Origin of the sequence: Mycobacterium paraffinicum, assembly GCF_001907675.1 — a bacterium.
Lineage (GTDB): Bacteria > Actinomycetota > Actinomycetes > Mycobacteriales > Mycobacteriaceae > Mycobacterium > Mycobacterium paraffinicum_A.
Genome location: NZ_MPNT01000001.1, coordinates 403,701 through 461,232, shown reverse-complemented (window position 1 = coordinate 461,232; position 57,532 = coordinate 403,701). Strand labels below are relative to the sequence as shown.

The following is a 57,532-nucleotide window of genomic DNA, read 5'->3' as shown; positions in this document are numbered from 1 at the left end:
CCTTCGGCGACCTGGTTCATCGAGGCGATGATCTCGTCGATCGGCTTGCCCGCACCGAGTTGTTCACCGACGTGACGATTGCGGCTGCGCTGGCTGGTGCAGGTGACGATGAGGTCACCCAGGCCGGCCAGGCCCGGGAAGGTCTCGGGGTTGCCGCCCAGGGCCACGCCGAGCTTCGTCATCTCGCGCAGCGCGCGGGCGATCACCAGCGCGCGGGTGTTCTCCCCGATGCCCAGCGAGTAGCCCATCCCGACGGAGATGGCGTAGACGTTCTTCAGCGCCCCGGCCATCTCGACCCCGATGACATCGTCGGTGGTGTACACCCGGAAGCGCCGGGTGCGGAACAATCCGGAAAGCCGGGTGGCCAGGTGCTGGTCGGGCATGGCCAGCACCGCCGCGGCGGCGTAACCCTCGCCAACCTCGCGGGCGATGTTGGGCCCCGCCAGGATGCCGGCCGGATGACCGGGCAGTACCTCTTCGATGATCTGCGACATCCGCATGTTGGTGCCCTGCTCGAGCCCCTTGACGAGCGACACCACCGGCACCCAGGGCCGCAGTTCCTTGGCCAGCTCGGTCAGCACGCCGCGAAAACCGTGGGACGGAACGCCCATGACGACGACGTCGGCGCAGTTGGCCGCCTCGGCGAAGTCGGTGGTGGCGCGCAACGTGTCGCTGAGCACCACGTCGTCGCCGAGGTAGCGGCTGTTGCGATGGTTTTCGTTGATGTCCTTCGCGGACTCCTCCGAGCGCACCCACTGCAGCGTCGGTCCGCGGCGCGCACAGATGGACGCGACCGTGGTTCCCCAGGAACCGCCACCGAGGACAACGACGTTGGGTTCGCGCATCTTTGCCGCCATGACGATCAGCGTATTGCCGACATCGAGGATTTAGAAGCAGTTCACCCGGCGAGTGCCCGGTCGGATGCCCGGCCGAACACCATCGCCTCCTCGATGCGGTCGAAGCGGTAGTCGATGGCGTCGGCTAGGTAGTTCTGCCGCACATTCCACGGCCGCTTGGTTCCCGACTTCGGCAGGGCATGCACCGAGCGCAGCACGTAGCCGGCGTTGATGTCCCACGACGGCTTCTCGGTCATCGGCTCGTTGCCGCGGTGCGGGTAGGCGTGCGTGTAGCCGTGAGCGGCCATGTACGCCAGCAGCTTTGCCGTCGCCCTTGCGGTGATGTCGGCGCGCAGCGTCCACGACGCGTTGGTGTAGCCGACGCACCAGAACAGGTTGGGCACGTCCTCGAGCATGTGCGCCTTGTAGACGAAGCGGTCGTTGGTCTTGATCTCGTTGCCGTCCAGGCTGATCGCGGTCCCGCCCAAGGCCTGCAGCTGCAGCCCGGTGGCGGTGACGACGATGTCGGCGTCGAGGTGCCCGCCGGATTGGAGCGCGATGCCGGTGGCGTCGAAATGGTCGATGTGGTCGGTGACCACCTCGGCGCGGCCCACGCTGATGGCGTTGTACAGGTCGGCGTCGGGGATCAGGCACATCCGCTGGTCCCACGGGTTGTACCGCGGTTTGAAGTGGGTGTCGACGTCGTAGCCGGGCGGCAGGCTGGCGATCGCCTTGCGCCGCAGCAGCCACCGCACCAACCCGGGCGCCTTGCGGGACAACGCGAAGAACACCGCCTCGGTCAGCGCGCTATACAGCCGGACAACCAGGTGGGCGGGCCTGCGCGGCAGCACTTTACGCGCGACGGCGGCGACCTTGCCGTATTTCGACGCCGAGATCAGATAGGTGGGCGAGCGCTGCAGCATGGTCACCTTGGCGGCGCGATCCGACAGCGAGGGAAGCAGCGTGACCGCGGTGGCCCCGCTGCCGATCACCACGATCTTCTTGCCGGTGTAGTCCAGGTCTTCCGGCCAGTGCTGCGGATGCACCACGGTGCCGCCGAACTTCTCGATGCCCGGGAACTCGGGGGTGTACCCCTCGTCGTAGTTGTAGTAGCCGCTGCCGAAGAACAGGAACCGGCCGCGGTAGTGCCTGGGTGCGCCGTCCTGCTCGACGGTGACCGTCCAGGTGTCGGTCGAGGAATCCCAGTCGGCCGAGCGGACATGGCTGTTGAACCGGATGTGGCGGTCGATGCCGTACTTGCGCGCCGTGGCGGCCAGGTACTCGCGGATGTGCACCCCGTCGGCCACGCCCTCCTTGCGGGTCCACGGCTCGAACGGAAAGGACAGCGTGAAGATGCTGCTGTCCGAGCGCACACCGGGATAGCGGAACAGGTCCCACGTGCCGCCGATCTGCGCGCGCCGCTCCAGGATGGTGTAGCTCAGCTGCGGGTTGCGCTCCATGATCCGATAGGCCGCATCGATGCCGGAGATGCCGGCGCCGACGATGATGACGTCGGAGTAATCGGCCTCGCCAGGGGTCATCGCCATTGAGAACCTCGCTTTTCTCGCGGCCTACCGGTAGTTCACGAATTGCAGCGCGACGTCCAGGTCGGCCTGCTTGAGCAGCGCCTGGACGGCCTGCAGGTCGTCCCGCTTCTTGCTGGTGACGCGGATCTCGTCGCCCTGGATCTGCGTCTTGACGCTCTTGGGTCCCTCGTCGCGGATCAGCTTGGTGATCTTCTTGGCGTTCTCGCTGCTGATGCCCTGTTTGAGGGTGCCGCTGACCTTGTAGGTCTTGCCGGAGGCCTGCGGTTCGCCGGCGTCGAAGGCCTTCATGGAGATGTCGCGGCGGATCAGCTTCTCCTTGAAGACGTCGACGGCCGCCTTCACGCGTTCCTCGGTGGACGACGTCAGCTCGATTGCCTCGTCGCCCTTCCACGCGATCGTGGTGTCGGTGCCGCGGAAGTCGAAGCGAGTGGCCAGCTCCTTGGCGGCCTGGTTGAGTGCGTTGTCGACCTCTTGGCGCTCGACTTTGCTGACAATGTCGAACGATGAGTCCGCCATTGGATCCGTCCCTTCATCCGGTGATGGCCGTTTGTGCTTTGTCTACCCCCTCGTTGTAACCTGTCTGGCGGCAGGTTGCCCGAGCGGCCAATGGGAGCGGACTGTAAATCCGTCGCGAAAGCTTCACAGGTTCGAATCCTGTACCTGCCACCAAGCTTCATCAGAGCGCGGGCTTCACGGCTTTCGGCTCGTCGGCGATTCTCACGTCGCGCCCGGCGCCCGCCGACACGGTGGCGGCCTCGCCGCGAGCCAGGCCCACCGTCGCGACGATCACCAGCGCGGCGGCTACGGCCAACACGACCCAGTCGAAGCCGTGGGCGTCCAATGTCTCGCCCAGCACGGTGATGCCGAGGATCGCGCCCACGATCGGTTTGGCGGCGATGATCGTCGGCAACGAGGCGGTCAAGGCGCCTGCGCGGTAAGCCGATTGGTGAATGATCATCCCGGCCGCCCCGCAGAACACCCAGCCGTACACCTCGGGCCTGGTCCACAACTGCTCGGGGTTGTGTTCGATGATGTCGACGACGCCCTTCATCAGCACCGCGAACACCGCGAGGAGTGAACCGGCGACCGCCGCGAGTAACAGTGCGGCCGCTGGGCGATCCGACCAGACGCGGGCGCCGACCATCGCCAACAGCAGCGGCGGTGCCATCGCCACCGCGACGATCAGCCAGACCTGGGCCGCCGCGCGTTGCTGGCCGCCGGTCGGGTCACCGACCGCGATGACGACCACCAACGCCGCGGTGAGCAACACCGCCCACATCCATTCCCCCCGGGTGACCGGGTGCCGGCTCATCCGCGCGTAGATCGGCAGGGCGAACAACAACGAGGTCACCTGCAGCGACATCACGAGCAGCACCGAGCCCTTGTCCAGAGCCGCGGCCAGCAAAACGTAGCTGGCGATGTCGCCGAGTCCGCCCATCAACCAACGGGTATCGCGCAACAACATGCCAAACAGCGCCAGGTGGCCGACCGGTTTATCGGTGACCTCCTGCGCGGACCGCTGGCGGACCACGTTGCCGATCGCCGACGCCAGCGCGGCAAGGAGGGCAAGGATCGCCGCCATATCAGTGGCCGACATGGGTCCCCTCCTCGCGTGGGCGTCGCTGCACGGATTCGCTCACCAATCTAGTCGGGCTGCGGCAAACCGCCCGCCGAGCGCATTCATAGCGGGAAAGCGGTGTCTGTGAGCTGCTCGGACAGCTTCCACAGCGCCGCGGCGGTGCCCGCCCGCTTGGCCGGCCAGTTACGCCAGGTCGGCTGGGTGCGGCCATACAGGCCAAAGCGCGGGCCGACGAAGGTGTCGCCCGGCAGATCCTGCGAGACCGCGTACAGCGTCTGCCTGGCCCCGAAGTCGGCATCGGTGGACACCAGGCGGTCGACGGCCAACACCGCCGCGTCGCCCAGCTTGCGGCCGGAGTTGCCCTGCAGGTTGGTGTGCGACCAGCCCGGGTGGGCGGCCAGCGCGCGCAGCGCAGAACCGGCCGAGTCCAGGCGCCGCTGCAGTTCGCTGGTGAACAGCAGGTTCGCCAGCTTCGACTGGCTGTAGGCCAACCACGCCGAATACGGGCGGGACCGCCAGTTCAGGTCTTTGAGGCTGACGTAGCCGAAGTGGTGCATCAGCGAGGACACCGTCACCACCCGGTCGGTGAGTTTGGGCAGCAGCAGGTTGGTCAACGCGAAGTGGCCGAGGTGATTGGTGCCGATCTGGCCCTCGAAGCCGTCGGCGGTCACCGCATGTTTGGTGGCCATGATGCCGGCGTTGTTCACCAGCACGTCGACCGCCGCCATCTCGTCGGCGAAGCGCCGCACCGAGCCCAGGTCCTGCAGGTCGAGGTGGCGCACGTCGACGTCCCCGGCCATCCGGTCGGCGGCGGCCTTGCCCTTCTCGGTGTTGCGTACGGCCAAGACGACGCGGGCGCCGACCCGCGCCAATTCGCGGGCGGTCACTTCCCCCAGTCCGGCGTTGGCGCCGGTGATCACGACGGTGCGTCCGGCGAAGGAGGGCAGGTCTGCTGCGGTCCAACCAGGCATGCAGCCCACCCTAACTACGTGATCCCACCCACCGTAACGCCGCAGGTATCGTGCGTGGGATGGCCGATGGAACTCCGACGCCGCGGATGTATCTAGGGATCATCGTCAATCCCCTCGCGCGCCGGAACCGCGGTGCGCGCGGTGACCGCGTCGCCGAGCTGCGCCGCATCGTCGGCCCGTGGGGCGAGGTCCACGAAACCGCCTCGATCGAGGAGCTGGGCAAGACCCTGGACCAGCTCCACCCGCGCGTCACGCACCTCGTCGGCGACGGCGGCGACGGTGCGCTGCACTGGCTGATCAACGAAATCGAGCGCTGCGAAGGCGACCCGGAACGCTGGCCGACGTTCGTGCCGTCCAACGGCGGCAGCGTCAACGCCGTCGCGCGCAAGGCGCGGGTGGGCGGGCGGCCCGATGCCATCGTCCGCGCGCTGGTGGCCGCCGCCGAGGCCGACCGGCCCCCGCCCGAAATACGTCTGGACACCCTGCAACTCGACGGCGAGACCGCGGACGGCGCGGCGTTTCATCGCCTGTGTTTCGGGCTGGCCGCCGGGGGAGTCGGTAACCGGTTCTACGACATGTATTACGGAAAGCCCGACCACGGCCGGACCGAGGTCGCCCGGGTGATCGGCCGCTCGTTCCGCGACTACCTCGCGTCCAAGGTCGGCCGTTCTCAGGCCTCCAGTTACTCGTCGGTGCTGTTCACCCCGACGCGTGCCAAGGTCGTCATCGACGGCGAGGAGGTTCCGTCGCGGACGCACCGGGTGCTGCACGCGGGCGCGATCGATCTGCGGATCGGGGGGCCGTTCCGGCTTTTCCCGAAGGCCGAGAATCCCGGCGCGCTGCATTTCCAGGCCGGCGAGATACGACCCTCCAGGATCGTGGTCCAGCTGCCCGCGGCGCTCACCAACGGCACGCTGCGGGCGCCCGGGGTGCGTGACGTGAACGGCCGCGAAATGACCATCGAGGCCGAGGGGGAGCCGCTGTCGCCGATCATCGACGGCGAACGGTTCGTCGGCATCACCCGGTTGGTGGTGCGCGCCGGACCCCGGATCCGGGTTGCCCAGCCGGGCTGACTCCGTAGGTCAGCAGCGGCGACCGGTTCACCCGTGGCGAAACGCACTGGTTACCGCTAAAGGGAAGCACGGCATTCGCATCGTTGGACCGGGGTTATGCTCTTTGCGGTGGGGATACGAAATGAACCCGGCAAATATGCCGGATTTGGCACAGGGCAATTCATGATAAATGTAAATGCGTAACTCAGTATTCGCGCGTTTACGCAGGGGCGCACTGCCTAAACACACTGGTAATACCATAAACTGAGATACTGAAGTCCGTAGTCACGTATTCGATGACCGGCGGTCGGCGACCGTGGTTAAGCCTCTCCTGTGAGATTAATGTGCGATGGCCCATAATGGCCTCCACGCTTTGCTTGACCGCGAGCAGCGGCGTTACATTGGGCGTTATCAATTGATCCGAAAGTTCTTATCGCTCACAGTTGACCCGGAAGGGGGTGGCTCCTGCGATGGAGACGCTCATAGATCATCTGCACCTGCGCGAAACCAGCACACCGGACAAGACCCTCTTCCGCTTCGTCGACGACGAAGGCCGCGAAGTCGAGCACTACACCTATCGGAGCTTCTCCGAGCGGACCCGCGAGCTGGCCGCCTACCTGGCGACGGAAGCCGGCCTGCGGCCGGGCGATCGCGCGCTGCTGGTCTACCCGCCCGGGCTCGAAATGATCGCGGCGTTCTACGCCTGCGCGCGCATCGGCGTGATCGCGGTGCCGGTCAGCCCGCCGCTGCCGATGTCGTTCGAGTCGGGCCTGGCCAAGCTGAGCTTCATCGCCCGGGACTGCCAGGCCACGGCGGTGCTGTCGACCAAGCAGTTCGAGTACGACTACCGCCTGCTGCTCAACCACCTCGACGGCGGCTCGCCATGGCCCGACGCCCAGCGGCCGCCGGAGCTGCCCTGGTTCGGAACCGACGGCACGCAGGAGTTCGGCGGTGCCCACGTCCCCGACACCCCGGGGCCGGTGCTCTTCCTGCAGTACACCTCCGGTTCCACCAGCGACCCGAAGGGTGTGGTCGTCAGCCACGCCAACGTCATCGCCAACGCCTCGGCCTTCGCCGGCGGCGAGGTGCTGGTCAGCTGGCTTCCGCAACATCACGACATGGGTCTGATCTCCGCCTACCTGTTCATCCTGCTGGTCGGTGGCACCACGCACGCCATGTCGCCGCTGGACTTCCTCAAGCGGCCGTCGGCGTGGCTGCGGCTCATCAGCGACGTGCGCGCCACCCACACGCCGGTGCCCAACTTCGCCCTCGAGCTGTGCCTGCGCGAGGACAAACTGCCCACGTCCGAGCTCGCCGGGATCGACCTGAGTAGCCTGGAGAGCATCGTCGTCGGCGCGGAACCGCTGCGCGCCAGCACGTTTGCGCGCTTCCGGGAGCGTTTCGCCCCCTACGGCCTGGAGCCCAACGCGCTCACCGGCGCGTACGGCATGGCCGAAAACACCCTGATCGTGTCGCTTCGCGGCCGCCAGACCCTGGCCCTGAACAAGCGCGCGCTGGAAAAGAACATCGCGCGGGTCGAGAAGGCCCAGCCGGAGAACAAGAACCAGGCCCCGGTGGTGAGCTGCGGCAAGCCGATCGACGGCAACGTGGTTCGCATCGTCGATCCCGAAACCGGTGAGGCTCTCGGGGAGGGCCGCGTCGGCGAGGTTTGGGTGGACGGGCCGTCCAAGGGCGGCGGCTACTGGAACCGACCCGAACTCGCCGCGGAGGCGTTCGCGGCCCGCATCGCCGGCGACCCTGAGCACAGCTATCTGCGGACCGGCGACCTCGGCTTCCTCTACGAGGGCGAGCTGTTCGTGTGCGGCCGCAGCAAGGACCTGATCATCGTGCGCGGCGTCAACTGCTATCCCTCGGACATCGAGGGCATCGTGGAGCGGTCGGCGCCGGAGGTTCGCGGCGGCTGCGTCGCCGCGTTCGCGGTGGAGCGCGACGACCAGGAGGTGCTGACCGTGGTGGCCGAGGTCCGTGACACGGACGCGCTGCCGGACGGCAAGGCGCTAGCGCGGGCCATCCGCCGGCACGGCCACATCGACCCGCACACCATCGCCTTCGTGCCGCCGCACAGCATCCCCAAAACCACGTCGGGCAAGATCCGGCGCTCCTCGACGCGGCAGCTCTGGCTGGAGGGCAAGCTGCCCGTCCTGTCGAGTTACACGCACCAGGCCCACGAACGGGCGGACACCGACCCGGGCCCGCTGGACCGGTTCCGCAACCTGATCGAGAGCTACGACCTCACCGGGCAGGAGGACTGCTCCTTCGCGGATCTCGGCATCGATTCCCTGGCGCTCGCCGAGCTGCGCGCCGACCTGCAGGCCCTGCTCGAAGAGCACGGCGCGGGCGCGTTGGCCGAGGAGGTCAACACCCGCCTGCTCCAGCGGCTCACGGTGGCCGAATTCTTCCGGCTGATGCGGCAATTCGGCGAGGAGTCGGGCCAGCCCCTCGATGCGCTGCGTCAGGCGCTGGACCAGATTTCGGCCGAGTACGAGGCCTACGAGGTGGCCCGGATGCGCGCCGACGCGCAGCTGCCCCTGCCGGCGCTGCCGCCGGCGCGGTCGGGGACGCCCAGCGACATCCTGCTGACGGGCGCGACCGGGTTCCTGGGGCCGTTCCTGGTCGCCAGCCTGCTCGGCAGGACGTCCTTCACCGTGCACGCACTGATCCGCGCCACCGACGAAGCCCACGGGCTGGACCGGATCGTCGCGTCGCTGCGCAAGGCGCGGCTGTGGACCCCGGCCCTGGAGGCCGAGGTAAGGGCCCGGGTGCGCGTGGTCTGCGGTGACCTCGCCGAGCCGCAGCTCGGCATCGGCGAGGAGGGGTTCCAGAGCCTGGCCGAGAGCGTCGACGCCATCCTGCACAACGGCGCCCTGGTCAACTACGTCCGGACCTACGACGCCCTGCGCCCGGCCAACGTGATCGGGACGCACGAGCTGCTGCGCCTCGCCATGACCGCGCACCGCAAGACCTTCCACCTGGTGTCCAGCACCTTCATCTACGGCTGGAGTGTCAAGCCGGTGGTCGGGGAGTCCGACGCGAACCTGGAGATGAACGCGCTGGACTTCGGCTACTCGCAGACCAAGTGGGTGGCCGAGCAGCTGGCCTTCGCCGCGCAGCGGCAGGGGCTGGACGTGCGCATCTTCCGGCCCTCGCTGATCTCGCCGACCGGCGCGGGTTTCGGCAGCGGCGACGACATCCTGGTGCGCACGGTGGCGTTCATGATCGAGCACGGCATCGCCGCCAACGCGCTCAATCAGCTCAGCCTGCTGCCGGCGGACCTGATCGCCGATCACATCGTCGCGCTGATGGACCTGCCGACTGATGCGGGCACGGTTTTCAACATGACCGCGGACGACTACTACAACCTGATGGACATCACCCGCGTGCTGTCGGAGCGCTACGGCTATCGCTTCGACTACCACGACATCCCGGAGTTCGCCGCCGAGATGAACCGTCGCTGCACGACCCGGGACCCGATCTATCCGCTGGTCGACTTCCTCACCCGGTCGGCGGACAAGATCGCGGCGATGCGGGACAAGCGCTACGGCAACACCCAATACAGGAGTGCGCGCGAGCTGGCCTCGGTCCGCCTGCGTGAGCCGGCGCTGGCCGAAACGGTCGAGAATCTCGTCCGGTTCTTGCGCAGTGAGCGCCTGATCACCGAGGCTGAGGCCGAGGCGCAACGCAGCGCGTGACCCGCGCGGCAGACCAAGCAAGGGGGTCCACCATGTTCACCGTCGACGACCAGGCGACGGGCCCGCATGACGCCTCGCTCGACCACGAGCGGATCGTCCTGCAGGCGCGCGACGTCGAGTTCGACTGGGCGACGCTGCCGTTCTACTACGTGCCCAACGAGCCCTTCACCACCCACTTCTGCAACGTGCTGCACCTGCTGCTGCCCGCCGGCGAGGAGTTCATCGTCGACGCGTTCAAGAACGCGTTGCCGCTGATCAAGGACGACCAGCTGCGGCTGGACGTGCAAGGCTTCATCAGCCAGGAAGCCATGCACTCCCAGGCGCATTCGGGGGTGTTGGACCACTTCGCGGCCAAGGGCGTCGACGTCACGCCGTTCACCGACCAGATGGCCTGGCTGTTCGGCAAGTTGATCGGGGATCGGCCCGGGTGGGGCTCGCGGCGTCGACAGAGCTGGCTGCTCGAGCGGGTGTCGATGGTGGCGGCCCTCGAGCACTACACCGCCATCCTGGGCGAGTGGATCCTGGACAACCCGCAGCACGACGCGTTCGGCACCGACCCGGTGATGCTCGACCTGCTGCGCTGGCACGGGGCGGAAGAGGTCGAACACAAGGCGGTCGCGTTCGACACGATGAAGCACCTGCGCGGCGGCTACTGGCGCCAGGTCCGCACCCAGCTGTTGGTGACGCCGGCGTTGTTGTGGCTGTTCATCCGGGGCGTGCGGTTCATGTATTCGGTCGACCCGTACCTGCCGCCGGGCACCAAACCGCGCTGGCGTGACTACTTCGGCGCGGCGCGGCGGGGCCTGGTGCCCGGGCCTTTCCAGTTCCTGCGGGTCATCGGCGCCTACTACACACCGAGCTTCCACCCGTCCAAGCTCGGCGGGGTGGGCCGCGCGGTCGACTACCTGGCCCGCTCGCCCGCGGCCCGCGCGGCGCACTGAGCGTCAGGAACACGCACCAATGACTCAGTCCCGCACCGTAATTGCGTCCGACGGCGTGTCGCTGGCCGTGCACGCCCACTCGCAGATCGACCCCGGGCGCCCGACGGTCCTGGCGATCCACGGCTACCCCGACAACCACCACGTGTGGGACGGGGTCGCCGACGCGCTCGGTGGTCGCTACAACTTCGTGGCCTTTGACGTCCGGGGCTCCGGCGATTCATCGAAGCCGGCCGGGCGCGCGGCATACCGCCTGCCGCAACTCATTTCGGACATCGACGCGGTGATCGACAGCCTCGGGGTCGACGAGGTCCACCTGATCGCCCACGACTGGGGTTCCATCCAGGCCTGGGCGGCGGTCACCGACGAGTCGGTGATGGGCAAGGTCGCTTCGTTCACGTCGATCTCCGGCCCGCACCTGAACTACGCCGGCAAGTTCCTGCGGTCCGCCCGCTCGCCCCGCGGCGTGTTCGACGTCCTCAAGCAGGCGGTCGCCTCCACCTACATCTGGTTCTTCCTGTGCCCGGGCCTGCCGGAGTTGGCGATCTGGTCCCGGGCGACCGTGGCCGTCTTCGCGGGGGTCGAACTGATCGGCCGGCCGCGCCGGACCGGTCGGCGGCGCGCGGCGACCACCCGGTCGACCCGCGACTACGTCAACGGGCTCAACCTGTATCGCGCGAACATGCCCGGGCCGTTCCTGGCGCCCGGGAAGGAGCTGCCGCAGACCAAGGTCCCCGTGCAGGTGCTCGTGGCGCGCTGGGACTATTTCGTCTCGCCGCCCCTGCAGCGGTTCACCGGTTCGATACCGCCTCACGGCAGGGTCGTCGAGATCGAAGGTGGCCACTGGGTGGTGTCCTCCCATCCCGAGGTGATCGCCCGGATCACCAGCGAATGGGTTACTCAGACGACCGTTGGGCAGGCATAGGAAATGGTTGTGGCGCAGACGATTTGGGGCAGCAGACCCGCCGACTTGTACGGTCGCCGCAAGCGCGACCGCCTCTACACGGCGTTGTGGGGGGTGGGCACCCTGTTCGGGGGTTTGGCATCGGCGTCGCGCTGGGACCCCTCGCGGGTGGTGCCGGTGCGGCGCACCACCACCGCCGTGGTCACCAAGCGCGAACTGCTCACGCCCGACGTGGTCGCGCTGACGATCGCCGACCCGCAGGGCGGGTTGCTGCCGTCGTGGACCCCCGGCGCGCACATCGACATTCGGCTGGCTTCGGGTCGCCGCCGCCAGTACTCACTGTGCGGTCCGCCCGGGCGGCGCACCGACTACCGCGTCGCGGTGCGCCGGATCGCCGACGGCGGCGGCGGCTCGATCGAAATGCACGACACCTTCGACGTCGGCGACACGATCGAATTCGAAGGCCCCCGCAACGCGTTCTATCTGGTGACCGACGAGCGCGAGGTGCTGTTCGTGATCGGCGGCATCGGCGTGACACCGATCCTGCCGATGATCCGGCTCGCACAGCAGCGCGGAATCGATTGGCGAGCCGTGTATGCCGGCCGCAGCCGGGACTTCATGCCGCTGCTCGACGAGGTGTTGGCGGTGGCGCCCGAGCGGGTCACCGTGTGGGCCGACGACGAGCGCGGCCGCTTCGCCACCGCCGACGAACTGCTCGCCGATGCCGGCCCGACGACGGCCGTCTACGTGTGCGGCCCCACCGCCATGCTGGAATCGGTGCGCACGGTGCGTGACCAACACGCCGACGCGCCACTGCATTACGAACGCTTCGGGCCGCCGCCCGTCGTGGACGGCGTCCCGTTCGAGCTGGAGCTCGCCCGGTCGCGGCGCGTGCTCAGCGTGCCGGCCAACCGCTCGGCGCTCGACGTCATGCTCGACGGAGACCCGACGACGGCCTACTCGTGCCAGCAAGGGTTCTGCGGCACCTGCAGGGTGAAAGTGCTTGCGGGAGAGGTTGATCGCCGCGGCCGCACCGCGGAGGGCGACGGCGAGATGTTGGTCTGCGTCTCGCGGGCCCACGGCGATCGCCTAGTGATCGACGCCTAGAGTCCCGGCGGGCTCACCCGCCCCTAATCGTCGTGGTGCGCGGGGTAAGCGTGGACGAGGGCGCCGTCGAGCCGCGGCACGGCGTGGGTCAGTTGGTGCTCGGCGTCATGGGCGATGCGGTGCGCATCCTGAAGGCTGATGCCGGGATCGACGTCCAGTTCGGCGTCGGCGTACAGGCGATGCCCGATCCAGCGCATCCGGATGCTGCGCACGCGGCGAACACCCGGCCGGGCGGCCAGCGCCGCCTCCGCCGTGTCGACCAACTCGGGATCCACCGCGTCCATGAGCCGGCGAAAGATGTCGCGCACGGCACCGCGCAGCACCGCCAGGATCGCCACCGTGATGATCAGGCCGACGATCGGGTCGGCCAACGGGTAACCCAGCGCGACGCCCGCCGCTCCGAAAAGCACGGCCAGCGAGGTGAATCCGTCGGTGCGCGCGTGCACGCCGTCGGCGACCAGGGCCGCCGAGCCGATCCGGCGGCCGGTGCGGATCCGGTAGACGGCGACGACCTCGTTGCCCACGAAGCCGATGAGTCCAGCGGCGGCGACCCAACCGACGTGCCCGATGGCGACGGGGTGAATCAGCCGCAGGACGGCCTCGAAGCCGGCGACGATCGCCGACAGCGTGATCATGCCGATCACGAACAAGCCGGCGATGTCCTCGGCGCGGCCGTAGCCGTAGGTGTAGCGGCGGGTCGCCGCGCGGCGGCCCAACGAGAACGCGATCCACAGCGGGACGGCGGTCAGCGCGTCCGAGAAGTTGTGAATGGTGTCGGCCACCAGCGCGATCGATCCGGACAGCACGGCGATCACCACCTGCACGGCCGCGGTCGCGCCCAGTCCGACGAGGCTGATCTTGACCGCCCGGATGCCGATCGCGCTGGATTCCAGTGCGGTGTCGACATTGTCGGCGGCGTCGTGGCTATGCGGGCGCAGTTGGCCCACGAGGCCGCGAATGCCGTGGGCGTGCACGTGGTCGTGATGCGCGCTTCCCGCGCTCATCTCGGCGCTGCCCGCTTACCTGCATGCATACGCAGATAATAAGGCACTGAGAGGGATCCCGCGAGTCCTATCCGGCTACGCCCCGATCTCGGCGCCGCTGCCGGCGGGGTTCTCGGCGTTGATTCGCGTGTGGGCGATCACCTCGCCCCGGCGGCTAGCAGTTGAGGTGAGCGATGCAACCCGAGGGCGGACCACCGCCGGGAGCGTCGTTACTGTTCGAAGGCTGGGGCGTGGGCGTCACGCTCGAGGAAGGTGTCGTCGTAGACGTGCCGCTTATCGACCTGGCAGTGCCTCCGCATCCGACTGCCAACGTGAGTATCGCGGCGCCGAACAGTGCAATGACCGTTGTGGCTCGAGGCTTCATGAACTCCTCCGTTCTTGATCGCGATATGCGAACGCCATCGTCATGCCTTGCTACCCCTAGGGGGTAGGGCCATTGGTCACATGCGTGCAGGTGAGACATGATGTCGGAAACATGATCGATAGGATGCTGTGCTGAGCCAATTGGAGGTCGCGGATGACCGATTGGTACAAAGAGCGCTTCGAGGGTTTGGATCCCAGGTCCGATCGGTACGCGTCGACAGGTGTGGGGCCGCGCACGAGTCGGAAGCGGCTGATTCTCGCCCTGGCCGCTGCGGCAACACTGCTGGCCGTCCTCGCCGTCGCAGTTATCGTGACGGTTAGCCGGGGTCGGGAGGATGCCGGAAGGTCGGCCGGCGACGCCGTCAAGCGCTACCTAGAGGCGCTCGCCCGCGGAGACGCTGCGACGGCGCTGTCTTACGGCATCGATCAGCCGGCCACCAAGGAGTTCCTAGCCGCTGCGACGCTCAACACCCAAGTCGCGCACTGGCCTATTCGACACATCCAAATCATGCACGACAATTCGTCCGAGCCCGGCACGGCGCTGAGCATGGCACATGTGCACGCCGTCGCTTCGTTCGGTGACCAGACCTCCGATGCGGTTCTGAATGTGAGGATGGATCACAACCATTGGAAGCTCCCGGCGGCGGCGATCAAGTTCTTCCCGGGGTTCGGTGCATCCATGGGTAATGCGGCCGCGAAAACCATCACGCTGTTTGGCAGGCCGATCGGCGACGCGACGGTTTACGTGTTTCCGGGGTGGATCGATATCGGCACCGTGAACCCGTATGTGTCGGTGACGGTCCCACCACTTCTACTCGATCAACTCACGATGGCGGCGCCTTATTGGGTGTACCCGACCTTCGCGCTGGCGGATAGGGGACGCGACGCGGTGAGCGCGCAACTGGCCGTGGCGATGGGCAGCTGCCAAGAGTCCAGTCTGCTGGCGCCCCCTGGCTGCCCGGTACGCGTGGACTCGTACGGAATGGCTGAAGGGACGGCCGTGTGGGGGACCGCCGACCTGAGCGCGATCCGGTTGGACAGGTTCGATCCCTACCACCTGACCCAGGCGTTCTCGGGCCAGGTCCGAGTGCCAGTCACCGTCAAGACTCCTGACGGAGTGACGAGACAGGAAGATGTCACCGAATTCTTGTCGGGTAGCGCCGATTTGGCCACGACCCCGCCCCAGCTCACGTTCCACTAGACGGCCGAGCCGACCGTTCGCCGCGGCCGTCGAACCCCGGATCACCAAGCCGCGCTTGATGATCAGTCGACACGGTCAGCTTTAGCAGTTCGCGTGAAGGATACAACCGTTGCTGCCGCCGGGGACGTAGCCATCCGTGGGCGGTGCGGGAGTTCCGGCCGCGGTGGGAGGTGCAGGCGTGGGGGCCACGCTGGAGGTGGGCGTCGCGATTGATTTGGGGGCGGATGCGTCGGTCAGCAAGACGCCACCGCCGATCCCGGCCGCGAGAGCGACCATGACTGCACCACCGGCCAGGGCGATCTTGGGCTTGGCTTGAGATGGCATCGGACTCTCCATTCGTTATTGCTTGGTCCTGTGGCTTCATCGTCACCGCCTATACCCCCCAGGGGTAGGGACTTTAGACCCTTTCTGCTTATGGCAATCCGGCCCATGGTGGCCACCATTTGACAACGCTTCGTGTCAATTGCCCGCGGCTCGTACGGGGAGCTTCGGATCAGCCGCGCATGAACCCGATCGTGGTGTAATCCAAGTCCGCTATGCCAGGTGCTCCGAAGTTGGCGACGGTGCTGCGGACCGCGACAACGCCTGCCGATTGGGTCAGCGGCAGGCTGAATCCCTCGGCCCAGATGAGCTTGTCGACCTCGTTGGCCAGTGCGCGCGCCTTGCGCGGATCGAGCTCTTCGATAGTCGCTTCGATCTTGGCATCGATGTCGCGAGTGCCGATCTTCCCGAAGTTGTTCTGTCCGCCCGAGGCGTAAATCGTGGTGAGCGGTGCGAGCGGAAAGGCGTCACCCACCCAGCCGAACTCGGCGATATCGAAAGCCCCGACGTTGACGTAGTTGCTGAAGAAGTCGCTGCCGGCCTTGGGGTGCAGGTCGAGTCTGACGCCGATCTGGGCGAGGCCGTGTTGCGCGATCAAAGCGGCCTGCCGGCTGCTCGGTTCGTCATAGAACAAATCGACGATGACGAGCTGGTGACCATCCTTTTCGCGGACAGGCCCGTGGAGTTTCCAACCCAGAGTGTCGAGTTCTCGTTTCGCGGTTTCCGGAGCGTAGGGAACGATGGCGCCGTGGTCTTGGTAGCCGTCCTGCCCGGCGACATAGATGTGGTTGTTCAATGGGGTCGGGTCGTCCGTCAGTCCGTGCTCGATCACCTTCGCGATGGTTCGCCGATCGATGCCCTTGGCGACGGCTAGGCGCAGCGCCGGGTCGGCCAGGACCGACCCAGGGGCACCGTTGAAGGTGAAGTGATACCAATTGGGCGCCGGGGCCCGCCGAATCGAAATGCCCGGGGTGCGACGCGCGATCGTCAATTGGTCGAGTGTCCCCACGATGGTCGCGTCGATCGTGTTGTTCTGCAGCGCCGGCGCTCTGGCGGTTTGATCGAGCACCAGATAAGAGATGCTGTCGAGGAGCGCGGGCTTGCCCCACCATTTCGGGTTGCGGGTCAACACGATCCGCTCCTTGGCCGGATCCAATACGGAGACGATGAACGGGCCGGCCGAAGGGCCGGGCCGCTCGAGTTGACCCGTATTGAAAGCCTCGGGCGTCGCGGTCATGCTGGCGGGCATTAGCAAGCTGTTCCCGGAGAACATGCCACGCCACTCGGCATACGGCCTGGCGAAGGTGATGATCGCCTGCCGGTCGTCGACACCCCGCGTCACCGACGCGACGCGGTCCGCGCCGTTGGGTCCAGCGATCGCGAAGGTGGGGTCGGCGCCGCTGAGGGCATGAACCTGGCTGGCGATATCCTGCCAGGTGATCGGTTTACCGTCGGACCACACCGCTTTGGGATTAATGGTGTACCTGACGACTTGTGGTGCGGTACCGGCGAGTTCGATACTGCTGAAGTAGTCGGTGTTGATGGTCGTCGAGCCGTCCGGGCCGACTCTGAACGCTCGTGGCATCGTCGGGTTCATCACCGCCGCGGCATCGGGGTCGCTGCCATCGATATTCAACGTGTTGAAGTTGGACGGGAACTCGGCCAGCGGCAGCCGCAGATCGCCGCCGCTGCGCAGCGTGGCGGGATCTTGCGGATTGATATCGCGGGTGGTGCCGACCTCGGACTTCCCGCCGGCGGAGGGCATCGTTTCGGCGCCCGTCGAACAGCCGGCGTTCGTCCACGCGACGGTGAGCAGTGCGGCCGTGACCGTCACGAGGCGCGAGATCAAGCGGGTCATCCCCGCGCCGCCAGCCTCAGCGCCGGGCCAGCCACGATCGGATCCCGGTACGGTGTCGCGGCCGGCCGCCGCGGTTTCGTCATGGTGTCGCGGATCGCCGACAACCTCCTCACTGCCACACCGCTCGACGTTCGGCCGCGGCCGAACACAACGGAGATACGACAGCTTGATCCCGTCGTGAAAATCGCGCAAGCGCGGGCGGTAATCCAGAGGTGGTCCCCTCCACCCGCCTGTTCAACCCGATACGGCGAACGTTCGGAAATCGGCAGTGCGGCTACAGCAGTGTGCCGAACATCAAGGCCGTGCCGGCTGCTGCGCATGCCTGATAGAGGGGTTCGAAGTGCGCGAGCCGCCCGGTGCGGGGCACCGCGTTGAGTTTGCGCCTGGCCACGTAACGGCATACCCAATACAGCGTCACGATCGCGAAGCCGAGAGCCGCGATCACGTTCACGGTGGCGATCCACTCGGCCGGGGGTTCCGCCGGAGGCATTTCGTGGGCCGGCATGGCGTCCGCGGGCATATCCATGGCGGCCGCGGGGGGCTCGGCATGATCGGACGAGTGACCGAGCCGAATTGGCAGTCCGCCGTTCATCGCCACGAACATCCACGCCATCGCCACCATCATCACGGCGTAGTAGCCGTTGGTCAGCCGATCACCGCCGGGACTCGACCTCTGGCCTGCCAGACCCGCAAACCAAGCGCCTGCCAGCAGGAAGAAGATGACAAAACCACTGGTGGGCAGGTTCATGGCGACGCCCCATGCCATCAAGATCATGGCAACCGACATCGCGAGATGTAGTAGGTGATTGACGGTGCTCGTCCAGCGGCCGCGTTGCGCGACAAGGATATACACGTACGTGGCGATGCCGGCTCCGAAGAGTGTGCTCAGAATCCATCGCTGAGCGTCGCCCATCAACATCGAAGACATCGCGCCGATGGTACGCGCTGCATGGCGGCGGGCGGGCGGCGTGACTGTATCGATTCGACACACAAATGTGCGGTGCATCCGCGCTCGGTTAGGCCCCGCGAAACGCTCACAATTCCGCCTCTCGGTTCGTCGGCTGCCTCGAACGCCACGGTGGCTCACGCAAACAGTCCAGGCCTCGACGCGGGTCGAGGCCTGGACTGAAGGTGATCAATCGTTGCAGGTGCAGCCGGGGTGACCGCAGGCGCAGCCGGCGGCTTGGGTGCAAGCAGTGGCGCTGCAGGTGCATCCGGTGGATTTGCAATTACAGGTGTGGGTATCGTTCATGGCTAGAACGATACCCCGGTAGGGTACCTAGCTGTCAAGCGTTTCGGAGTGCCTGTCGCCCATCGGTCCGGGTGCGGGCGTCCGCCGGATGCAGGCGATCAGGAGCGAACAAGTCGTGCGATCGCCGCGGAGGCCTCGGCGAGCTTCACGTCGGCCTCGCTCCCTCCTTGAGTGAGTGCTTGGCTAACGCAGTGTTCGAGGTGATCGTCGAGCAGGTTCAACGCCACCGATCGCAAAGCGCTACTGGCCGCGCTGATTTGGGTGAGGATGTCGATGCAGTACTTGTCTTCGTCGATCATCTTCGCGATGCCCCGAATCTGGCCCTCGATTCGGCGCAGTCGCTGAGCGTAGCGGTCCTTGTTCGCTACGTATCCGTACCCGGTTTCCATCTGAACTCCCTGCGCTTGGTCGTCGAGGCTCACTCGGCGTTGCTGACGGGACGAGTTTGGTCGACCGCCGAAGATATCGTCAACGACCAGTTTACCCGGTGGGGGTACGCGGGGCGATTTGCTGAACACCGGCTCACGGGGCACACTCCGACGGCCGGACCGGCATTCGATCGCCGGGCGGTGTGGCCCCTATTCGTCAAGCGCTGTCGCCCCCCAGTCGGACGGTGTCCGCCCCGCCCGCCATATGCCGCCGGAGGTTCCAGACGCTGTGTCCGACACCGTAGCTTCGGACCACCGGATCCAGGGTGATCTTCAGAAAACACACCCGCGTTTCGCCTGCACGCCGGGATTCCTCGTAAGCACCCAGAATCTGCCGGCCCATCCAGAAACCGCGGAAGACGTTGGTCCCCTGCACGTCGCTCCAGTCGAGGACTTCAGCGCGACCGTGCAGCTGGATCGTCGCCGGCGGAACGAATCGAAGCACCCGCCGTTGCAGCGGCACCACCAATGAGACCTCGGGGTTGTCGGCGATGTTGCGCGCCTTCCTGAGATGACGCCTCGTCATGACGTACAACATGAGCGCGTCTTCGCGTGCCCAGGCGCCGTAACTGACCCCCGCCGAGTCGGGCCGTCCGTTCTGGTCGACGGTGCACAGGATCGCGAAATGTTGGGTCGATAGCTCTCGCACCACGCGCTCGAATGTCAGGGCCCGGCTCATGAACTTCCGGGCTCATTCGTTGCGTCCGGTGAATTGAATGCTGCGCCCACCGCGATGGGCATCGGGCCGATCGTCACTTCACCCGAACGTGGCTCGGTCGCTGTGAGGTCGTAAGGTTCGCAACGGTTTCAACTCGAGGCTCGGTCGCGGGTGCTTCCGCCCGCGGTAGCGGGTCGGGGCGGTAGCGGCGCAGGCGGTTGGCGTTGCCGACGACCGATAGCGACGACAGGGCCATCGCAGCGGCGGCGATCATGGGTGAGAGCCTCAGTCCCAGTACCGGATACAAGACGCCCGCGGCGAGCGGGATGCCGACGGCGTTGTAGATCAGGGCAAAGAACAGGTTCTGTCGAATGTTGCGCATGGTGGCACGCGATAGTCGAATCGCCGTCACCACGCCCGCCAGTGAGCCCGAAATCAGTGTGATGTCCGCGGCTTCGATCGCCACGTCGGTACCGGTGCCGATGGCCAGTCCGACATCGGCCTGGGCCAGGGCTGGCGCGTCGTTGATGCCGTCACCGACCATGCCGACCCGGCGTCCCTCGGCTTGCAGGCGGCGGATCTCCCCGGCCTTATGCTCGGGCAGGACCTCGGCCAGCACCCGCTCGACCCCAACTTGGCGGGCGATAGCGGCGGCGGTCCGGGCGTTGTCCCCGGTGATCATGACGACCTGCAGGCCAAGCTTGCGCAGGGCGGCGATCGCCGAGACGGAGCCGTCCTTGACGGTGTCGGCCACGGCGATGACCCCGGCCGGGTGCATGTCGACGGCGGCGAGGATCGGGGTTTTCCCCTCGGCCGCCAGTTCTGCGCTGATGTGCTCGAGTTCGGTTGTCGCGATGCCATTTTCGGCCAGCAAAGTTGCGGTGCCGACGAGCACGCTCAGTCCCGCGACGGTGGCCCGGACCCCTTTGCCGGTGATCGAGGCGAATGCCGAGACCGGCGGAAGGTCGAGGCCCCGTTCGCGGGCGCCGGCTACCACGGCGCCGGCGATCGGGTGTTCGCTCTGGGATTCGGCGGCGGCAACCAGCATGAGCAGCTCGTTCGGGGCGACCGCGCCCGTCACACGGACATCGGTGAGGGCCGGTTTGCCCGCGGTGATGGTCCCGGTCTTGTCCAGCACGATGGTGTCGAGCTTGTGCGCGGTCTCGAGAGCCTCGGCCGAGCGGATCAGAATTCCCGCCCTGGCCCCCTTGCCGGTGCCGACCATGATCGACAGCGGCGTCGCCAGGCCCAGCGCGCAGGGGCAGGCGATGATCAGCACCGCCACCGCCGATACCAACGCCTGCGTCAGCGTGGGTGCCGGGCCGGCGACGAACCAGATCGCGAAAGTGGCGATGGCAGTGGCGATCACGACCGGGACGAAATACGCCGAGATCGCGTCGGCCAGCCGCTGGATCGGGGCCCGCGACGCCTGCGCCTGCTGCACCATCCGGATGATCTGGGCCAGCATGGTATCCGCGCCGACCTTGGCTGCACGCACACGCAACGACCCGGTGGTGTTGATCGTCGCGCCGATGACGGTGTCGCCGGTGCGCTTGGTGGCCGGCATCGACTCGCCGGTCACCATCGACTCGTCCACGGCGGACTGCCCGGACAGCACGGTGGCGTCGACCGGGATTTTCTCGCCGGGCCGGATGAGGATCTCGTCGCCGACGATGACCTGGGCTATGGGAATCTCGGTTTCGGCGCCGTCGCGCAGCACACGGGCGGTTCGGGCTTGCAGGCCCAGGAGGGCGCGGATGGCTTCGCCGGTGCCTGCCTTGGCGCGGGCTTCCAGCAGCCGGCCCAGCATGATCAGGGTCAGGATCACTCCGACGGCTTCGAAATACACGTCGCGCACCTCGGCCGGCAGGACACCGGAGGCGAGGGTGACGAGCAGGCTGTAGCCGTAGGCCGCCAGCGTGCCCAGGGTGATGAGGCTGTTCATGTCGGCGCTGCGATGCGCCAGCGCCAGCCAACCGGTGCGATGGATCGGCCATCCGACGTAAAACATCACCGGCGTGATCAATGCCAGCTGGACCCAGTGGTTGAGCAACAGCATGGGCACCCACCGGGCGCCCAGGGGCTGCGCCATCACCGCATACAGCACCGGGATGGTCAGTACGGCGCCGATCGCGACCCGGCGAGTCAGGTCGGCGATCTCGGCGCGTCGTTCTTCGGTTTGCGCGGCTTGCAGCTCCGCGGCGGCGGGCTCATCCGTGGCGCCTGATGCGCCGTAACCGGAAGGCTCGCTGGGACTTTCGGCCTCGGGCGATTCAGTCTCCGTGCCGTTGGGAGTGACTACCAGCGTGCCAGAGATCATGTTCATGCTGCAGGTGAAGCCGAACGACCCCGCCCGCTGCGGGGTGAATCGGACGGTGGTGCGCTGATGCGCCGGTAGCGCCGCGGAGAGTCGCAGGTCGGGGAAGACCACCCGCGAGCTGCAATCACCGGTTTCTTGCCGGTCGAATTCGATCTCGACCGGAATGCCCTGGCGCACCTGAACAACATTGGGACTGTAGCCCCCACGGACAGTGACCTCGATCCGCTGCACCCCGTCGTCAACGGCGGCGGCATGCGCGCGGCGCGGCGCGAAGAAATACCACGCCAGTCCGGCGATCGCCAGGACCGCACCCACCAGGATGCCAACATCAGCACCGGACAATGTGCACTCCTCGACAGCAGGGACGAATTAGGCGTTGCGTTGCGGGCGGCGCTCCGAGTTGAACTGCCGAGCCAGCTCATTCATGCGGATCCGGTAGGTCTCGGCGTCGATCTGCCCGGACAGCCGCTGTCGCGCGACGACGGCCTCGGCGATGAGCGCCTGACAGCGCCAAAGGCTCGCGCCCATGGTGGACGGCAACGGGTCGGGCGCCCGCTCGGTGGGCGGTGATGTCGTCGCGCTCCGGCGTGCTCGGTGAACGCGCATCAATCCCGCGGCCGTGGTCGCGAGCAACGTGAGCAGTAGCGCCACGCCAATGAGGAACGCGGCCCAATGGCCGCTTGCAATCTGACCGGATACCGCCATCCCGCTCACCCCTTCCACCGCGAGGTTCGTGCGATCGGTCCAGCATCAGCTCAATATACCCCCAGGGGGTAGGGACTTGCGTCACTTCTCTTGGGGAAATAGGTCTCTAGCCGACGGGCAAGCGAGGCAGCAGGATCAGGGGACGAAGGGCTTGACACTCGTCCCGGCGCCGCCGGAGCCACGCCGCGAACGAGCCGAGTGAATACTTCTCAAGCTGTCCGATGGGAGGCGATCGCGATGATGGTGTGGTACGGCCACAACATGGGTTGGTGGGGGTGGGCTGGAATGGGGATCGGCATGCTGTTGTTCTGGGCGCTGATCATCGCGGGCATCGTTGCCCTGATCAACTACATCAACGGAGATCGCCAGGATCGACAGATCCCGCCATACACGTCCCCGACCACCTCCCCCGAGGATATGCTCGCCGCGCGGTTTGCCCGCGGCGAGATCAACGAAACCGAATATCGGGACAGGCTGGCCGTACTGCGCGAACATGCGCGCCCGGCCTGAACGGTGTAATCGGCATCCGCTTGCCCGTTCAGGTAGGGGCCAAGTCGCCGAAGACTGGCCCTCTTGGTTCTGGTGACGCGGCGCGCCGCGGGGCAGATTGAGGCCAAGCTTCACCGACTCAGAGCGGAACCGGCGTGTCAGTCCTTCAGCAAGTGTTTTTCGAGTCCGGCGGGGTGCGGTGCGCGGCCGATCTCTACCGGCCCCCGAACGCGGGCAAGGGGCTTGCCTGCGTGGTGATGGGACACGGCGGCAGCGCCACCAAGCGCCTTGGCCTGCCCGCGTATGCGGAGAAATTCACGACGGCGGGCCTGGCGGTGTTGGCATTCGACTATCGGCATTTCGGCGCGAGCGGTGGCGAACCGCGGCAAGTGATCGACGTCGCCGAACAACAAGACGACTACCGGGCGGCGGTGCGCTACGTGCGCGGTCGTGACGACGTCGACCCACATCGGATCGCGTTGTGGGGGACGTCGCTCAGCGGCGGCCACGTGCTGGCGGTCGCCGCCACGGATCCCGATATCGCCGCGGTCGTGTCGCAGGTACCGCTCATCGACGGCTGGCACCGCGGCCGCGGACTACGCGAGCGTCTCAGTTGGGATGTGGCGTGGCGGACGCTGCAATTCGCTGTCGCCGCGGTGCGCGATGTGGTTGGCGCGAAGTTGGGTCAGCCGCCGTATCTGGTTCCGGTGGTGGGTGGTTCCGGCGGGGCCGCGGTATTCACTGAGCCCGAGGCGAAATCCGCGTTCGAGGCGCTGGGCGGTGAAGCCGTCGGCTGGCGCAATTCGCTGGCTCCTCGCATGTTGTTCGCATTGCCGCGCTACCGCGAAGGCACCGCGGAGAAGCTGCACATGCCGGTCCTGGTGTGCGTGGGGGACCACGACCTGCAGGCGTCGCCCAGGTTCGCGGTGCGGATCGCCTCGCTGATGAATGACGTTGAACTGCACCGCTATCCGGTCGGGCACTTCGACGTCTACACGGGAAGGCTGTTCGACGAGATCAGCTCTGTGCAGGCCGAATTTCTGCACCGCCATTTGGTATCGACGACCGGCTGACGGTGTTCAGGACCAGGGGCCGGGGAAGTGGCCGTCCTGGTCTTGCACCATCACGATGTCCTTGCAATCGCCGTTCAGGGCGACGGCATTCTCACCGCGGCATATCAGCGTCCAGCCCGCGATCCGCGCGAAGGGGCGGACCGACCAGGTGGTCGCGATCGGTTCGGTGGCGGGCAGGGCGAGGACGGCGAACGTGTTGCCGACGTTGGTGATGTAGAGGTGGTCTTCGAAGAACGCCAACTTGGCGATCGACATCTTCTTCGCGTCGTCGCGCGTCTTCAGCAAATCCCACTGCTGGCTGCGCAGGTTCCATACCCCGAAGCCGAACGGCGAACTATCCGAATCATGGCCGTCGACAAACAGTTTCCCGTCTGACAACGTCGCGGACAGCCCGCCGCCGGGAATGCGGTCGGAGTCGCCGACCTTGATGACGGCCTTCGCGTTCAGGTCGTAGAACATCGTCGAGAGCACCGGCGGGTTGTAGGAATCCCAATGCGTGATCTTCACCAATTTGTCCGGGCCATCTGACAATTCGGCGTCCACGCTGCGGATGTCGTTGTCCTGATAGATGGCTTCGCCGCTGGGCCGGCGCAGCTCGGCGCCCGAGGTTTTGGCGGGGTCGGTGTTGCGTTGGAACGCCAGGACGTCCTGCCAGGCGCGCCCCGACTGCGGATCGTTCCACGGCATCGACAGGTCGGTGCCGGACAGGATGACGGTCCGCGGCGGCGAATTGGGGGCGTGCCCGTCGGTGAAGGCGTTGATCCAGGCCACGCCCGACGCGGTGGAGGACAGCGACCAGTCCTTCGACGCGGTCAGTTTGAGGTCCGGTGTCGGCGGCTGCAGCTCCTTCGTCGCCAGCGGTTGGCCCGCCTTGAAGTCATAGGCGTACGCGGTCGCCTTGGTGACCGCGGGTTGTTGGGCCTGGGCGGGTTTGACGGTCGTGACGATGTAGACCACTCGCATGTCCTCCGCCGTGCCCGTGAGCGCGCAGATGGCGCCGGTCAGGTTCTCGCCGGCGGGGACGACCGGGAGGGGCGGCGCGACGTATTGCCCGGTCTTTGGATCGAATATTTTGGGGCGGATGTCGTCGAGTGCGGATTTGCTGTCGGAGAATTTCTCCGGGCAACCGAAGTACGCCGTTCCGCCGTAGCTTTTCCAATCCTTCTCCAGCGGACCGGTGATCGGCGCCGGTGCGGCGACCGCGCTGGGGGCGGTTTTCGACGAAGAAGTCGAGGTGGTGGGCGTCGCCGCGGGTGGGGACGCGGTTTCCGAACACGACACGAGGGTCAGGCAGGCGACCAGCGCGGCGAGGGCAAGCCCACATTTGGGCACAGTTTGCCCCCTAAACGCACGCATCAAAAACCCCCGTTAAGTTCGTGTAACCAGTGAGCGTAAAGCGGTCCGGGACCAACCGCGACTCGGGTCAGGCCGTCTTCGTCACACCACGCCCGCCGAACGGCTATCGGCCCAACTCGATGGCCGGGCTCTTCGGACCGCTCGGGCTCGCCTGACCTCGCGATATCGCGTGCCCGGCGCCGCCATGGGCCATACGTTGGGGCCAATGTGTGTGTGGCCTATTCGCCTCTTAGCGCACCGACCAGCCGGCCGCCGATCAGCAGGACCGCGAATACACCGCCGGTGACGCCCGAAATGAGCAGTGGCAGTCGGCCGTTCGAACCCCACAGCGCGCCGGCCCACAGCCCGGCCACCAGGACCGCCAGGCCGACGCCGCCCTGGAACACGCCCTGCGCGCTGGCCTGGTGCCCTGGATCGACCAGCCCCGAAATCCACGCCTTCCCGACGCCGTCGGTGCACCCGGTGAACATCCCATAGGCGCCGATCAGCAGCCAGGCCGTCACGGCGTCGGTGGTCAGCCCCAATCCGATGTAGCCGATCGCGAAGAAGGCCAGCCCGACGCCGAACAGCGCCGGCCTGCCGATGCGGTCGGCGAGCGCCCCGGCCGGGTAGCTGGCCAGCGCATACACCGCGTTGTAGCCGACGTAGGCCAGGATCACCGCGACCACCGAGAAGCCAATCTCGTTGAGCCGCAGCAACAACAGGGCGTCGGGGAAGTTGACCGCGCTGAAGGCCACCAGGACTGCGGTCACCCGCCAGTACGGTCGCGGCAACGAGCGCACACCCGCCCACATCGACTGTCGCCGCTCCCGCGGGCCGCGGCGTCCGCGCTCACGCACGCCGAACACCAGCGCCACGGACAGGACGGCGGGCACGATGGCGACATACAGCAACGGCGCGATCCGGTGATCCAACAGCTCGTACCCCACCAGCCCGAGCAGCGGACCGACGACGGCCCCGAAGGTGTCCATCGCGCGGTGGAAGCCGAAAACCCTCCCGCGCAGGGCGTCGTCGACGTCATCGACCAGCAGCGCGTCCCGTGGGGCGCCGCGAATGCCCTTGCCGAGCCGGTCGACGACGCGACCCGCCAGCACGCCCGGCCACGCCCCGGCCGCCGCGATGATGACCTTGCCGAGCGCGGCCATGCCGTAGCCGGTGGCGATCAACGGGCGCCGGGCGAACCTGTCACCGAGCGGGCCCGCGGCGAGCTTGGTCAGCGAGGCCGCGCCCTCGGCCGCGCCCTCGACCGCCCCGACCACCGACGGCGGCGCGCCCAGGACGGCCGTCAGGTAGATCGGCAACAGCGGATACAACAGCTCGCTGGCGGCGTCCTGCAGGAACGAAACCCCGGAGAGCACCCGAACGTTGCGGGTCAGCCAGGGGGGCCCGGCGGCGATTTCACTCTTGCGCACGCAACCGCACCATGCGCGTCGTCGACGTCTCGTCCAACTCGACGACATCGGACCGCGATCGCAGGAAATCGCTGAACGACCGGAACCCCAAGGCCCGTTCGCTGAACGACGGATCCATCCGTTTCATCTGGGCCTTCACCGCGGAGTTGTGCAGCCAGTCGACGTCGTCCTTTTCCAGGCCGATCTGCAGCGCGCGCGTCAGCAGCGCCGTGGCCGCGGCCTGGGGGTCGGGCGGCTCGGGCTCCTCGGGCGGGGCCTCCTTGGCGCGCCCGGAGCGTCGTTTCGCCGGCTTGGCCTCGGCGTCCACGGCTGCGGGTGCCGGTTCGAGGGCAGGCACGCCAGGCAGCGAGTCGTAGATGACGAACTCGTCGCAGGCCGCCGCCAGCGCCCGGCTCGACGCGCCCGCGACCCCGATGCCCACCACGTAGCGGCCGAGTCTCTTGCAACGCTGGGCCAGCGGGATGTAATCGGAATCACCGGCCACGATCACCACGTGGGTGAGGTCGGGCAGCCGGAACATGTCCTCGACCGCGTCGACGGCCAGCCGGATGTCGGCGCCGTTTTTGCCGTAGGCCGCCGCGGGAAACAACTGCACCAGGTCGACCGCGCGGGCCACCAGCTGCCCGCGGTATCCCGTGTTGATATCGGCCGACCAGTCCGCGTAGGCGCGGGTGAGCACCAGGGTTCCGAACGACGACGCGAAGTCGAGGATGGCGCCGACGTCCACGGTGGCCCGCCCCAGCCGCTCGCCGTACTGCTCGAGCCCCTTGGCTTTGTCCCGCTGGAACGAGTTACGGCCGTGCACCTGGTCATATCGGGAGATCACGATGTTGTCGAAATCGAGGTAGACGGCCACGCGGGCCGCAACCGGTTCGGTCATGCACTAGATCATCGCTGAGGCCTCCAGCACTGCGGGGACCGGAAGCGTTTTCGGTCACGATTTGCCCCGGGCGGCTCCCTAAGCGGGCTCAGAGCGGGTACACACAGGCAATGAGCCAGTTGAAGTTTTTGGAGTTGCACGGCGACCGGGTCGCCTACCGCGACGAGGGTGACGGCGAGGTGCTCCTGCTCATCCACGGCATGGCGGGCAGCTCGGAGACGTGGCGGTCGATCATTCCGCCGCTGGCCAAGAAGTTCCGGGTCATCGCCCCGGACCTGCTCGGCCACGGCGAATCGGCGAAGCCCCGCACGGACTATTCGCTTGGTGCGTTCGCGGTCTGGCTGCGCGATCTGCTCGACGAGCTGGGCGTCAGCCAGGCCACCCTGGTCGGTCAATCGCTCGGCGGCGGGGTCGCGATGCAGTTCGTCTATCAGCACCCCGACTACGCCAAGCGGTTGATCCTGATCAGCAGCGGCGGCCTGGGCCCCGACGTCGGCTGGGTGCTGCGGCTGCTGTCGGCGCCCGGGGCGGAGCTGGTGTTGCCGATCATCGCGCCCAAGCCGGTGCTGTCGGTCGGTAACCGCCTGAGGTCGTGGCTGAGGAGCGCCGGCATCCAGTCGCCCCGCGGGACCGAGATGTGGAGCGCCTACTCGTCGCTGTCCGACGCCGAGACTCGGCAGTCGTTCCTGCGGACGTTGCGGTCGGTGGTGGACTATCGCGGCCAGGCGGTCAGCGCGCTGAGCAGGCTGCGGCTGCGGGAGGACCTGCCGGTCATGGCGATCTGGGGCGAGCGGGACGGCATCATCCCCGTCGACCACGCGTATGCGGCGCACGAGGCCCGCACCGACGCCCGGCTCGAGATCCTGCCCGACGTGGGCCACTTCGCACAGGTCGAGGCGCCGAACCAGGTGGTGGAGCTGATCGAGGACTTCATCGCGAGCGGCGACCGCGACGAGACGGACAGCACCCAGCTGCGCATGTGAGCCGGAAGGGGCGGCAAAAGAACTCCCCGTCCTCGCGCCCGCCGGTCGTAAAATTGCGGCGATGCGCAAAGCCGCGCGTTCCGCGCTCCCGCCGGGGCCCCGGCTGCCCCGGGTTCTACAGGCCGCGTTGATGTTGCACCGCGGGTCGCACTTCGTTGCCGCCTGCAGGCGTCGTTATGGGAGCGTGTTCACGCTGCGCGTCGCGGGGATGGGCACGCTGGTGTACTTGGCGGACCCGGCCGACATCAAGACGGTGTTCGCAGGCGACCCGCGCGTTTTCCATGCCGGGGAAGCGAATTCGATACTCAGCGGGTTGCTGGGCGAGAGCTCGCTGCTGGTGATCGACGAGGATGTCCACCGGGACCGGCGCCGGCTGATGCTGCCGCCCTTCCATCGTGACGCCGTCGCCCGCCAAGCCGGGCTGATGGCCGAGATCGCCGCCGCCAAGATCGCCGAGTGGCCGGTGGCGCAGAGCGTCGCGGCCGCGCCCAAGATGTCGGAGATCACCCTGGAAGTGATTCTGCGGACGGTCATCGGCGCCACGGACCCGGCCCGGCTCGCCGCCCTGCGCGCGATCATGCCTCGGCTGCTGACCGTGGGTCCCTGGGCGACGCTGGCGCTGGCGAGGCCGCAACTGCAGCGTCACCTGCCGTGGCGGGCGCTGCGCCGGCGAATGGCGGAGGCGGACCGCCTGCTCGACGCCGAGATCGCCGAGCGCCGCGCGGACCCCGACCTGGCCGAGCGCACCGACGTGCTGGCCATGCTGGTCCGCGCCGAGGGGGGCGGGCACCCGATGTCCGACCACGAGCTGCGGGATCAGTTGATGACGCTCCTGGTGGCCGGGCACGACACCACCGCGAACGGGTTGTCCTGGGCGCTCGAGCGATTGACCCGCCATCCGCCGGTGCTGGCCAAGGCCGTGGCCGCCGCCGAGGCCAGCGCCGCGGGCGATCCGGCCGGCGACGAGTATCTCGACGCGCTGGTGAAGGAGACGCTGCGGATCCGCCCGGTGGTCTTCGACGTGGGGCGCGTGCTCACCGAACCGGCCGACGTGGCCGGCTACCGGCTGCCGGCCGGGGTCATGGTGGCGCCCGGAATCGGGCTGGTGCACACCAGCGCCGCGGTATACCCGGACCCGCAGCGGTTCGACCCGGACCGCATGCTTGGCGCCACTCTCAGCCCGACGACCTGGTTCCCGTTCGGCGGCGGCAACCGCCGCTGCCTGGGCGCCGGCTTCGCCTCTGTCGAGATGCGCGTGGTGCTGCGCGAGATCCTGCGCCGGGTCGAGCTGTGCACGACTACCGCGGCCGGTGAACGCCAGAGGCTGAAATTCGTTGTGCTGGTACCACATCGCGGCGCCCGCATCCGTATCAAGGCGATCAAAGACGTCCCCTCGACAGCGCCCGCCGCCACCGAGCGGACGTGACCGGCCACGCAGCGGTCCGGGTGCCAATACCTGCAGCCGGGGCAAAATGCCTGGCCGCGCGACGCGCGGTGGTTCGCGCGGTGTGAGGTACGACACAGGTAGACCGTGACCACTGGTCAGGCCACAGACGCCGAAAGGGGTCTAGAAGATATCCGGTACCTGCGGTACTGTCTGGACACAGCACGTCCAAATGTAAACCTCGCTGGGGAGGCTTGGATATGGCCAGGACACGCATGGTTCGGCGTTGGCGCCGCAATATGGAAGTGCGCGACGACACCGAATACGTCAACACGCTTGCCACCCTGTCCGAGGGGTCGGTGCGGCGGAACTTCAATCCGTATACCGACATCGATTGGGACTCACCGGAATTCGCCGTCACGGAGAATGACCCTCGGTGGATACTGCCGGCGACGGACCCGTTGGGGCGCCACCCCTGGTACCAAGCGCAGTCCGACGAGCGCAAGATCAAGATCGGCATGTGGCGCCAGGCCAACGTCGCCAAGGTCGGGCTGCACTTTGAGTCGATCCTGATCCGCGGCCTGATGAACTACACGTTCTGGGTGCCGAACGGCTCCCCGGAATACCGGTACTGCTTGCACGAATCGGTCGAAGAGTGCAACCACACCATGATGTTCCAGGAGATGGTCAACCGCGTCGGCGCCGACGTCCCGGGCATGCCCCGGTCGCTCAAATGGCTCTCGCCGCTGGTTCCGCTGGTCGCCGGTCCGCTGCCGGTGGCTTTCTTCATCGGCGTGCTCGCCGGTGAGGAGCCGATCGACCACACGCAGAAAAACGTTCTGCGCGAGGGTAAGTCACTGCACCCGATCATGGAGCGAGTGATGGCCATTCACGTGGCCGAGGAGGCGCGGCACATCTCCTTCGCCCACGAGTTCCTGCGCAAGCGGGTGCCGCAATTGACGCGCCGGCAGCGATTCTGGACGGCGCTGTACCTGCCGCTGACGATGAAGGTGCTGTGCCGTGCGATCGTGGTGCCCCCCAAGGCATTCTGGCAGGAGTTCGACATTCCGCGCGAGGTGAAGCGCGAGCTGTTCTTCCGTTCGCCGGAATCGCGTAAATGGCTGAGCGACATGTTCGGTGACGTCCGGATGCTGGCCCACGACACCGGGCTGATGGAGACGCGGTCGGCGCGGCTCATGTGGCGGCTCTGCAAGATCGACGGCAAGCCGTCGCGTTACCGCAGCGAGCCGCAGCGTCAGCACTTGGCCGCGGCGCCGGCGGCGTAGGACCGCGCGGGTAATCACCTATGCCGCATGTCATTACCCAGTCGTGCTGTAACGACGGGTCCTGTGTTTTCGCGTGCCCGGTGAACTGCATTCACCCCACGCCCGATGAGCCCGGCTTCGCCACCTCGGAGATGCTCTACATCGATCCGGTGGCGTGTGTGGACTGCGGCGCGTGCGTGAGCGCCTGTCCCGTCGGAGCGATCGCGCCGGACACCCGGCTCGACATCAAGCAGCTGCCGTTCGTCGAGATCAACGCGTCCTTCTACCCGGAGCGCCCCGAGGGCGAGAAATTGCCCCCGACGTCGAAGCTGGCCCCGGTGATCCCGGCCCCGCAGGTGCGCGCTCGGCGCCGGCCGCTGACCGTGGCCATCGTCGGATCCGGGCCGGCGGCCATGTATGCCGCCGACGAGCTGCTCACCCAGCATGACGTGCGGGTGAACGTCTTCGAGAAGCTGCCCACGCCCTACGGGCTGGTGCGCGCCGGGGTGGCGCCCGACCACCAGAACACCAAGCGCGTCACGCGGCTGTTCGATCGCGTCGCCGGTCACCGCCGCTTCTGGTTCTACCTCAACGTCGAGGTCGGCAAGCACCTGAGCCACGCCGACCTGCTCGCCCACCACCACGCCGTCTTGTACGCCGTCGGGGCCCCCGACGACCGCCGCCTGGACATCGAGGGCATGGGCCTGCCGGGCACCGGAACCGCCACCGAATTGGTTGCGTGGATCAACGGGCATCCCGACTTCGCCGGTCTGCCAGTCGATCTCAGCCACGAACGGGTGGTGATCGTCGGAAACGGAAACGTTGCCCTGGACGTGGCCCGTGTGCTCACGGCGAACCCCGAGGACCTGGCCCGCACCGACATCTCCGACCGTGCGCTGGCGGCGCTGCGCTCTTCGGCGGTCCGCGAAGTGGTGGTCGCCGCCCGGCGCGGACCCGCCCAATCGGCATTCACGCTGCCCGAATTGATCGGGCTCACCGGCTCGTCCCATGTCGTGCTCAGCGCGGCCGACCACGAACGGGTGGCGGCCGACCTCGCGACCGTGACGGACGGCCTGACCAAGCGCAAGCTGGAAATCCTGACCACGCTCGGCGGCGACTCGTCGTCGGCCCAACGAAACGGGCGTCCGCGGATCCGGCTGGCCTACCACCTCACGCCGAAGCGGATTCTGGGTGAGCAACGCGCCACCGGCGTCGAGTTCGCCGTCACCGGCACCGACGAACTCAGCCGACTGGACGCGGGCCTGGTGTTGACGTCAATTGGCTACCGCGGCAAGCCGATTCGCGATCTGCCGTTCGACGAATCGGCGGCTGTGGTTCCCAACGACGGCGGGCGTGTGGTGGACCCCGCCTCCGGTGAGCCGGTATCCGGCGCCTATGTCGCGGGCTGGATCAAGCGCGGCCCGAGCGGATTCATCGGCACGAACAAATCGTGCTCGCTGCAGACCGTTCACGCCCTGGCAGCCGACTTCAATGCCGGGCGGCTCTGCGATCCGGTCGGGGAGCCGGAGGCGCTGGCCGAGCTGGTGCGGAACCGGCAGCCCGACGCCGTCGATGCCCGCGGCTGGCGAGCCATCGACGCCGCCGAGATCGCCCGCGGCAGCGCCGACGGCCGGCCGCGCGGCAAGTTCACCGAGGTGGCCGACATGCTCGCCGCCGCTGCCGCCGCCGGGCCGCCGCCGCGACGCCGGCTGCTGGACCGCCTGCTCGGCTAACCGGCGGCCTGACCGGCCATCGCCGCCTGAATCTCGTCGTAGCCGACCTCGCGGACCGGCTGTCCCATCGACCAGTGGTGGCCGAACGGGTCCGCGACCACGCCGTAGCGGTCACCCCAGAACTGATCGTCCAGGGGAGCGACTACGGTGGCGCCCGCATCCAGGGCCCGCTGGAACTTGGCGTCGACGTCGGTGACCGTCAGGTGGATGGTGACCGGCGTGCCACCCAAAGAGGTGGGCGTCATCGACTTGCCGCCACACACCTCGGGGAAATCGTCGTTGAGCATGACCAGAAAGCCGTTGATGCGCACCGCGGCGTGGACGAGCTTTCCGTCCGGACGAGGCACCCGCCCGATCTCCTCGGCGCCAAAGGCCTTGACGTAGAAGTCGATCGCCGCGGCCGCGTCGTCGACCACCAGGTGCGGGGACAGGGCGGGTTCGATGTTGATCGCCATTGTGGTTCTCCTTGTCGTCGGTTCCCAGGCCGGCCTCGGGCGGGCAGGCTCGCGAGTTATGACTGCGCCCGCGACACAAACTCATCGCGGCGGCACCCATTAAATCGCCGGGCGCCGACAACTAGGCGTGGGTGAGGCTGCGGTCCCAACCCTCGACGGATTCGGGGCTGCGCGGGCCCGGTCCCACATAGATGGCCGACGGGCGAACCAGCTTGCCGAGCCGCTTCTGCTCGAGGATGTGCGCACACCATCCCGCGGTGCGCCCGCAGGTGAACATCGCGGGCATCATGTTGGCCGGGACCTGGGCGAAGTCCAGGATTACCGCCGCCCAGAACTCGACGTTGGTCTCGATGGCGCGGTCCGGACGGCGCTCGCGCAGCTCCGACAGGGCGGCCTGCTCCAGCGCGACCGCAACCTCGTGGCGAGGTGCGCCGAGCCGCTCGGCCGTCGCGCGCAGCACCCGCGCCCGCGGGTCCTCCGCGCGGTAGACCCGGTGGCCGAATCCCATCAGCTTGTCGCCGCTGTCCAGGATTTTCTTGACCAGGCCGCGGGCGTCGCCGGTGCGCTCGACCTCTTCGATCATGGGCAGCACGCGGGCCGGCGCGCCACCGTGCAGCGGCCCGCTCATGGCCCCGATCGCCCCGGACAACGCCGCCGCGACGTCGGCCCCGGTCGAGGCGATCACGCGCGCGGTGAACGTCGAGGCGTTCATGCCGTGTTCGGCGGCCGACACCCAGTAGGCGTCGATCGCCTCGACGTGCCGCGGGTCCGGCTCGCCCTGCCAGCGCGTCATGAAACGCGCTGTGACAGTTGAGCATTCATCGATGATCCGCTGCGGAACCGCGGGCTGGTAGATACCGCGGGCGGACTGCGCGACGTAGGACAGCGCCATCACCGACGCCCGGGCCAGCTGGTCGCGCGCCGTGGCGTCGTCGGTGTCGAGCAGCGGCCGGTACCCCCAGATCGGGGCCAGCATCGCCAGGCCGGCCTGCACGTCGACGCGCACGTCACCGGTGTGAATGGGCAGCGGGAACGGCTCGGCGGGTGGCAATCCGTGGCCGAACTTGCCGTCGACCAACAGGGCCCACACGTCGCCGAAGGTGACGTGCTGGTTCACCAGGTCTTGGATGTCGACGCCGCGGTAGCGCAGCGCGCCGCCGTCTTTATCCGGTTCTGCGATCTCGGTCGTGAAGGCGACCACGCCTTCCAGGCCGGGGACAAAATCTTCGGGGACCACAGTCATACGAAAATTCTCGCACCCCACCCTCGGGCCGACGCTACCGGCCGTTAGCAAGCCCCGGTAGCGTTGGCGCGATGGCAGGACCAGACCCCGAGCACCTGCAAAGGATGCGCGTCGAATACGGATCGGTGGAAAAGGACGGCAGTCCCGACCTCGACGCGGATTGGCTCGACGACGGTTGGGTTTCCTTGTTGCGCAAATGGATCGACGAAGCCGAGCGGGCCGGCATCGCCGAGCCCAACGCGATGGTGCTGGCCACCGTCGAGGGCGGCAGGCCGGCGAGCCGGACGGTGTTATGCAAGAGCGTGGACGAGTCCGGAATCACATTTTTCACCAACTATGACTCGGGCAAGGGCGCCGACCTGGCCGCGACGCCCTACGCGTCGGTGACGTTTCCCTGGTTTCAGCTGGGCCGACAGGTCCACCTCCGGGGGCCGGTGAGCAAAGTCACGCCCGAGGTCACCGAGGACTACTGGTCCAAGCGTCCGCGCGGCTCGCAGTTGGGGGCGTGGGCGTCGCAGCAGTCCCGGCCGGTCGCGTCGCGCGCGGCGCTGCTCGCCCAGTTGGCGGAGGTGACCGCGCGGTTTGCCGACCAGGACCGCATCCCGGTTCCCCCGGGCTGGGGCGGTTACCTGCTCGCTCCGGAGACGGTCGAATTCTGGCAGGGGCGGGAGAACCGGTTGCATAACCGGATCCGGGTCACCGGCGCTCACGTCGAGCGCCTTCAGCCCTAGCCCGCGCCCAGGGGCGGTGCGACGCCGCAGAGTTGACCCCGGGCAGGCACGCGAACGCAACAACGACTACCTTCACCTGTAAGCACCTAGTCAGGGCAGCCATACCAGCCAGAGCGCAAAGGGGTTCTCGTGGCCGACACCGACGACACCGCAACTCTGAAGTACCCGGGGGGCGAGATCGACCTAGAAATCGTTCACGCCACCGAAGGTGCGGACGGCATTGCGCTCGGTCCCCTGTTGTCCAAGACCGGGCACACCACCTTCGACAACGGCTTCGTCAACACCGCCGCGTGCAAGAGTGCCATCACCTACATCGACGGTGACGCCGGGATTCTGCGGTACCGCGGCTACCCGATCGAGCAGCTCGCCGAGAAGTCGACCTTCATCGAGGTGAGCTACCTGCTGATCTACGGCGAGCTGCCGGACTCCGACCAGCTCGCCGAGTTCACCAAGCGGATCCAGTTGCACACCATGCTGCACGAGGACCTCAAGCGCTTTTTCGACGGCTTCCCCCGCAACGCTCACCCCATGCCGGTGCTGTCCAGCGTGGTGAACGCGCTGAGCGCCTACTATCCCGACGCGCTCGACCCGATGGACAACAACCAGGTCGAGCTCTCGACGATCCGCCTGCTCGCAAAGTTGCCCACCATCGCGGCGTACGCCTACAAGAAATCCGTCGGTCAGCCGTTCCTCTACCCGGACAACAACCTGTCGCTGGTGGAGAACTTCCTGCGGATGACGTTCGGACTGCCGGCCGAGCCGTATCAGGCCGATCCCGAGGTGGTCCGGGCGCTGGACATGCTGCTCATCCTGCATGCCGACCACGAGCAGAACTGTTCGACGTCGACGGTGCGGCTGGTGGGGTCGTCCCGGGCCAACCTGTTCACCTCGATCTCCGGCGGCATCAACGCGCTGTGGGGGCCGCTGCACGGCGGCGCCAACCAGGCGGTGCTCGAGATGCTCGAGCAGATCCGCCAAAGCGGCGACGACGTCAGCGAGTTCGTCCGCAAGGTGAAGAACCGCGAAGAGGGCGTCAAGCTGATGGGCTTCGGCCACCGGGTCTACAAGAACTACGACCCCCGCGCCCGCATCGTCAAGGAACAGGCCGACAAAATCCTGGCCAAGCTCGGCGGCGACCCGCTGCTGGAGATCGCCAAGGAATTGGAAGAGGCGGCGCTGACCGATGACTACTTCGTCGAGCGCAAGCTCTACCCGAACGTCGACTTCTACACCGGGCTGATCTACCGGGCCCTGGGCTTCCCGGTCCGGATGTTCACGGTGCTGTTCGCGTTGGGCCGGCTGCCCGGCTGGATCGCGCACTGGCGTGAGATGCACGACGAGGGTGACAGCAAGATCGGCCGTCCGCGCCAGATCTACACCGGATACACCGAGCGCGACTACAAGACAATCGACGCGCGCTAGTCCGAGCGCGGGCGAGTCACAGCGACGCCAGCACGGCCATGGCGGCGTTGTGCCCGCCGATGCCCGACACCGCGCCGCCGCGTCGGGCGCCGGAGCCGCACAGCAGGATCCGCTCATGCGCGGTGGCCACCCCCCACTGTCGCGCCGGCGAGTGCAGCGGGTCGTCGTCGTCCGCGAACGGCCACGCCAGGCCGCCGTGGAAGATGTTGCCGGCAGTCATCCGCAGCGTGCGGTGCAGGTCGAGGGTGGTCGTCGTCTCGATGCAGGGACGTCCGTGTGCGTCGGGCAGCAACAGGTCCTGAATGGGTTCGGCCAGAACGGAATTCAGGGATGCAAGCACTGATTCGGTCAGCCGGTCGCGCAGGGCGCCGGAGTAGGTGCCGTCGAACAGCGAGTGCGGGGTGTGCAGGCCGAACACCGTCATCGTGTGGGCGCCCGTCTCGCGCAGGTCGGCCGACAGGATGCTCGGGTCGGTCAGCGAGTGGCAATAGGCTTCGCAGGGCAGCGGATCCGGGACATGCCCGGCGGCCGCCCGGGCGTACGCCGAATCCAGTTGGGTCCAGGCCTCGTTGACGTGAAACGTCCCGGCGAACGCCTGCTCGGGCGTCACCGCGTCGTCCCGCAGCCGCGGCAGCCGCCGCAGCACCATGTTGACCTTGACCTGTGCGCCTTGGGCCGGGGCCGGCGGTCGTTCACCGAGCAGGCCGGCCAGTACCGTCGGCGTCACTCCCGCGAGGACGAACCGGGCCCGGATGATCCGCTCCTCGTCGCGGGCGCGGAACCGGACGAGACCGTCCGGTTCGACAACGTAAACCTCCGCGCCGGTAGTGATTTCGGCACCGCGACCCACGGCGGCGGCGGCCAGGGCCTGGGTCAGCGCGCCCATCCCGCCGACCGGGACATCCCAGTCCCCGGTCCCGCCGCCCAGCACGTGGTACAGGAAGCAGACATTCTGGATCAGCGACGGGTCGTTGAGGCGCGCGAATGTTCCGATCAGCGCGTCGGTCGCGATCACGCCGCGGACGACGTCGTTGCCGACGGCCGCGGTGATGGCACGCCCGATCGGTTCGTCGATCAAGGTGTGCCACGCGGCCGCCGCTTCGCCGCCTTCGCCGACCCGCCGGCGGGCCTGCTCGCGAGTGTGCAGCGGTTCCAGCAGCGTCGGCCAGAGCCGCTGGGTCACCAGCCGGCAGCGTTCGTAAAAGGCGGCGAACCCGCGCTCGTCGGGGCCGGCGCCGATCGCGGCGAACGTGTCGCCGGCTGCCCCGATCAGCAGCCCGCGGCGGCCGGCAGTGGCGGGATCCGGCGTGTACGAGGAATACCGCCGCCGGGCCAACCGCACCCCGGCGCCCAGGTCGTCGACGATGCGGGGCGGCAACAGGCTGACCAGATAGGAGTAGCGCGACAGCCGCACACCGACCCCGTCGAACGCCTGCGCCGAAACGGCGGCTCCACCGACGTGCCCGAGCCGCTCCAGCAACCGCACCCGCAGGCCCGCCCGGGCCAGATACGCCGCGGCCACCAGGCCGTTGTGGCCGCCCCCTATGACGACGGCGTCGACATCCGCGGCGTGGCTCAGTTCAGGTAGCCCTCGACCTCGTCGGGCGGACGCACCTCAGCCTCGCGAGGGTCACCGCCGCTGTCGCGCAACGCGCGACGCTGCCGCAGCAGGTCCCAACACTGGTCGAGCTCGACCTCGAGCCGCCGCAGGCGATCGTGCTCCTCCGATTCGGAGATGTCGCGCTGTAGCAGCTGTGCCCGCAGGGCTTTTTCCTCGGCGACCAGGTCGCGGATGTGTGCCAGGGTTTCGCTGTCGGTCGGTTTCTTGCCGTTGGCCATCGCTCCAGTGTGCCCGACCCGGCCGCGATCGGCTCCGTAGGTCACCTATCGTGGGCCGGGCGCGCAGGCGTGCGCGGGGAGCCGGTCAAAAGCCTTGTGCCCTCGACAAACTCGCGCTAGCTCGGGCCGGGAAGCCGCAGCACCAGCCGGGCGCCGCCCAGCGGGCTGCTTTCCAGCGCAGCCGTCCCGCCGTGCAAGTGGGCCTGCTGGGCCACCAGCGCCAGCCCCAGCCCCGAGCCCGAATGCGAGGCGGTCGACCCGCGGGAGAACCGCTCGAACACCACGTCGCGTTCGTCTTCGGGCACGCCGCCGCCGTTGTCGTCGATGGAGATCTCGACCCCGGCGCGCGAGCTGACCGCCGAGAGCTGGACACGGGTCGCGCCGCCATGCTTGACGGCATTGGCGATCGCGTTGTCCACGGCGAGGCGCAATCCGGCCGGTAAGCCGACGATGATGCACGTCGGCGACGGCACCAGCGCAACGTCGAGATCGGGGTAGATGCGCATCGCGTCGTGGGCGGCCCGGTCGAGCAACTCGGTGATGTCGACGGGCACGTGATCGTCGGAGGTCGACAGTTCGCCCTGGGCCAACCGCTCCAGGGCGCTCAAGGTGGCTTCGATCCGCGACTGGGTGCGGATGACGTCGCTCAGCACCTCCTTGCGTTGGTCGTCGGTCATGTCCAGGGTGGACAGCACCTCGAGGTTGGTGCGCATCGCGGTCAGGGGGGTGCGCAGCTCGTGCGAAGACACGGCGGCGAAGTCGCGCGCCGACGCCAGCGCCTCCTTGGTCCGGTTCTGCTCGTTCCAGATGCGCTGCAGCATGCCGCGCATGGCCTCGGCGATCTCGACGGCCTCGGTGGCGCCGTGCACCTCCACCCGCGGCGCCTCGTCGCCGGCGTCGATCGATCGGGTCTGCTGGGCGAGCTGTTTGAACGGGCGCACGGCGAAGGCAGCCAGCAACCAGGCGAACACCGCCGCCGCGACGATGGCGAAGCCGCAGATGAGCAGCACCCGCCGGTGCAGGTTGTTGGTCTCGGCGAGGGTCGCGTCATACGTTGCCCCCACCGCCAGCGACGTAGGTTCCGGCGAGGGAATCTCCACGGTCCGCACGCGATACCGCACGCCGTTGACGTACGCGTCGGCGTAGTCGACGTCCAGCTTGGGCAGCGTCACGTTGGAGTTCGACTTGACCAGGTCGCCGCGGCGGATGGTCATGATGGCGTCGTTGTCGTTGGGGGAGCGCGGGATTTCGTTGACGCCGCGCGGCAGGAAGGGGATGGCGAAGCCCGCGGCCTCGTCGAGGCGGCGATCCAGCCGCTCCTTGCGGTCGTTGGTGATACCCACCCAGACGACGACGCCGACGATCAGCACGGGAATCGCCGCGCCGATGACCGTCGCGACCACAACCCGGGCGCGCAGCGATGGCGTACGGGTCAGGATCCGGGACAGAAAATTCATGGCCGCTCGCCTGGTTATTGCATGCGCAGGACGAACCCTACTCCGCGGACGGTGTGCAGCAGCCGGGGACCGCCGTTGGCCTCGAGCTTGCGCCGCAGATAACCGATGAACACGTCGACGACGTTGGTGTCGGCGGCGAAGTCGTACCCCCACACCAGCTCCAACAGCTGCGCGCGGGACAGCACCGCGGTCTTGTGCTCGGCCAGCACGGCGAGTAGATCGAATTCGCGCTTGGTCAGGTCGACGTCGACGCCGTTGACCCGGGCGCGCCGCCCGGGAATGTCCACTTCCAGCGGGCCGACGGTAATGGTCTCCGAGGATGAGGTTGCGGTCGCGCCGCGGCGGCGCAGCAGTGCCTTCACCCGCGCGACAAGCTCGGCCAACACGAACGGTTTGACCAAGTAATCGTCGGCGCCGGCCTCCAGCCCGGCCACCCGATCGTCGACCGAACTGCGGGCGGACAGCACGCAGACCGGCACGTCGTTGTCCATCGCCCGGAGCGCGGTGACGACGCTGACGCCGTCCAGCACGGGCATGTTGATGTCGAGCACGATCGCGTCCGGCCGGGTCTCGGTGGCGCTGCGCAAGGCTTCGGCGCCGTCGACCGCGGTCGACACCTCGAATCCGGACAGCCGAAGGCCGCGTTCCAGCGAGGCGAGCACATCGGAGTCGTCGTCGACGACCAAGACGCGGGGTGAGGTTGCGCCAGTGTCCATGCCGCTCATTTTGCCTGATCGCCCCTCGTGGTGGTGCCGGGGCTGGGCCGCCGATGTCTAAAAGGTTACGTTTTCGACGCGGGTCCGCGACTGCCCGTATGCGGTGTTGACCAGGCGCGAAACCGGTTGGCGGCTTGGTCCGTTGGCCCGTTGCGGCATGCGCCTCCGGCGCAAAGGAGTGTCACTGGAGACGCTGAGGTCGGTTCGTGCCTGGCTCGGCCCCGCTTCAGCTGCGGGCCCCGGGTTCTGGAGTGAACCAATTGTCAGTCGAAACATGCCGAGAGCGTCGAATGCGTCGCGCCGACGCCAGAGACGGTGCTTCCTCGGAGCTGATCGGTGGGGCCGGGACCACCCGCAGCCCGCGCGCCGACTGGCGGCGCGAGGGGTTGCATGGCCGCCGCCCCGGCGCCCCGTCCCGCGACACGGAGCATTGTTGCCTTCAACGCCTGGGCGTACCGCTCGACGGATTCACGGGCTATCGGATTCTGCGGGAACGAAATCGTCAACGTTGTCTCGTGCGCGAATCTATTGACATAGATACACACTTTATTCGACGACCTACCATCGCCATACATCCCAATATTTAATTCGTCCCAATGAGAACTCAGCGGAACGCCTCTCGCGTCGGCATAGGAGAGCATCTTGGAGCCCTCCACATGTTTTCCGTTTGGGGAGCCCGCAGACGTTAACTCCACGACACGGCCAAACGGGACATAAGCCAGGTCAATACCTAGGTCCAATGACGACTGCGCGGCGCTGACGGCCGCACCGAAGGACGTCCCGGCAACCGGAAGCGCGACGGGGATGTAACCGGTGAACCAGCCAGGGGTGAGGAATTCAGCCGGCGTGCTGCGGGCGTCATATGGCGTGATGCCGTAGTAGGTTTCCGCCCCAGTTAGCTCGTACTCGGCGAAGGCCGCACATGCAATGACACCGCCACTGAACCGGGCGCCCATTGCCGCGCACGCCGCCTCGAACCCGTCCGCCTGGCCGTTGTCGAACAGCGCTACGGCGATAACCCCGGTACCACACGGTATCGACGGATCCCCAAGTGGCAGAGGGAACCTCGGTAGCAACCCGCTATTGCGCTCCATAAACTGGAGCCAATCGCGGACTTCGGGAGACCGAAGGGTCAGCGCTGCTGCATGCTGATGCTGCCGCGCACAGTAATCGTCATGGCTGCCCGCCTCCGGCAGCTCGACCAGGCGTCCGTTGGCAACCAAAGCGGCGTACGTGAGATGGATTTCGAGGAAGATCAGACAGACCGACATTCCATCGATGACCCGATGGTCCGCGCTTACATAGAACGTGAAGTGATGAAGGTGCTGAACGAGTCCGAAAGTGAAGCAATCCCACCGCAGTGGATTCGGTGTGGCCAATATATCCGCCCGCAGCGCGTCGGGCGCCATGTGACCGCGTTCGAGAGGCAGGAATTCGATGTCCGCAGGATTGTCGAACGTCCGCCGAAAGACCTCTCCGCTGGGCGAATACTCAAACCAGCTGTGGTAAGTATCGTGCCGCCGCAGGTGTGCGTTGATCGCTTCTGTCATGGCGGGCACGTTGCACGCCCCTGGTATATCCCAGGCTCCGATGTTAAGGCGTGTTATGTCGCACCCTTTGGCGGCGTGCTCCCTGAACAACTGAAGATGTTTGATTTGCTGGTAGCTCGGCGGAATGGCGCTTATTGGTGCATTCTGAGCTTTATGACGAGCGGCTGAGGAGGCGTGCCAGGAAATGACCGAACCTTCGCCTGGATTCCAGTTATGCACCGTGCCGAATGCGACCACAAACCCCTCCTCCATAACCGCCGACGCTCGCCCGTGATCGCGCCTGATATTCCACGGCGGTGCAAGCGCATGCACAGTTATCGTACAAACGTAAAATAAACATCGTGCTACAGGTACTGTCAGCTCTCCGCCATGAATAGCGAATGCTCGGGCGCGCCCGGCCGTAAGGATGCGTGCATGTCAGAGCGGTTCCAAAGCTAGACGGAGCGTACTCTCGGCCTAAGGAGCAAACTAGCGGGCGATAGCTTTTGTTAGCCAAATCACAGCGGCGTGCCACGCTGAGAGCGGCGCCCCTCCGTCTGCAAGTGCCTTTACCGCCGTGTTTTCAATAATCTGCCGATCGCGTCTTTATTGAACAGTTGTAGGATTGCGGTTGCGCTCGCGGTTATTAATAGCGCGTATGGAGATACTCCGGCAGCCGCGGAGCGTCAACCGGCCAATCAAGCGGCTTGACTTGAGAATCTCACGTGGTTTGTCGCGCGCGTCGTGAAACCCGGTTTTGCTATACGGCTATGTGTCGCGAAACGCGATGCTCTCGTAGCGGCACGTCAACTGCGGCGCGTGCGCAGGCGTGTTTACGGCCAACGGCGCCGCGGCTCATTGCCGCGCCGCGTGGCAAATCATGTTGGCGCCGGGCGGCTTAGTCACCTGGTGCCAACCCGCTCAATCGGACGGCGAGCCGCCGACGCACCGCCGGAACGCCTGCGGCCAGGCGCATTCCGGTGTTGCGGAGGGGGCGCAACGGGCGTGGCAGCGTCGACACCCGCGTTAGGCGTCCCGTCAGTTTCAGCACCCGCTCCGCGCGTCGGCGCTGCGCAACGCTGTAGGCGTCCAGTGCGGCGTCCGGGCCGCCTCCCAACACCTCGGCGAGCGCCCCGGCCAGGGCCATCGCGTCGGTGATCCCCAGGTTCATTCCCTGGCCCCCGGCCGGGCTATGCACGTGGGCCGCGTCGCCGGCCAGCAGCAGCCGGCCGGCCCGGTAACTGTCGGCGACGCGGTGATGGATGTGAAAGCGCGATCCCCATACCAGCTCGGTCACGACCGTTCGGCCCGGCCCGAAGCCGCGGGTATCCAGGAGCGCCTGCACAAACTCCGGTGAAGGCTGTTGCGGCGCATCGGCGGTGGGGGCGACGACGCGGAAGATGTCACCGGGCAGCGGCGCCAAAACCGTGAGGCCATCTTTGGCGTAGAACAGGATCACCTCGTTGCTGGGCGCTTCGCCGGTCACTCGCACGTCGGCGAGCGTGAAGGACTCCGCGAATTCGCCGCCGGCAAAGCCGATTCCGGCTTGGGCGCGAACGGTGCTGTTCATGCCGTCGGCCCCGACCGCGTAGCCCGCCCTGACGATGTCGCCGTCGTCGAAGGTGGCCGTGACCCCGTTCGCGTCCTGGGTGATGTGGCTGAGCGTCTTGGGGCGGATCACGTCGCCGCCCAACTCCCGCAGACGCTCGAGAAGCAGCCGCTCTGTGTCGGCCTGGGAAAGCATCAGGGTGTACGGATGTTCGGTCGGCAGCTCGCTGAAGTCGACGGGGATCAGGATGCGCCGGCCCTGTCGCATGGTGAATCGCGGCGCGATCACCCCGGCCTTGACCATGCGCCTGGTCACGTCGAGCTCTTCAAGCACTTCCAGGGTGCGGGCGTTGACGGCCGCGGCGCGGGACGTGTTGGCGCCCGCGGTCAGCTTGTCCACCAGGGTCACCCGAATTCCGCGGCTGAGCAGTGCCGCGCCGAGTGTCAGCCCGGTCGGGCCGGCGCCTGCCACCAGGACATCGGTGTCTTCCATGGTCGGCTCCTCTCCGTTCATGGATTAGTCAACGCTTGTTGACGTAACTCCATGCTTGCGCGTCGGTTGCGCTAAGTCAACAGTTGTTGGCCTACGCTTGTTGGCATGAGGAGGTCGTCGGAGGAGACCAAGGCGGTTATCCTGGCGGCGGCCCGCGAGCGCTTCGGCGCGGTGGGCTTTCAGGGCGCGACGATTCGCGCCATCGCCGCCGACGCGGGGATTGATCCCGCGATGGTCATGCGCTACTACGGCAGCAAGGACAAGCTGTTCGCCGCCGCAGCCGAATTCGACCTGCGGTTCCCCGACTTCACGACGACCGAACCGACCCAGATCGGGCGCTCGCTGGTTGGGCACTTCCTCGAACGTTGGGAAGGCGACGATGCGCTGGTGATCCTGTTGCGGTCCAGCACCACCAACGGGGAAGCGGCGCAACGCATGCACGAGATCTTCGGTGCCCAGATCCGGCCGCTGGTGGACGCCTTGGTGCCGTCCCAAGAGTCCGGTGTGCGGGCGGGGCTGATCGCGACCCAGATCCTGGGGATGGCGTTGTGTCGCTTCGTGTTACGGCTACCACCGGTCGTCCAGATGAGCCGCGACGAGATCGTCGACTGGCTCGGCCCCACCATTCAGCGCTACCTCGGGCTGCCGGAGGCGAATTGAACCACGGCGACGGTTTGCGGTCGTGTGCGTGGTTTATGTGTCGCGAGTCGCTGGGTGCGATCTCACGGCAACCCGATGCGGCGATAGCGTTGCAATCGGGTGGCCAGCCGCTCGCCCGCCGGTAGTCCGCGCAGCCCGTGCACCTCGGCGGCGATGGCGCGCGAGAGCCGCTGGCAGAACTCGACCGGTTCATCGGCGGCATCGGGATGCTCCGGTACCACGGCGTCGACGATGCCCGACGCCAGCAGGTCGAGCGACCGAATGCCTTGCAGGGCAGCAAGTTCGGCGGCGTGATCGGTGTCGCGGAAGACGATCGCGCTGGCGCCTTCCGGCGGTAGGGGCGCCAGCCAGCCGTGCAGCGCGGCCAGCACCCGGTCGGCGGGCACCATCGCCAGCGCAGGCCCGCCGCTGCCCTGGCCGAGCAGTACCGACACTGTCGGGATGTCGAGCGTGACCAGCTCGGCCAGGCACTGGGCGATCTGGCCGGCCAGCCCGCCCTGTTCGGCCTCGGCCGACAACGCGGGCCCCGCGGTGTCGATCACCAGCACCAGCGGCAGGCGCAGCTCGGCGGCCAGCGCCATGCCGCGCCGGGCCTCGCGGAGCGACGCGGGGCCTACCGTCCCGCCCGTCACCCGTTGCTGGCCCAGCACCACCGCGGGCTGACCGGCGAAGCGGGCCAGCGCCAACAGGGTCGTCGCCGCTTCCCCCTGCCCCGTCCCCGACAACAGCACCAAATCGGTGGCGCCGTGGCGCAGCACGAGCCCGACACCCGGCCGGTCGGGGCGGCGCGACGCCACCACGGAGTCCCACGCCGGCACGTCGGGAATCGGTTCGGGCGGCGGGGACGCGGGTAGCGGTTCGGGTGGGTCGGCGATGACGGTCAAGGCGCGGTTGAGCATCCGGCGCAGCTCGTCGACCGCGATGACACCGTCGATCACGCCGTGGCGGTGCAGGTTCTCCGCCGTCTGGACACCCTCGGGAAAGGGTTCGCCGTAGAGCAGCCGGTACACCCGGGGCCCGAGGAAGCCGATCAGGGCACCCGGCTCGGCCACCGTGACATGGCCGAGCGAACCCCACGACGCGAACACCCCGCCGGTGGTCGGGTTGCGCAGGTAGACCAAATACGGCAGGTGGGCCTGCTTGTGCAGGCGTACCGCCGCGGCGATCTTCACCATCTGCAGAAAGGCGACCGTGCCCTCCTGCATGCGGGTGCCGCCGGAGCTCGGCGAGGCCAGCAACGGCAGGCCTTCGGCGGTCGCTCGCTGCACCGCGGCGGTGATCCGCTCGGCCGCCGCCACGCCGATCGAGCCGCCCAGGAAACCGAACTCGCACATCACGACCGCCACCCGGCGCCCGAAGATGCGGCCCTCGCCGGTCAGCACCGATTCGTCGAGGCCGGTGGCCGCCCGTGCGTCGGCCAATTCTCGCGAATACGCCTCGCTGGCCGGGACAGCGAGCGGCTGGCTGTCCCAGCGGATGAAGGAACCGTCGTCCAGCACCGCGTCGCGGAGCTGAGCAGCCGTGATACGACTCACGACACGAGGCTATATAGGGTGGCTGCCATGATCGGTGTTACCCAGGCCGAAGCCGTGCTGACCATTGAGCTGCAGCGGCCCGAGCGCCGCAATGCCCTCAATTCGCAGCTCGTCGAGGAGCTGCGGGAGACCTTCCAGAAGGCCAGCGACGGCACCGTTCGGGCCATCGTGCTGACCGGCCAGGGCACGGCGTTCTGCGCCGGCGCGGACCTGAGCGGCGACGCGTTCGCCGCCGACTACCCCGACCGGCTCATCGAGCTGCACAAGTTGATGGATGCCACGCTGATCCCGGTGATCGGCGCCATCAACGGTCCGGCCATCGGCGCCGGCCTGCAGCTGGCCATGCGCTGCGATCTGCGGGTCGTCGCACCGGAGGCGTTCTTTCAGTTTCCGACCTCGAAATACGGCCTGGCCCTGGACAATTGGAGCATTCGTCGACTGTCTTCGCTGGTCGGTCATGGCCGGGCCAGCGCGATGCTGCTGACCGCGGAGAAGCTGACGCCCGAAGTGGCGCTGCAGTGTGGATTGGCCAACCGCATCGGGACACTGGCCGACGCCCAGGCCTGGGGCGCCGAGATCGCCAGCCTGGCCCCGCTGGCGATCCAGCACGCCAAGCGGGTGCTCAACGATGACGGTGCCATGGACGACTCGTTGCCGCTGCACAAGGAGCTCTTCGACAAAGCGTGGGGGAGCCAGGACGTCATCGAAGCCCAGGTGGCCCGCATCGAGAAGCGACCGCCGAAGTTCACGGGGGCCTGAGGGTCATGCTGCGGGGGGCGCTGCGGCTGGCCGCGGGTACGGCATCGCTGGCGGCCGGCAGCTGGTTGGTGCGGGCGCTGCACGGCGCACCGGCGGCCCTCGGTGCGCACCCCGCCGCGATCAGGGCGGTGGCGGAAGGGTCACCGAACTACCGCGACGGCGTATTCGTCAACCTCGACCCCGCCTCCAACTTCATGATGGATCGCGAGGAGATGCGGCTGGTCCTGTGGGAGCTGATCGGTAACCGCAGCGTGGGCCGGCCGGCCTCGCCGATCCCGTTGGCCGCGCCGGCGATCTTCGACGGTGATCCCCGGCGGCTGGCCGCCAGCTGGTTCGGCCACTCGACGGTGCTGCTGGAGATCGACGGCTACCGGATACTCACCGACCCGGTGTGGAGCGACCGGTGCTCGCCGTCGGACATCGTCGGGCCGCGACGGTTGCATCCGCCGCCGGTGCAACTGGAAGGGCTGCCCGCCGTCGATGCGGTGGTGATCAGCCATGACCACTACGACCACCTCGACATCGACACGGTGGTCGCGCTGGCTCACACGCAGCGGGCCCCGTTCTTCGTGCCGCTCGGTGTCGGCGCCCACCTGCGCACCTGGGGGATACCGGACCATCGCATCGTCGAACTCGACTGGCATCAGAGCGCCAAGCTCGACGAGCTCATCGTGACTTGCCTGCCGGCGCGGCACTTCTCGGGCCGCTTCCTGGACCGCAACACCACGCTGTGGGCGTCGTGGGCATTCGTCGGCCCGAATCATCGCGCGTATTTCGGCGGCGACAGCGGCTACACCAAGAGCTTCGCGCACATCGGCGAAGAGCACGGGCCGTTCGACCTGACCCTGCTGCCCATCGGCGCCTACAACACCGCATGGCCGGACGTCCACATGAACCCCGAGGAGGCGGTCCGGGCGCACCTGGACCTCACCGAGGCCGGGCTGCTCGTGCCGATCCACTGGGGCACCTTCCGGCTGGCACCCCACCCGTGGGACGAGCCGGTCGAGCGACTGCTCACCGCCGCGGAACAGGAACGGGTCAACGTCGCGGTGCCCGCCCCGGGCCAGCGCATCGATCAGACGGCGCCGCCGAAATCGAACCCCTGGTGGCGGCTCTGATTCGGGGGCCCAGCAACGTCCCCGCGCTAAGGTGCCGCCATGACGAAACGCGCGGCCGTGGCCGCTGTCACGGTGCTGCTCGGGATGACCGGATGCGGGCCCGCGCAACCGGCTTCCCGCCCGCCAGCGCTCTCTGACGCACCGCCCAACGAGGTGTCCGGCATTGCGATTCCCGCTGGCCGCATCGACGGCGCCGTCGCGAAGGTCGACGGTCTGGTCGGCGACCTGATGAAGAGCACCGGCGTCCCGGGAATGGCCGTGGCGATCGTCCACGGTGGGAAAATACTGTACGCCAAGGGCTTTGGCGTCAAGGACATCGGCAAGGGGCAAGGTCAAGACAACAAGGTCGACGCCGACACGGTCTTCCAGTTGGCGTCGGTGTCCAAATCCGTCGGGTCCACGGTGGTCGCGCACGAAGTCAGCGCGAATGTCGTCGCGTGGGACACCCCGGTGGCGTCCAAGCTGCCGTGGTTCGCCCTCAGCGATCCCTACGTCACCAGCCACGTGACCGTCGCCGACCTGTATTCGCACCGTTCCGGGCTGCCCGACCACGCCGGCGACAAACTCGAAGACCTGGGCTACGACCGCCGGCAGACCCTCGAACGGTTGAAGTACCTGCCGCTGGCCCCATTTCGCGCCAGCTACGCCTACACCAATTACGGGGTTACGGCGGCCGCCGAGGCGGTGGCCGCCGCGGCAGGCAGGTCATGGGAGGACCTGTCCGACGAGGTGCTCTACCGGCCCCTGGGAATGACAGCGACGAGTTCGCGATTCGCAGACTTTCTCGCCCGTCCGAACCGCGCGGTCAACCACATCAAGATCGCCGACAAATGGGAGGCCCGATTCCAGCGTGACCCGGACCCGCAGTCACCGGCGGGCGGCGTGAGCTCCTCGGCGAGCGACATGGCTCGCTGGCTGACGATGTTGCTGGGCAACGGAACCTACGACGGCCGGCGGATCAGTGCGCCGGAAGCCATACTGCCGGCGATCAGCCCGCAGGTGGTTTCCGCGCCCGCGAAGACGCCTGGGGCGCGCCCCGGGTTCTACGGATACGGCTTCAACGCGTCGGTTGATTCCTCGGGGCGCACCCAAGTCAGCCATTCCGGCGCCTTCGATCTGGGGGCGGCGACGAACTTCGTCGTGCTGCCCTCGGAGGACCTGGGCATCATCGCGTTGACCAACGGCGCGCCCTACGGCATTCCGGAGACGCTGACCGCCCAATTTATGGATCTCGTTGAGTACGGCCAGATCCGCGAGGACTGGGCAGCCTTGTACAAGAAGGCGATCGGCTGGCTGAACAATCCGCAGGGCTCGCTGGTCGGCAAGCAGCCACCGGCGAACCCGGCCCCGTCCAGACCGCTCGGCGACTACACCGGCGTGTACGCGAGCGACTACTGGGGCCCGGCCATCGTCACGGAACGCGACGGTGCACTGCAACTGGCGATGGGACCGAGGAACCGTTCGGTCACCGTGAGCCATTGGGACGGCGACACCTTCACCTTCGGTCTGACCGACGAAAACGCGCCGCCCGGAACGGTTTCCAAGGCCGTGTTCTCAGGCAACACGCTGAACCTGGAGTACTACGACTCCGACAAGCTGGGAACGTTCACCCGATGATCGCCGGTCTGACCGATGCCGAGGTGGCGCAGCGGGTCGCCGACGGGAAGAGTAACGCCGTCCGCGAACGCGCCACCCGCAGCATCCCCGACATCGTGCGGGCCAATGTCTTCACCCGGATCAACGCGATACTGGGGGTGCTGTTGCTGATCGTGCTGGCGACGGGCTCGCTGATCAACGGGATGTTCGGCCTGCTCATCGTCGCCAACAGCGTCGTCGGCATGGTGCAGGAGATCCGGGCCAAGCGGACGCTGGACGCCCTGGCGATCGTGGGACAGGCGAAACCGTTGGTGCGTAGGGAATCCGGGACCCGCACCCTGCCGCCCTCGGAGGTGGTGCTCGACGACATCATCGAACTCGGTCCCGGCGACCAGGTCGTCGTCGACGGCCGGGTCGTCGAAGAGACCAACCTGGAGATCGACGAGTCGCTGCTGACCGGTGAGGCCGACCCGATCGGCAAGGCCACCGGCGACGCCGTGATGTCGGGAAGCTTCGTCGTGGCGGGGACGGGCGCCTACCGCGCCACCAAGGTCGGGCCGGAGGCCTACGCCGCCAAGCTCGCCGAGGAGGCCAGCAAGTTCACCTTGGTCAAATCCGAACTGCGCACTGGGATCAACCGGATCCTGCAGTTCATCACCTACCTGTTGATTCCGGCCGGCCTGTTGACGATCTACACCCAGTTCTTCACCACCCATGCGGGGTGGCGGCAGTCGGTGCTGCGGACGGTGGGTGCGCTGGTGCCGATGGTGCCCGAAGGACTTGTCCTGCTGACTTCGGTCGCGTTCGCCGTCGGGGTGATCCGGCTCGGCCAGCGCCGGTGCCTGGTGCAGGAGCTGCCCGCCATCGAAGGGCTCGCCAGGGTCGACGTGGTCTGCGCGGACAAGACCGGCACCCTGACCGAAAACGGCATGAGCGTCGCCGGCGTCGAGGAACTCGAAGCGGCGCAACGGAACAACGTCGAGGACGCACTGGCGGCGTTGGCCGCCGCCGACCCGCGCCCCAACGCCAGCATGCAGGCGATCGCCGAGACCTATCACGCACCACCCGATTGGGTCGTCACGGCTACCGCGCCGTTCAAGTCGGCCACCAAGTGGAGCGGGGTGTCCTACGGCGACCACGGCAACTGGGTGATCGGAGCGCCGGACGTCCTGCTCGATCCGGCGTCGGCGGCGGCCGAGCGGGCCGAGCGGATCGGCGCGCAGGGGTTGCGGGTGCTGCTGGTCGGCACCGGCGACGTGGCCGTCGACCACCCGGACGCCCCGGGTCGCGTCACCCCCGTCGCGTTGGTGGTCCTCGAGCAGAGGGTCCGTCCCGATGCCGCCGAGACGTTGGATTACTTTGCCGAACAGGGTGTTTCGGTGAAGGTGATCTCCGGCGACAACGCCGTGTCGGTGGGCGCGGTCGCCGACAAGCTCGGGCTGCGCGGTGAGACGATGGACGCGCGCCGGCTGCCGTCGGAACCCGCGCAATTGGCCGACGCGCTGGATGCCTACACCACGTTCGGCCGGGTGCGGCCCGACCAGAAGCGCTCGATCGTGCACGCCCTGCAATCGCACGGGCATACCGTCGCGATGACCGGCGACGGCGTCAACGACGTGCTGGCGCTCAAGGACGCCGACATCGGCGTCGCGATGGGCGCCGGCAGCCCGGCGTCGCGGGCTGTCGCGCAGATCGTTTTGCTGGACAACAGGTTTGCCACCCTGCCGTACGTCGTCGGCGAGGGCCGGCGGGTGATCGGCAACATCGAGCGGGTCGCCAACCTGTTCTTGACCAAGACCGTCTACTCGGTGCTGCTGGCGCTGCTGGTCGGCATCGAATGCCTGTTCTCCAAAGCGATCAAGGCCGATCCCCTGCTTTACCCGTTTCAGCCGATTCACGTGACGATCGCGGCGTGGTTCACCATCGGGATCCCGTCGTTCATCTTGTCGCTCGCCCCCAACAACGAGCGCGCCTACCCGGGCTTCGTCCGGCGGGTGCTGAGCTCGGCGCTGCCGTCCGGGCTGATCGTCGGCACCGCCACCTTCGCGTCCTACCTGCTGGCCTACCACGGTCGGCATGCGACCTTCCAGCAACAGGAGCAGGCGTCCACCGCGGCCCTGATCACGCTGCTGATGACGGCGCTGTGGGTGCTCGCGGTGGTCGCCCGTCCCTACCAATGGTGGCGGGTTGCGCTGGTCATCGCCTCGGCCCTGGCCTACGTGCTGATCTTCAGCATCCCGCTGGCCCGCAAGGCGTTCCTGCTCGACCCCTCCGACGTGGTGGTGACCTCGACCGCCGTGGGGATCGGTGTGCTGGGCGTCGCCGCCGTCGAGGCGATGTGGTGGATCCGGGCCCGGATGCTGGGCGTGCAGCCGCGGTTGTGGCGCTGACCACCCGGAGCGCGGGCCCGCAAGCTTAGTAGGATTTCCGGCGGGGAAAGGACGGGGTACATGGGATTCTTCGACAAGGCCAAAGACCTGCTGTCGCAGAACGCCGACAAGGTCGAGACGGCGATCGACAAGGCCGGCGAATTCGTCGACGACAAGACGCAGGGGAAATACTCGGACACCATCCACAAAGTCCAGGAAGAAGCCAAGAAGGCGGCCGACGCCGCGGCAAAAGGCGACAACCAGAACTGAGCTCATGGCGAAACTCTCCGGATCCATCGACGTCCCGCTGCCGCCCGAGGTGGCCTGGAAGCATGCCTCCGACCTGTCCCGGTACAAGGACTGGCTGACCATCCACCGGGTGTGGCGCAGCAAACTGCCCGACGACATCGACAAGGGCACGGTTGTGGAGTCGATCGTCGAAGTCAAGGGCATGTACAACCGGATCAAATGGACGGTCGTGCGGTACAAGCCGCCGGAAGGCATGACGCTCAACGGCGACGGTGTCGGCGGCGTGAAGGTCAAGCTGATGGCGAAGATCCAGCCCGCCGAGGAGGGCTCCATCGTCAGCTTCGACGTGCACCTCGGCGGCCCGGCGCTGTTCGGGCCGATCGGCATGATCGTCGCCGCCGCCCTGCGCGGCGACATCGACACGTCGCTGCAGAACTTCGTCACGGTGTTCACCAGACCCGACCCCGGCATGAACGGACACGGCGGCGTTCGACGCTGATCGCGTACCATTCCGCCCGAGCGTCACGCTGGCGTGTTGGTTGCTCGCGGGCGCCACGCTAGCGTGACGCTCGATCGCACAGGTACGGTCCCTAGTCGGTTAATCTCGCTAGCATGACTCCCCGGCTGCGCCCTGGTTGGCTGGTGGCGCTTTTCGCGTTGGTGATCTCGGCCAGTGCGTGGCTGCCGTGGCTGACGACGGCCGTCAACGGTGGAGGCTGGGCCAACGCCATCGGGGGCGCGCACGGCAACCTGGAACTCCCGCGCGGATTCGGCGCGGGCCAGCTCATCGTCCTGTTGTCCTCGGCGCTGCTGGTCACCGGCGCGATGGTCGGCCGCGGCCTGTCCGTGCGGCTGGCTTCGGTTGGCGCACTGTTGATCTCGTTGCTGATCGTCGCGCTCACGGCGTGGTACTACAAGCTGAACGTCAATCCGCCGGTGTCGGCGCAGTACGGCCTTTACGTCGGCGCGGTGGCGGCGGTCTGCGCGGTGGTGTGCTCGATCGCGGCGGTCATCACGGCGTTGGCTTCGCGACGGTCCGGCCGCTGACGACCTAGGGCGACGGGAACTCGTGACTGCCCGAGCTGGCGCTCTCGCCGGGCTCGTTGACGCCGAACACGAAGGGCGCGAACACAATTTCGCGGCCGTCCGGGTCGCGGTAGGTGACCGCGCCCGTCGCCTCCCAGTACGGGTGCTGTTCGACCGGTTCGTGTCCCGCGGCCTGCAGCCGCGCAATCGCCTCCTGCTGGGCCGGCCGGTCCGGAAAGTACAGGCACAGCTGTTCGTGGTGGTCCACCGCGACGGGCTCGGCGGATTCCACGATCTCCAGGGTCAGGTTCCAGCTGGGCAGGCCGAAGATGGCGCCGTTGCTGCCGTAGCTCTCACCGAACGTCTCGAAGAGCGGCAGCCCGACGACCTCGCGGTAGAACCGCACCGTGTCTTGGAAGTTCGAGGACCGGCGCGCGAACCGGATGCCGCCGATCGGCGCCAGCTGCGGGGGCCAGTGTGTGGTGCGGCGGGGGTGGTGTGCCATCACAGCCCCACCGCTTCGGCCGCCGACTCCGCGGTGTCCCAGTGTCGCAACTGTTCGCCGGGTGCCCACGTCGAATGGGTGCCGCTCGAGATGCGCTCGGGCAGTCGAAGTTTGCACACCGGTCCGTCGGCGATCCGGCCGGCGTCGAAGACCACGCAGTAGGAGGCGTCGGTGTTCATGTCGGTGGTCAGCGTGACCAGGTAACCGTCGTCCTCGCCGGTGGCACCGACGCGCGGCGCCATCGCCGTCTCGCTGCCGTAGACACCTTCGCCGAAGGAGAATTCCTGTTGGCTTCCGGTGTGCAGGTCGTGTTTGACCAGCCCGTCGAACAGGAACCAGCCGGGTTTGCCGGTCGCGGCGTAGGCGTAGCGGTAGTTGCCGGCGGCGTAATCGGGATTGATGGTGCCGAACTCGGTGATGGAGTCCGACAGCCGCTCTTCCCGCACGGCGCCGGTGGTCAGGTTGAACCGCCACCGGTGCAGCCGCGACTGCAGCCGGTCCAGCGCCAGGAAGCGAAATAGCTTGTCCCACTTGGATCCACCGGTGTCGGCCGGGGAAGGATCGCCCTCGAAGAAGCCGTCGAGCACGACCTCGTCACCGTCCTCGTAGGCGTTGACGAAGTGCAGCACGAAGGTCGGGTCCGCCTCGAACCATCGAATTTCGCCGGGTCCGCCGCGGCGGGGAAGGATCGCGAACCGCGACGGGATGTCGGGATAGAAGCGCGGCACGTGCACGTCGTGCTCGAGTAGGGCGGGGTCCCAGAACAACGGGAAATCATTGAGGATGACGTAGTTTTCGGTGAACGCCATGTCGTGGGGGAGTCGCGGTCCTGGCAGCTGGATGTCGACGTAGTGGACCAACTCGTTGCTCTGGTCGACGACGCCGTAGCGCATGTACGGGGCCCGCTTGCTGTAGTTGAAGAACAGCAGTTCGCCGGCCTTGGCGTCGACCTTCGGGTGCGCGGACACGCCCCAGTCGGTGGGGAACCGCCCGTTCCAGGTCTCCTTGCCCAGGGTTTCGCCCGAATACGGATTCACCCGGTAGAGGTCGCCGCACTGGTAGAAGCTGGTCAGCGCCACACCCCGGTGCACGACGACGTCGGTGCTCGACGCGTCCTTCATCCGGGTGCGCGCGCCCCAGCCCCTCTCGCGCTTGGCCAGTTGCACCGGCTCGGCCAGCCCAGGCCAGAGTGGCTCGCCGGCCTCGTTCTCCGCCAGAAAGCCGTCGGTCCGCACAAAACGATTGCGGTAGAACGCCTTTCCGTCGCGGAAGCCGACCATGTGCAGCATGCCGTCGCCGTCGAACGGGTGATAGGTCTGCAGCGCCGGGTGCAGCGGGTTCTCGGTGTTACGCAGGTAGATGCCGTCCAGGTCGCGCGGGATTTCCCCTGCCACGGCGGTCAGGTCGTCGGCGTCCCACTCGGTGGTCTGGGGACGCCACGGCCCGGTCCGGTACGGGTGGTCGTCGTCCTCGGGCAGCGTGGACAAAAACTTGCCGACGATCGCGACGTCCATGTCAGGCACCTGCTGCGGTGCTGACAACGAAACTCACCGTCGTGGCGGTGCTGCCGCCGAAATTGAGGGTGCCGAAGGTCTTGGCCCCGTCGACCTGGTACTCGCCGGCTGCGCCGCTGACCTGTTTGGCCGCGTCGAGCAGCATCCGCACACCCGAGGCGCCGACCGGGTGGCCGCCGCCGATCAGCCCGCCGCTGGGGTTGATCGGCAGTCGGCCGCCGATTTCGATCTCGCCGTTTTCGATCGCTTTCCACGACTCACCCGGGCCGGTCAACCCGATGTGGTCGATCGCCAGGTACTCGCTGGGGGTGAAGCAGTCGTGCACCTCGTACCCGTCGAGGTCGTCGAGGGCCAGCCGCGCGCGCCGTAGCGCGTCCTGCACCGCGGCCCGCACATGCGGGAGCACGTACGGGTCGTCGGCGGCACGGTCCAGCTTCTGCCGCAGACCCAGTCCCACCGTGCGGTGCCCCCAGCCGTCGATGCGGCCGATGGGGCGCGCATCGGGATGAGCGCGCAAATAGGCGTCGCCGACCAGAACCAATCCCGCGCCGCCGTCGGTCATTTGGCTGCAATCAAAGCGGCGCAACCGGCCCTCCGTGACGGGGTTGATCGTGTCGTCATCCGTGATGGGGTCGGGCACCGTCCACCCGCGTGTCTGGGCGTTGGGGTTGCGTCGCGCGTTGGCGAAGTTCAGCTGGGCGATGGCCCGCAGATGCGCGTCGTCCAGGCCGTAGCGCCGGTCGTATTCATCGGCGACCTGAGCGAACATCGACGGCCAGAGGTAGCGCGCGCCGGCCCCCTCGTGACCCGTCCACGCGGCGGCGCCCAGGTGCTGGGCGGCCGTGTCGCCGGCCACGGTCTTCTCAAGCTCGACGCCCAGCACCAGGGCGGTGTCGTAGGCGCCGGACCGCAGATCCGCCATTGCCGACAACGTCGCGATGCTGCCGGACGCGCACGCTGCCTCGTGGCGCGAGGCGGGGGTGTCCCAGAGGTCGGCGCAGACCGTGGCCGGCATCGCGCCGAGGTGGCCCTGGCCGGCAAACATCTCCCCGAAGGCGTTCCCGACGTGCACCACCTCGATGTCGGCGGGGTCCATCTTGGCCGTGCCAAGCGTGCCCTCGACGACCTCGGCGGTCAGGGCGGCGAAATCGCGGCCCTCCTTGGTCAGGTTGCGCGCGAAGTCGGTTTGCCAGCCGCCCAGGATCCACACGCCCGCCGAGCCATCCATACGCCGCACGGTACTCCAGGATCGCCGCGACGATGAGGCCTATCCGCGAGGGAGCGTGTGGCGAGCGAGTGCCCGAAGATGGGGCGGCCCCGTCGGCTCTCGGGCTGAACCGACGGGACCTAGGCGGACGCGAAGGCCGGCCGACGCGTTCGCCTCTCATGGAACATTGCCCCGGATGGCGGGTGACAAACATGCGGAGTGAACCTCGTGT

Annotated in this window: 49 protein-coding genes and 1 tRNA gene (1 of these 50 running past the window's edge); 23 read left to right on the top strand and 27 right to left on the bottom strand. The window is 67.5% G+C overall.

All coding sequences use genetic code 11. The annotated features are described in order from the left end of the window. The 3 genes in view from BRW65_RS02130 to BRW65_RS02120 are tightly spaced (at most 41 nt apart) and all read right to left on the bottom strand, a layout consistent with a single transcriptional unit that may run on beyond the window. Positions 1–857, bottom strand: the 5' portion of a protein-coding gene (locus tag BRW65_RS02130; protein WP_073870690.1) for an NAD(P)H-dependent glycerol-3-phosphate dehydrogenase. The gene continues 169 nt to the left of window position 1, outside the view; the window shows 857 of its 1,026 coding nt (coding positions 1–857); it begins with the start codon at positions 855–857; its stop codon lies off the left edge, out of view. A gap of 41 nt (positions 858–898) precedes the next feature. Then, positions 899–2,383 carry a flavin-containing monooxygenase gene (locus BRW65_RS02125; RefSeq protein WP_073870689.1) on the bottom strand — a complete coding sequence of 495 codons (1,485 nt, stop codon included), beginning with the start codon at positions 2,381–2,383 and terminating at the stop codon, positions 899–901. Between the two features lie 24 nt (positions 2,384–2,407). Further along, a complete protein-coding gene (locus tag BRW65_RS02120) occupies positions 2,408–2,899 on the bottom strand; it encodes a YajQ family cyclic di-GMP-binding protein (protein ID WP_073870688.1) in 492 nt (163 codons plus the stop codon). A gap of 69 nt (positions 2,900–2,968) precedes the next feature. On the opposite strand from BRW65_RS02120, the gene BRW65_RS02115 reads away from it, so the two are divergent. Further along, positions 2,969–3,052: transfer RNA gene (locus BRW65_RS02115), tRNA-Tyr, on the top strand. Between the two features lie 7 nt (positions 3,053–3,059). Here the strand turns inward: BRW65_RS02115 and BRW65_RS02110 are convergent. Next, complete coding sequence (locus BRW65_RS02110) at positions 3,060–3,980, bottom strand: DMT family transporter (protein ID WP_073870687.1); 921 nt, start codon at positions 3,978–3,980, stop codon at positions 3,060–3,062. An 83-nt stretch (positions 3,981–4,063) separates the two neighbouring features. Further along, positions 4,064–4,933, bottom strand: a complete 870-nt coding sequence (locus BRW65_RS02105; RefSeq protein ID WP_073870686.1) for an oxidoreductase — start codon at positions 4,931–4,933, stop codon at positions 4,064–4,066. An 86-nt stretch (positions 4,934–5,019) separates the two neighbouring features. Between BRW65_RS02105 and BRW65_RS02100 the strand changes: the two genes are divergently transcribed. From BRW65_RS02100 to BRW65_RS02080, 5 genes are all read left to right on the top strand, one after another. Continuing rightward, on the top strand, positions 5,020–6,006 hold the full coding sequence (locus BRW65_RS02100) for a diacylglycerol/lipid kinase family protein (protein ID WP_073870685.1): 987 nt from the start codon (positions 5,020–5,022) through the stop codon (positions 6,004–6,006). Between the two features lie 449 nt (positions 6,007–6,455). Then, entirely contained in the window at positions 6,456–9,695 is a 3,240-nt protein-coding gene (locus BRW65_RS02095) for a thioester reductase domain-containing protein (protein ID WP_073870683.1), read from the top strand. 32 nt (positions 9,696–9,727) lie between these two features. After that, positions 9,728–10,636 carry a metal-dependent hydrolase gene (locus tag BRW65_RS02090; RefSeq protein ID WP_073870680.1) on the top strand — a complete coding sequence of 303 codons (909 nt, stop codon included), beginning with the start codon at positions 9,728–9,730 and terminating at the stop codon, positions 10,634–10,636. 19 nt (positions 10,637–10,655) lie between these two features. Beyond that, positions 10,656–11,558 carry an alpha/beta fold hydrolase gene (locus BRW65_RS02085; RefSeq protein ID WP_073870677.1) on the top strand — a complete coding sequence of 301 codons (903 nt, stop codon included), beginning with the start codon at positions 10,656–10,658 and terminating at the stop codon, positions 11,556–11,558. Between the two features lie 3 nt (positions 11,559–11,561). Then, positions 11,562–12,644: a PDR/VanB family oxidoreductase gene (locus tag BRW65_RS02080; protein ID WP_073870674.1), complete on the top strand. Its 1,083-nt coding sequence runs from the start codon at positions 11,562–11,564 to the stop codon at positions 12,642–12,644. Positions 12,645–12,667: 23 nt separating this feature from the next. Here BRW65_RS02080 and BRW65_RS02075 read toward each other — a convergent pair whose 3' ends face one another. Beyond that, positions 12,668–13,648, bottom strand: a complete 981-nt coding sequence (locus BRW65_RS02075; protein WP_073870671.1) for a cation diffusion facilitator family transporter — start codon at positions 13,646–13,648, stop codon at positions 12,668–12,670. 517 nt (positions 13,649–14,165) lie between these two features. Between BRW65_RS02075 and BRW65_RS02070 the strand changes: the two genes are divergently transcribed. Next, entirely contained in the window at positions 14,166–15,212 is a 1,047-nt protein-coding gene (locus tag BRW65_RS02070; RefSeq protein WP_073870668.1) for a DUF4878 domain-containing protein, read from the top strand. A gap of 493 nt (positions 15,213–15,705) precedes the next feature. Here BRW65_RS02070 and BRW65_RS02065 read toward each other — a convergent pair whose 3' ends face one another. From BRW65_RS02065 to BRW65_RS02040, 6 genes are all read right to left on the bottom strand, one after another. Further along, the gene (locus BRW65_RS02065; protein WP_073870998.1) at positions 15,706–17,391 is read right to left on the bottom strand and encodes an ABC transporter family substrate-binding protein; all 1,686 of its coding nucleotides are present in this window, start codon (positions 17,389–17,391) and stop codon (positions 15,706–15,708) included. Positions 17,392–17,665: 274 nt separating this feature from the next. Beyond that, a complete protein-coding gene (locus BRW65_RS02060) occupies positions 17,666–18,397 on the bottom strand; it encodes a DUF5134 domain-containing protein (protein ID WP_244167957.1) in 732 nt (243 codons plus the stop codon). A gap of 344 nt (positions 18,398–18,741) precedes the next feature. After that, positions 18,742–19,032: a metal-sensitive transcriptional regulator gene (locus BRW65_RS02055; RefSeq protein WP_073870994.1), complete on the bottom strand. Its 291-nt coding sequence runs from the start codon at positions 19,030–19,032 to the stop codon at positions 18,742–18,744. Positions 19,033–19,228: 196 nt separating this feature from the next. Further along, positions 19,229–19,750, bottom strand: a complete 522-nt coding sequence (locus tag BRW65_RS02050; RefSeq protein WP_073870665.1) for a pyridoxamine 5'-phosphate oxidase family protein — start codon at positions 19,748–19,750, stop codon at positions 19,229–19,231. Between the two features lie 73 nt (positions 19,751–19,823). Next, positions 19,824–22,391: a heavy metal translocating P-type ATPase gene (locus BRW65_RS02045; RefSeq protein ID WP_073870662.1), complete on the bottom strand. Its 2,568-nt coding sequence runs from the start codon at positions 22,389–22,391 to the stop codon at positions 19,824–19,826. A gap of 27 nt (positions 22,392–22,418) precedes the next feature. Further along, positions 22,419–22,754 (bottom strand): hypothetical protein, encoded by a 336-nt coding sequence (locus tag BRW65_RS02040; RefSeq protein ID WP_073870659.1) that lies wholly within the window; start codon positions 22,752–22,754, stop codon positions 22,419–22,421. Positions 22,755–22,991: 237 nt separating this feature from the next. On the opposite strand from BRW65_RS02040, the gene BRW65_RS02035 reads away from it, so the two are divergent. Beyond that, positions 22,992–23,264 carry an SHOCT domain-containing protein gene (locus BRW65_RS02035; protein WP_073870657.1) on the top strand — a complete coding sequence of 91 codons (273 nt, stop codon included), beginning with the start codon at positions 22,992–22,994 and terminating at the stop codon, positions 23,262–23,264. Between the two features lie 134 nt (positions 23,265–23,398). After that, positions 23,399–24,316: an alpha/beta hydrolase gene (locus tag BRW65_RS02030; RefSeq protein WP_073870656.1), complete on the top strand. Its 918-nt coding sequence runs from the start codon at positions 23,399–23,401 to the stop codon at positions 24,314–24,316. 6 nt (positions 24,317–24,322) lie between these two features. Here the strand turns inward: BRW65_RS02030 and BRW65_RS02025 are convergent, their stop codons facing one another. From BRW65_RS02025 to BRW65_RS02015, 3 genes are all read right to left on the bottom strand, one after another. Beyond that, positions 24,323–25,672 carry a hypothetical protein gene (locus BRW65_RS02025; RefSeq protein WP_073870655.1) on the bottom strand — a complete coding sequence of 450 codons (1,350 nt, stop codon included), beginning with the start codon at positions 25,670–25,672 and terminating at the stop codon, positions 24,323–24,325. Between the two features lie 218 nt (positions 25,673–25,890). After that, the gene (locus tag BRW65_RS02020; RefSeq protein ID WP_084187663.1) at positions 25,891–27,084 is read right to left on the bottom strand and encodes an MFS transporter; all 1,194 of its coding nucleotides are present in this window, start codon (positions 27,082–27,084) and stop codon (positions 25,891–25,893) included. Further along, a complete protein-coding gene (locus BRW65_RS02015) occupies positions 27,071–27,964 on the bottom strand; it encodes an NYN domain-containing protein (RefSeq protein ID WP_073870653.1) in 894 nt (297 codons plus the stop codon). The genes BRW65_RS02020 and BRW65_RS02015 overlap by 14 nt, the downstream gene beginning before the upstream one ends. A 110-nt stretch (positions 27,965–28,074) precedes the next feature. Between BRW65_RS02015 and BRW65_RS02010 the strand changes: the two genes are divergently transcribed. The 4 genes from BRW65_RS02010 to BRW65_RS01995 all read left to right on the top strand — a co-directional run bounded on the left by BRW65_RS02010 (position 28,075) and on the right by BRW65_RS01995 (position 33,329). After that, positions 28,075–28,947 (top strand): alpha/beta fold hydrolase, encoded by an 873-nt coding sequence (locus BRW65_RS02010; protein ID WP_073870650.1) that lies wholly within the window; start codon positions 28,075–28,077, stop codon positions 28,945–28,947. A gap of 61 nt (positions 28,948–29,008) precedes the next feature. Beyond that, positions 29,009–30,373: a cytochrome P450 gene (locus BRW65_RS02005; RefSeq protein ID WP_073870647.1), complete on the top strand. Its 1,365-nt coding sequence runs from the start codon at positions 29,009–29,011 to the stop codon at positions 30,371–30,373. 218 nt (positions 30,374–30,591) lie between these two features. After that, a complete protein-coding gene (locus BRW65_RS02000; RefSeq protein ID WP_073870645.1) occupies positions 30,592–31,617 on the top strand; it encodes an AurF N-oxygenase family protein in 1,026 nt (341 codons plus the stop codon). A gap of 20 nt (positions 31,618–31,637) precedes the next feature. Beyond that, positions 31,638–33,329 (top strand): FAD-dependent oxidoreductase, encoded by a 1,692-nt coding sequence (locus BRW65_RS01995; RefSeq protein ID WP_073870642.1) that lies wholly within the window; start codon positions 31,638–31,640, stop codon positions 33,327–33,329. Here BRW65_RS01995 and BRW65_RS01990 read toward each other — a convergent pair. Together BRW65_RS01990 and BRW65_RS01985 are read right to left on the bottom strand one after the other, a co-directional pair. Further along, positions 33,326–33,784, bottom strand: a complete 459-nt coding sequence (locus BRW65_RS01990; RefSeq protein WP_073870639.1) for a VOC family protein — start codon at positions 33,782–33,784, stop codon at positions 33,326–33,328. The two genes, BRW65_RS01995 and BRW65_RS01990, sit on opposite strands and share 4 nt — an antisense overlap. Positions 33,785–33,905: 121 nt before the next feature. Then, entirely contained in the window at positions 33,906–35,027 is a 1,122-nt protein-coding gene (locus BRW65_RS01985; RefSeq protein ID WP_073870636.1) for a citrate synthase 2, read from the bottom strand. A 71-nt stretch (positions 35,028–35,098) separates the two neighbouring features. On the opposite strand from BRW65_RS01985, the gene pdxH reads away from it, so the two are divergent. Together pdxH and BRW65_RS01975 are read left to right on the top strand one after the other, a co-directional pair. Then, complete coding sequence (gene pdxH, locus BRW65_RS01980; RefSeq protein WP_073870633.1) at positions 35,099–35,758, top strand: pyridoxamine 5'-phosphate oxidase; 660 nt, start codon at positions 35,099–35,101, stop codon at positions 35,756–35,758. A 129-nt stretch (positions 35,759–35,887) separates the two neighbouring features. Continuing rightward, a complete protein-coding gene (locus BRW65_RS01975; protein ID WP_073870630.1) occupies positions 35,888–37,180 on the top strand; it encodes a citrate synthase in 1,293 nt (430 codons plus the stop codon). A 16-nt stretch (positions 37,181–37,196) separates the two neighbouring features. On the opposite strand, the gene BRW65_RS01970 is transcribed toward BRW65_RS01975, so the two are convergent. From BRW65_RS01970 to BRW65_RS01945, 6 genes are all read right to left on the bottom strand, one after another. Continuing rightward, positions 37,197–38,759, bottom strand: coding sequence for a phytoene desaturase family protein (locus tag BRW65_RS01970; protein WP_073870628.1), 1,563 nt, complete (start codon positions 38,757–38,759; stop codon positions 37,197–37,199). After that, positions 38,756–39,019 carry a DUF2630 family protein gene (locus BRW65_RS01965; protein ID WP_067273496.1) on the bottom strand — a complete coding sequence of 88 codons (264 nt, stop codon included), beginning with the start codon at positions 39,017–39,019 and terminating at the stop codon, positions 38,756–38,758. Before BRW65_RS01965 ends, BRW65_RS01970 begins: the two co-directional genes overlap by 4 nt. Positions 39,020–39,135: 116 nt before the next feature. After that, a complete protein-coding gene (locus BRW65_RS01960; protein WP_073870625.1) occupies positions 39,136–40,476 on the bottom strand; it encodes a HAMP domain-containing sensor histidine kinase in 1,341 nt (446 codons plus the stop codon). Between the two features lie 14 nt (positions 40,477–40,490). Continuing rightward, positions 40,491–41,201 carry a two-component system response regulator PrrA gene (prrA, locus tag BRW65_RS01955; RefSeq protein WP_139272819.1) on the bottom strand — a complete coding sequence of 237 codons (711 nt, stop codon included), beginning with the start codon at positions 41,199–41,201 and terminating at the stop codon, positions 40,491–40,493. A gap of 254 nt (positions 41,202–41,455) precedes the next feature. Next, positions 41,456–42,979, bottom strand: coding sequence for a condensation domain-containing protein (locus tag BRW65_RS01950; protein ID WP_167373984.1), 1,524 nt, complete (start codon positions 42,977–42,979; stop codon positions 41,456–41,458). 640 nt (positions 42,980–43,619) lie between these two features. Continuing rightward, on the bottom strand, positions 43,620–44,762 hold the full coding sequence (locus tag BRW65_RS01945) for an FAD-dependent oxidoreductase (protein WP_073870990.1): 1,143 nt from the start codon (positions 44,760–44,762) through the stop codon (positions 43,620–43,622). A gap of 105 nt (positions 44,763–44,867) precedes the next feature. Here BRW65_RS01945 and BRW65_RS01940 point away from each other — a divergent pair, with 105 nt between their 5' ends. Next, on the top strand, positions 44,868–45,422 hold the full coding sequence (locus tag BRW65_RS01940) for a TetR/AcrR family transcriptional regulator (protein WP_073870620.1): 555 nt from the start codon (positions 44,868–44,870) through the stop codon (positions 45,420–45,422). Between the two features lie 62 nt (positions 45,423–45,484). Here the strand turns inward: BRW65_RS01940 and BRW65_RS01935 are convergent, their stop codons facing one another. Further along, complete coding sequence (locus BRW65_RS01935; RefSeq protein ID WP_073870617.1) at positions 45,485–46,957, bottom strand: acetyl-coenzyme A carboxylase carboxyl transferase subunits beta/alpha; 1,473 nt, start codon at positions 46,955–46,957, stop codon at positions 45,485–45,487. Positions 46,958–46,984: 27 nt separating this feature from the next. Here BRW65_RS01935 and BRW65_RS01930 point away from each other — a divergent pair, with 27 nt between their 5' ends. From BRW65_RS01930 to BRW65_RS01900, 7 genes are all read left to right on the top strand, one after another. Further along, positions 46,985–47,716: an enoyl-CoA hydratase gene (locus tag BRW65_RS01930; protein ID WP_073870614.1), complete on the top strand. Its 732-nt coding sequence runs from the start codon at positions 46,985–46,987 to the stop codon at positions 47,714–47,716. A gap of 5 nt (positions 47,717–47,721) precedes the next feature. Next, entirely contained in the window at positions 47,722–48,834 is a 1,113-nt protein-coding gene (locus tag BRW65_RS01925; protein ID WP_073870611.1) for an MBL fold metallo-hydrolase, read from the top strand. 39 nt (positions 48,835–48,873) lie between these two features. Beyond that, a complete protein-coding gene (locus BRW65_RS01920; RefSeq protein WP_073870608.1) occupies positions 48,874–50,451 on the top strand; it encodes a serine hydrolase in 1,578 nt (525 codons plus the stop codon). Next, positions 50,448–52,820, top strand: coding sequence for a cation-translocating P-type ATPase (locus BRW65_RS01915; protein ID WP_073870605.1), 2,373 nt, complete (start codon positions 50,448–50,450; stop codon positions 52,818–52,820). The genes BRW65_RS01920 and BRW65_RS01915 overlap by 4 nt, the downstream gene beginning before the upstream one ends. Positions 52,821–52,880: 60 nt before the next feature. After that, on the top strand, positions 52,881–53,069 hold the full coding sequence (locus BRW65_RS01910) for an antitoxin (RefSeq protein WP_073870602.1): 189 nt from the start codon (positions 52,881–52,883) through the stop codon (positions 53,067–53,069). A 4-nt stretch (positions 53,070–53,073) separates the two neighbouring features. After that, positions 53,074–53,547 (top strand): type II toxin-antitoxin system Rv0910 family toxin, encoded by a 474-nt coding sequence (locus BRW65_RS01905; RefSeq protein ID WP_073870599.1) that lies wholly within the window; start codon positions 53,074–53,076, stop codon positions 53,545–53,547. A gap of 113 nt (positions 53,548–53,660) precedes the next feature. Next, positions 53,661–54,095, top strand: coding sequence for a hypothetical protein (locus tag BRW65_RS01900; RefSeq protein ID WP_073870596.1), 435 nt, complete (start codon positions 53,661–53,663; stop codon positions 54,093–54,095). 4 nt (positions 54,096–54,099) lie between these two features. On the opposite strand, the gene BRW65_RS01895 is transcribed toward BRW65_RS01900, so the two are convergent. From BRW65_RS01895 to BRW65_RS01885, 3 genes are read right to left on the bottom strand one after another with little or no spacing between them, the layout of a single operon-like run. Continuing rightward, positions 54,100–54,579, bottom strand: a complete 480-nt coding sequence (locus tag BRW65_RS01895) for a VOC family protein (protein ID WP_073870593.1) — start codon at positions 54,577–54,579, stop codon at positions 54,100–54,102. Then, on the bottom strand, positions 54,579–56,093 hold the full coding sequence (locus tag BRW65_RS01890) for a carotenoid oxygenase family protein (protein ID WP_073870590.1): 1,515 nt from the start codon (positions 56,091–56,093) through the stop codon (positions 54,579–54,581). The genes BRW65_RS01895 and BRW65_RS01890 overlap by 1 nt, the downstream gene beginning before the upstream one ends. A 1-nt stretch (position 56,094) precedes the next feature. After that, positions 56,095–57,321 carry an acetyl-CoA acetyltransferase gene (locus BRW65_RS01885; RefSeq protein WP_073870588.1) on the bottom strand — a complete coding sequence of 409 codons (1,227 nt, stop codon included), beginning with the start codon at positions 57,319–57,321 and terminating at the stop codon, positions 56,095–56,097. Positions 57,322–57,532 lie beyond the last annotated feature (211 nt).

Coding starts and splice junctions, on each gene's coding strand:
- BRW65_RS01940 (WP_073870620.1), top strand. CDS start 44,868: ATGAGGAGGTCGTCGGAGGAGACCAAGGCGGTTATCCTGGCGGCGGCC.
- BRW65_RS02080 (WP_073870674.1), top strand. CDS start 11,562: ATGGTTGTGGCGCAGACGATTTGGGGCAGCAGACCCGCCGACTTGTAC.
- BRW65_RS02095 (WP_073870683.1), top strand. CDS start 6,456: ATGGAGACGCTCATAGATCATCTGCACCTGCGCGAAACCAGCACACCG.
- BRW65_RS02050 (WP_073870665.1), bottom strand. CDS start 19,750: ATGAGCCGGGCCCTGACATTCGAGCGCGTGGTGCGAGAGCTATCGACC.
- BRW65_RS02025 (WP_073870655.1), bottom strand. CDS start 25,672: ATGCGTGCGTTTAGGGGGCAAACTGTGCCCAAATGTGGGCTTGCCCTC.
- BRW65_RS01905 (WP_073870599.1), top strand. CDS start 53,074: ATGGCGAAACTCTCCGGATCCATCGACGTCCCGCTGCCGCCCGAGGTG.
- BRW65_RS01915 (WP_073870605.1), top strand. CDS start 50,448: ATGATCGCCGGTCTGACCGATGCCGAGGTGGCGCAGCGGGTCGCCGAC.
- BRW65_RS02075 (WP_073870671.1), bottom strand. CDS start 13,648: ATGAGCGCGGGAAGCGCGCATCACGACCACGTGCACGCCCACGGCATT.
- BRW65_RS01930 (WP_073870614.1), top strand. CDS start 46,985: ATGATCGGTGTTACCCAGGCCGAAGCCGTGCTGACCATTGAGCTGCAG.
- BRW65_RS02085 (WP_073870677.1), top strand. CDS start 10,656: ATGACTCAGTCCCGCACCGTAATTGCGTCCGACGGCGTGTCGCTGGCC.
- BRW65_RS02040 (WP_073870659.1), bottom strand. CDS start 22,754: ATGGCGGTATCCGGTCAGATTGCAAGCGGCCATTGGGCCGCGTTCCTC.
- BRW65_RS02065 (WP_073870998.1), bottom strand. CDS start 17,391: ATGACCCGCTTGATCTCGCGCCTCGTGACGGTCACGGCCGCACTGCTC.
- BRW65_RS02100 (WP_073870685.1), top strand. CDS start 5,020: ATGTATCTAGGGATCATCGTCAATCCCCTCGCGCGCCGGAACCGCGGT.
- BRW65_RS02070 (WP_073870668.1), top strand. CDS start 14,166: ATGACCGATTGGTACAAAGAGCGCTTCGAGGGTTTGGATCCCAGGTCC.
- BRW65_RS02010 (WP_073870650.1), top strand. CDS start 28,075: ATGAGCCAGTTGAAGTTTTTGGAGTTGCACGGCGACCGGGTCGCCTAC.
- BRW65_RS01895 (WP_073870593.1), bottom strand. CDS start 54,579: ATGGCACACCACCCCCGCCGCACCACACACTGGCCCCCGCAGCTGGCG.
- BRW65_RS01910 (WP_073870602.1), top strand. CDS start 52,881: ATGGGATTCTTCGACAAGGCCAAAGACCTGCTGTCGCAGAACGCCGAC.
- pdxH (WP_073870633.1), top strand. CDS start 35,099: ATGGCAGGACCAGACCCCGAGCACCTGCAAAGGATGCGCGTCGAATAC.
- BRW65_RS02015 (WP_073870653.1), bottom strand. CDS start 27,964: ATGACCGAACCGGTTGCGGCCCGCGTGGCCGTCTACCTCGATTTCGAC.
- BRW65_RS01990 (WP_073870639.1), bottom strand. CDS start 33,784: ATGGCGATCAACATCGAACCCGCCCTGTCCCCGCACCTGGTGGTCGAC.
- BRW65_RS01960 (WP_073870625.1), bottom strand. CDS start 40,476: ATGAATTTTCTGTCCCGGATCCTGACCCGTACGCCATCGCTGCGCGCC.
- BRW65_RS02090 (WP_073870680.1), top strand. CDS start 9,728: ATGTTCACCGTCGACGACCAGGCGACGGGCCCGCATGACGCCTCGCTC.
- BRW65_RS02055 (WP_073870994.1), bottom strand. CDS start 19,032: ATGGAAACCGGGTACGGATACGTAGCGAACAAGGACCGCTACGCTCAG.
- BRW65_RS01920 (WP_073870608.1), top strand. CDS start 48,874: ATGACGAAACGCGCGGCCGTGGCCGCTGTCACGGTGCTGCTCGGGATG.
- BRW65_RS01890 (WP_073870590.1), bottom strand. CDS start 56,093: ATGGACGTCGCGATCGTCGGCAAGTTTTTGTCCACGCTGCCCGAGGAC.
- BRW65_RS01965 (WP_067273496.1), bottom strand. CDS start 39,019: ATGGCCAACGGCAAGAAACCGACCGACAGCGAAACCCTGGCACACATC.
- prrA (WP_139272819.1), bottom strand. CDS start 41,201: ATGAGCGGCATGGACACTGGCGCAACCTCACCCCGCGTCTTGGTCGTC.
- BRW65_RS02005 (WP_073870647.1), top strand. CDS start 29,009: ATGCGCAAAGCCGCGCGTTCCGCGCTCCCGCCGGGGCCCCGGCTGCCC.
- BRW65_RS02110 (WP_073870687.1), bottom strand. CDS start 3,980: ATGTCGGCCACTGATATGGCGGCGATCCTTGCCCTCCTTGCCGCGCTG.
- BRW65_RS02035 (WP_073870657.1), top strand. CDS start 22,992: ATGATGGTGTGGTACGGCCACAACATGGGTTGGTGGGGGTGGGCTGGA.
- BRW65_RS01995 (WP_073870642.1), top strand. CDS start 31,638: ATGCCGCATGTCATTACCCAGTCGTGCTGTAACGACGGGTCCTGTGTT.
- BRW65_RS02105 (WP_073870686.1), bottom strand. CDS start 4,933: ATGCCTGGTTGGACCGCAGCAGACCTGCCCTCCTTCGCCGGACGCACC.
- BRW65_RS01925 (WP_073870611.1), top strand. CDS start 47,722: ATGCTGCGGGGGGCGCTGCGGCTGGCCGCGGGTACGGCATCGCTGGCG.
- BRW65_RS01885 (WP_073870588.1), bottom strand. CDS start 57,321: ATGGATGGCTCGGCGGGCGTGTGGATCCTGGGCGGCTGGCAAACCGAC.
- BRW65_RS02125 (WP_073870689.1), bottom strand. CDS start 2,383: ATGGCGATGACCCCTGGCGAGGCCGATTACTCCGACGTCATCATCGTC.
- BRW65_RS02120 (WP_073870688.1), bottom strand. CDS start 2,899: ATGGCGGACTCATCGTTCGACATTGTCAGCAAAGTCGAGCGCCAAGAG.
- BRW65_RS02060 (WP_244167957.1), bottom strand. CDS start 18,397: ATGCACCGCACATTTGTGTGTCGAATCGATACAGTCACGCCGCCCGCC.
- BRW65_RS01900 (WP_073870596.1), top strand. CDS start 53,661: ATGACTCCCCGGCTGCGCCCTGGTTGGCTGGTGGCGCTTTTCGCGTTG.
- BRW65_RS01945 (WP_073870990.1), bottom strand. CDS start 44,762: ATGGAAGACACCGATGTCCTGGTGGCAGGCGCCGGCCCGACCGGGCTG.
- BRW65_RS02000 (WP_073870645.1), top strand. CDS start 30,592: ATGGCCAGGACACGCATGGTTCGGCGTTGGCGCCGCAATATGGAAGTG.
- BRW65_RS01985 (WP_073870636.1), bottom strand. CDS start 35,027: ATGACTGTGGTCCCCGAAGATTTTGTCCCCGGCCTGGAAGGCGTGGTC.